Raw genomic sequence first — 55,973 nt, 5'->3', positions numbered from 1 at the left:
CCATTTCCCTGCCGTTCAAGCTGCTCCTGTTCGTCCTCCTCGACGGCTGGGCGCGGCTGACCCACGGCCTGGTCATCAGCTACGGAGGCTGACCATGAGCAGCGCCGACATCCTCCACTTCACCAACCAGACCCTGTGGCTGGTGCTGGTCCTGTCGCTGCCGCCGGTACTGGTCGCGGCCCTGATCGGCACCCTGGTATCGCTGGTCCAGGCACTCACCCAGATCCAGGAGCAGACCCTCGGCTTCGTCGCCAAGCTGGTGGCCGTGGTGGTGGTACTGTTCGCCACCAGCGGCTGGCTGGGCGGCGAGCTGTACCGTTTCGCCGAAATGACCCTGCTGAAGGTGCCGCTGGTGCGATGAGCGTCCAGGACCTGCAGCAACTGCTGCTGACCTACAGCCTGCTGCTGCCGCGGATCATCAGTTGCTTCGTGGTCCTGCCGGTGCTGGCCAAGCAGACCCTGGGCGGCGGCCTGGTGCGCAACGGCGTGGCCTGCTCGCTGGCGCTGTTCGCCTACCCGATCGTCGCCGGCAGCCTGCCGCCGGCCCTCGGCGCGCTGGACATCGCCCTGCTGATCGGCAAGGAAGTGCTGCTCGGCCTGCTCATCGGCTTCGTCGCCACCATTCCCTTCTGGGCCATGGAAGCGACCGGCTTCATCATCGACAACCAGCGTGGCGCGGCACTCGCCTCGACCCTCAACCCCAGCCTGGGCAGCCAGACCAGCCCCACCGGGCTGTTGCTGACGCAGACGCTGATCACCCTGTTCTTCTCCGGCGGCGCCTTCCTCGCGCTGGTCGGCTCGCTGTTCAGGAGCTATGCCAGTTGGCCGGTGAGCAGTTTCTTCCCGCAGTTCGGCAGCCAATGGGTGGCATTCTTCTACGCGCAGTTCTCGCAGATGCTGATGCTCTGCGCGCTGTTCGCCGCGCCGCTGCTGATCGCCATGTTCCTCGCCGAGTTCGGCCTGGCGCTGATCAGCCGCTTCGCCCCGTCGCTGAACGTGTTCATCCTCGCCATGCCGATCAAGAGCCTGGTCGCCAGCCTGCTGCTGGTGCTCTACCTGGGCATCCTCATGGAGCACGCCTACGATGCCCTGCTGCTCGCCGTCGACCCGCTGCGCCTGCTGCGTCCCGTGCTGGAGACGCCATGAGCGCCGAGAAGACCGAGCAGCCCACGGCGAAGAAGCTGCGCGACGCCCGCCGGCAGGGCCAGGTGGTGAAGAGCAAGGAAATTGTCTCCAGCGCGTTGATCCTGTCGCTGGTGGCGCTGCTGATGGGCTTTTCCGACTACTACCTGGAGCATCTCGGCAAGCTGCTCCTGCTGCCCGCCGAGTACATCGACCTGCCGTTTCGCCAGGCGCTGGAGACCATCCTGGAGAACCTTCTCCAGGAACTCCTCTACCTGCTGGCGCCGGTCCTGCTGGTCGCGGCGCTGGTGGTGGTGCTCAGCCATGTCGGCCAGTACGGCTTCCTGCTCAGCCTCGACAGCGTCAAGCCGGACCTGAAGAAGATCAACCCGGTGGAGGGCGCGAAGAAGATCTTCTCGATCCGGAGCCTGGTGGAGTTCCTCAAGTCGACCCTGAAGGTCGCCCTGCTCTCCCTGCTGGTCTGGCTGACCTTGCAGGGCAACCTGGCCAGCCTCCTGCGGATTCCCGCCTGCGGGCTGGACTGCGTGGCACCGGTGAGCGGGCTGATGCTCAGGCAACTGATGCTGGTCTGCGCGGTCGGCTTCCTGGCGATTGCCGTCGCCGACTACGCCTTCGAACGCCACCAGCACTACAAGCAGTTGCGCATGAGCAAGGACGAAGTGAAGCGCGAGTACAAGGAGATGGAGGGCAGCCCGGAGATCAAGAGCAAGCGCCGGCAATTCCATCAGGAACTGCAATCGAGCAACCTGCGCGCGGATGTCCGGCGTTCCTCGGTGATCGTCGCCAACCCGACCCACGTCGCCATCGGCATACGCTATCGACGCGGCGAAACACCCCTGCCGCTGATCACCCTGAAGCACACCGACGCCCTGGCCCTGCGGGTCCGGCGCATCGCCGAGGAAGAAGGAATCCCGGTGCTGCAACGAGTTCCGCTGGCACGGGCGCTGCTGCGCGACGGCAATGTCGACCAGTACATACCGGCGGACCTGATCCAGGCCACCGCCGAAGTCCTGCGCTGGCTGGAAAGCCAGCAGACGGATACACCCTGAACGCTATCGGGCAGGGTGGCCGCCTCGGCACCGGCAACGCAAGACGCTGCGACCTGGCGCCGAAAAAAAGGGGCCCGAAGGCCCCTTTCTCATGCTTGCTACGGGTCAGTCCTTGTCCGGGATCCCGTGTACCACGCCCGCGGTATTCTCCAGCAGGCTCTTGGTCGCGGTCTGGATGAACGACTCCAGCTTCTTCTGTAGCTCGGCCTGGTCCGGCACGTCCTTGGTGATCACCGCCTTGGCATCGCCGCCCAGCTGGTAATCGTAGACGCGCACGTCACCGTCCTTCGGCCGCACCAGGATGCGGTTGCCGGAGACGATGGCGACGTTCTGCTCGCTGCCCGACGGCTTGATCACGCCGAAGCCCTTGTCGCCTTCCGGCAGGTTCAGCAGGTCGCGGCCCCAGCACTGGTGGACGGTCTCGCCGCCGAGCAGGCCCATGATGGTCGGCACGATGTCGACCTGGGTACCGACGGTCGGCAGGTGGGTACCGAACTTCTCCTGGATGCCGGGGGCGATCAGCAGCAGCGGCACGTTGAAGCGGTGCAGGTCCATCTCGGTGAGCTGCTCGGGGCTGCCGAAGCCATGGTCGCCGACCACCACGAAAAGGGTGTCCTTGTAGTACGGCGACTTCTTCGCCTTCTCGAAGAACTGGCCCAGCGCCCAGTCGGAATAGCGCATGGCGGTCAGGTGCTCGTCGAGCGAACCGTAGCCGGTCACGCGCTCCACCGGCAGGTCCTTCGGCAACGCGTAGGGCACGTGGTTGGAGAGGCTCTGCAACAGCGCATAGAACGGCTTGCCGGTGCTCGCCAGCTTGTCCAGCTCCTCGTTGCCACGGGCGAACATGTCCTGGTCGGAGACGCCCCAGGTCGGATCGGAGAACACCGGGTCGACATAGTCGTTGCGGCCGATGAAGGTGGTCATGCCCTGGTTGCTGAAGAAGCCGGACTGGTTGTCCCAGGCGAAATCGCCGTTGTAGACGTAGACGTCCTCGTACTGGCGGGCGCTGAGCAACTGCGGCAGGCCGGAGAACTTGTGGCCGCCCTCCGGGGTTTGCATCAGGTATTCGAAGCCCGGCAGGTTGGGGAAGCAGGCCATGGTGGCGAACATGCCCTGGTGGGTATGGGTGCCGTTGGAGAAGAACTGGGTGAACAGCAGGCCTTCCTTCGACAGCTTGTCGAAATACGGCGTGATGTTGCCCGGCGCGCCCAGGGCGCCGACATAGTGGCCGGCGAAGCTTTCCAGCAGGACCACCACCACGTTGCGGATCGGCAGGGTGTTCGCCGCCGGCGGGGTGAACTCGCGGCGCACCGCGGCCTCGTCGGCGTCCACCAGCTTGTCGTTGGGGGTCAGCAACATCTGCCGGGTGGTCTCCAGGGCGACCTTGTCGTCCAGGGTGGCCTTCCAGATGTTCGCGCGGTCTTCGGAGAAGCGCTCCTTGGCCGCCTTGACCAGGGTCAGGGTGCCGTTCAGGCCCAGTTGGTTGGCGAACATGGATTCGGTGGTGAAGGCATCGCCCCAGCGCAGCGGCGGGCCCTGGCGCAGGGTGCCGCGGGCGGCGAGGACGCAGACCAGCACGCAGAGGAACAGCACCACGCCGCGCACGTACCAGGGCGCGGCAGCGCCCGGCCGGGCGATCACGCTGTCTTCGCGCGGCTTGCGCTGGCTCGGGCGGGTCGCCAGGTCGATGGCCTTGAACACCCGGTACAGCACCCAGGTGGCGAAGGCCCAGGCCAGCAGGTAGCGGACCACCGGGAAGCCGTACCAGAGCATGCTCATGACGGTCTTCGGGTCTTCCGACATGTACTGGAAGACCAGGCTGTTCAGGCGCTGGTGGAACTCGCGGTAGAAGTCCAGTTCGAGTACGCCGAGGAACAGGGTGATGCTGGCGAACAGCGTCAACCATGTACGGAACAGGCCGCGAGCGGCCATCGCGCGTACCGCGAACAGCGACAGCACCAGCGGCGCCACGGCATAGACGACGACCCGCAGGTCGAAACGCACGCCGTTGCCGAACGCCTCGAGGAAGGTGCTCGCCGGGGTCGCGCCGATCAGTTCGCGGTTGTAGATCAGCAAGGCCAGGCGCAGCAGGCTGAACATGACCAGCAGCACCAGCGCGCTGAGCGCGGTGAACGCCAGGTGACTGCGGATGGTGGGCTGGAACAGCCGTGGGGGCGATTGGGTGGTTCGGACTTCCGTTTGGTCCATGTTTACAATTCGCTCTTCTGTCGTTCGATTTCGAGAATGCGGTCCCGCCCCTGCTCGGCCAGCAGGTAGCGGCCGGGCCCGATGGGCAGTAGGGACTGTGCGGAACGCAGGCGCCGTACGATCACCTGCAGCGGCCCGTCGGGCGGCAGCAGCAAGGCTCGCGCGTTATGCGTCGAGTCCTCGGTGATCCACAGGCCTTCGCTGTCGCACAGCAAAAAGCTCGGTGCATTCAGTCCGTTCAGCACCACCTCGTCCTCGGCCCCCTCATGCAGACGCATGACGTGGCCACGTTTCTTTTCCGTGTAGAAGACGCTTCCGTCCGGGCAGGCGGCCACTCCTTCGGAGCGCTGCAATCCCTCGCGCAGTACCGTCAGTCCGCCGGTCTCCGGGTCGTAGCGGAGAATCCGCCCGTCCAGGTCGCGATCCTCGGCGGCGTACAGGTAGCGGCCGTCGCTGGCGACGCCCTCCACCTGGATGCCGTCGAACAGCGGCCGGGCCTGCTGGGCATGCCACCAGAACACCGGCGAGGCGCCCTGCTCCTGGCTGATCGCGATGCCGTCGCGGAAGCTGGCCATGCCGTCGGGCTTGGACAGCCCGTCGAGCACCGTATCGCGGCTGCCATCGGCGGCGATGCGGAACACCAGGCCCTTGCCGTCCTGCAACTCCTGGCTCACGTAGAGCAGGCCGTCCGGGTCGCGGGCCAGGGCGCTGACGTGGGGAATGTCCTCGAGCACCACCCGGTAGGTCCAGCCGGACACGGTGGCTGCCGGGGCGAAACGCTGCCAGCCGAGGAAGGCCAGGGCGATGAAGAGGACGCTACCGAGCAGGCAGGAGACTACTACGCCGCTCTGGCGCAATCGTTTGGTCAGCATTCGATGCACTCAAGGACAAAACTGCCATTTATAGCCATGGCAACGGAAAAAAGCGCGCAGATTTTCCCGGATCGATTGTGAAAAAAATGTTAGCTGGCAGTAACAGGGGATGTCGGAGCGACGCATGAAAAAGGGCCTTGCGGCCCTTCCCGGTGAAGCGTCAGTCGTTGTCCTGCTTGCCGATGGCCTGCAGCACGTACTGCGGCAGAGCAAACGCGCCCAGGTGGATATCGGCGTTGTAGTAGCGGGTGGCGATGCCGCTGTCGCGGAAGCGCTGGCGCAGCGTTTCCAGCGGAAGGCGACGCAGGCCTTCGCGGGTCGAGCCCCAGGCGAAGGTCATGGCGCCGCCGATATAGGTCGGCACCGCCGCCTGGTAGAAATGCCAGTCGGCGAACAGCCCGTCGGTACGTGCGGCGGTGGTGCGCACTTCCTCCAGTTGCATGAACGGCGTGCCGTTCTGGGTGACCAGGATGCCACCCTCGTTCAGGCAGCGCCGGCAGGCCTGGTAGAAGTTCTCGGAGAACAGCACCTCGCCAGGGCCGATCGGGTCGGTGGAGTCGGAGATGATCACGTCGAAGCGTTCTTCCGTGGTAGCCACGAAGCGCATGCCGTCGTCGATCACCAGGTTCAGCCGCGGGTCGTCGAAGGTGCCCTGGGAGTGGTTGGGCAGGAACTCCTTGCACATGTCGACCACGGTGCCGTCGATCTCGACCATGGTGATCCGCTCGACGCTCTTGTGCTTGGCCACCTCGCGCAGCATACCGCCGTCGCCGCCGCCGATGATCAGCACGCGCCGGGCCGCGCCGTGGGCGAGGATCGGCACGTGGGTGAGCATCTCGTGGTAGATGAACTCGTCGGCCTCGGTGGTCTGGATCACTCCGTCGAGCGCCATCACCCGGCCCATCCGGGCGTTTTCGAAAATCACCAGGTGCTGGTGCTCGGTGCGCACCTCATGCAGCATGTTGTCGATGCTGAAGCGCTGGCCGTAGCCCTGGTACAGAGTTTCCTGATAATCGCTCATGGGCCGGGATCTCCCTGGTAAGGCTGCAATCTGGCAGCGGGACTTGCCCGCGCCGCGAAGAAAGGCGCGCATTCTACGCTGGCGGCAATGACAGGTCGAACCCCGCCGGCGGATGGCGCCGGCTGCGCCGGACAGGTATCGTCTGCCCATGAGCCAGCCTACCTCTCCCCTCGTCCTGCACCTGCCCTACCAGTCACCCTGGGAATGGCGCCAGTTCCACCAGCATTTCGCCCTGCGCCTGCTCGCCGGTGTCGAAAGCCTGGGCGACGACCACTATGCCCGCAGCTTCCGGGCCAACGGCCGCCCGGCCTGGTTCGAGGTGCGACCGCTGGCGGAACGCCAGGTCCTGGCGCTGAGCCTCAGCCCGTCCGCCCATGCCCTGGCCGCCGAACTCGAGGCACGGGTCCGCCGGATGTTCGACCTGGACAGCGACCCGGCCGCCATCGCCCGGCATTTCGCCGGGGATCCCCTGCTCGGCCCGCTGGTGGCCGCCAATCCGGGGCTGCGCCTGCCGGTGGCCTTCGACCCCTTCGAACAGGCGGTGCGCGCCATCGTCGGCCAGCAGGTCACGGTGAAGGCCGCGGTGACCATCACCGGGCGCCTGATCCAGCGCCTCGGCGAGCCGCTGGAAAATCTCGGCTACGACGGCATCAGCCACCTGTTCCCGACACCCGCCGCGCTGGCGCAAGCCAACCTCGACGGCATCGGCATGCCCGGCAAGCGGGTACAGACGCTGCAACGCTTCGCCGCGGCGATCGCCTCGGGAGAGCTGAGCCTGGACCTGGCGGACGGCCCCGAGGCGCTGGTGGAGCGCCTCTGCGCGTTGCCCGGCATCGGCCCCTGGACCGCCGAATACATAGCCCTGCGTGCCATGGGCGAAGCCGACGCCTTCCCCGCCGCCGACCTCGGCCTGCTGAAATCCACGGTCTGGGGGCCGCAAGGCATCGATGCGCGCAGCCTCAAGGCCCGCGCCGAGGCCTGGCGGCCTTGGCGCGCCTACGCCGCCATCCACCTGTGGCACCACTACGCCGCAGGCGGCTAGCGCCGCGGCGGGAGGCTACAGCCTGACGTTGCCGCGCGGGCCGGCGATGGCCCAGATGATCAGGCCGAGCACCGGCAGGACGATGATCACCAGGACCCAGATGATCTTCATCCCGGTTTCCGCAGTGCTTTTCAGGATGTTGACGATGGCCCAGATATCCAGGGCCAGGATGACCAGGCTGATCAGCCCGCTGAGGGTGGAACCCATGGCGCGATGCTCCCGAGCAAGAGTGTTCCCTCAGGATAGCCGGCGCGCTCACTCCACGACGATGTCGGCGAAGCTGGCCACCGTCGGATGGCCGTCCAGGCTGCCGCCTTCGCGGGCCAGGCCGAGCGTGCGCATGCCCGCGTCGCGCGCGGCATCCAGCTCCTGCACCACGTCGGAAAGGAAAAGGATTTCCGCGGCCGGCAGGCCGATGGCCCCGGCGATCCGCGCATAGGAGGCGCTTTCCCGCTTCGGCCCGCTGGTAGTATCGAAGTAGCCGGAAAACAGCGGGCCCAGGTCGCCGGCCTCGGAACAGCCGAAGATCAGCTTCTGCGCCTGGATCGAGCCGGAGGAATAGACGTACAGGTCCAGCCCACGGGCCTTCCACTCGCGCAGCGCCTGCACCGCGTCCGGGTAGACGTGGCCCTTCAATTGACCGTCGCGGTAGCCCTGGGCCCAGACCATGCCTTGCAGGGCCTTCAGCGGCGTCGCCTTGCGGTCCTCGGCGATCCATTGCAGGAGGATCGCGATCGCCCGCTCGACATCGGCGTCCGCCTCACCGCTCTCGGCACGCACCGCCGCCAGTTGCGCGGCTACCTCGGGCTCCCCGGCGTGTTCGCGGACGAAGTCCGGCAGGTGCCGGGCGGCATAGGGAAACAGCACGTCGAAAACGAAGCTGACCGCGCTGGTGGTGCCTTCGATGTCGGTGAGGATGGCTTTGATGGTCATGCGGACTCCGGATGAAACCGCCCCCGGCAGGACCGGGGGCGCGGATGGTGACGGATGGGACGGTGCCTCGCTCAGTCTTCCAGCAGGGGGAAGCGGCTGGCGATGTCGTCGCCGGTGAACTGGGCGACCCAGCCCTCCGGGTTGTTGAACAGGCGCACGGCGACGAAATGCGGGTGCTCGCCCATGTCGAACCAGTGGCGGGTGCCGGCCGGCACCGAGATCAGGTCGTTGCGCTCGCAGAGCACGGCGTAGACATGCTCCTCGATATGCAGGACGAACAGGCCGCGCCCGGCGACGAAGAAGCGCACCTCGTCTTCGCCATGGCGGTGCTCGTCGAGGAACTTGGCGCGCAATTCGGCCTTCTGCGGGTGGTCGCTGTTCAGGCTGACCACGTCCACGGTGATGTAGCCGCGCTCGCGCTTGAGCCGCTCGATCTCGTGGGCGTAGGCGGCGATCACCTCGTCCTGGCTGGCGCCGGCGGCGATCGGCGCGGCGGCTTCCCAGCGTTCGAAGCGGACGCCGACCTCGGCCAGGGTCGAAGCGATGTCCTCGGCATGGGTCAGCAGCTTCAGCGGCTGCTCCGGCTGGTTCTCGTGATAGACGGTAAGGCTGCTCATCGGCTCAGACTCAGTACTTTCAGTTCACACTCGAACAGAAACTCGAAAGCTTCCACCTGACGCAGGGCATCGCTCATGCGCGCGCCCCAAGTGTACAGCCCGTGGCCGCGGATCAAATACCCCGGGCAGTGCGGATGCGCCTCCAGCCAGGGCTGCACGCGGCTGGCCAGGCGGGCGATGTCCTGGTCGTTGTCGAAGATCGGCACCTCGACCTGGCCTTCGTGGGTGGTGACCCCGGCGAAGGCCTTCTGCAGTTCGTAGTCCTGCAGCACCAGGCGGTCGCCGCGAACCAGGCGGGAAAGCACGGTGGCATTCACCGAGTGGGTATGCAGCACCGCGCCGATCGCCGGGTTCCAGGCATACAGCTGGGTGTGCAGGAGGGTCTCCGCCGAGGGTTTCTTGCCCGGTTCCAGGCTGTTGCCGGCCAGGTCGGTGACCAGCACGTCGTCGAAGCCCAACTGGCCCTTGTGCTTGCCCGAGACGGTGAGCAGCGCGCGCTGTTCGTCCAGGCGCGCGGAGTAGTTGCTGCTGGTTGCCGGCGACCAGCCGCGGCCGTAGAGGAACCGGCCGGCGTCGATGATCTGCTGGGTCAGCTGTTCACGGTTGTCGTTCATGCCCGCACCTCTTGCAAACGGGTACTGATGATAGCGGCTGCCAGCAAGGCTGCCAGGCTGGCGATGGCGAAGGTCCAGGCAGGGCCCAGGCTGTTCCAGCTATAGCCGGAATACAGCGCGCCCAGGGCTCCGCCGGTACCGGCCAGCGCAGCATACAGGGCCTGGCCCTGACCCTGCTGGCGCGGGCCGAAGCTACGCTGCACGAAATGGATGGCAGCCGCATGAAAACTGCCGAAGGTGGCGGCATGCAGCGTCTGGGCAAAGACCAGCAGCGCCAGGCTGTCGGCCAGGTTGCCGAGAAGCAGCCAGCGCAGCGACGCCAGCAGGAAGCTCGCGGCCAGCACCTGGCGCAGGCTGAAACGTTGCAGCAGGCGTGGCATGGCGAGGAACAACATGACCTCGGCGACCACCCCCAGCGCCCAGAGCAGACCGATCAGCGCCCGGCTGTAGCCCAGCGATTCCAGGTGCAGGGTCAGGAAGGTGTAGTACGGCCCATGGGACAGCTGCATCAGGCACACGCACAGGTAGAACGCCAGCACGCCCGGCTGGCGCAACTGGGCGAGGAAGCCGCCCTCGCCTTCGCGCGGTTCGCGATGGGCCGGCTGGGCATTGGGCACCCACCAGCTGCACAGCACGATGCCGAGCATGATACCCAGCAGCGTCGCCGGGTAGACATCCAGGCTCAGGCGCTCGAACAGCGCGCCGAGACCGACCACGGTGCAGATGAAACCGATCGAGCCCCACAGGCGAATCCGGCTGTAGCTGGCGCTGCGCTCGCGCAGGTGGGCCAGGGTGATGACCTCGAACTGCGGCAGCACGGCATGCCAGAAGAACGCATGCAACGCCATCACCAAGGCCAGCCAGGCGTAGCTGTGGCTGACGAAGATCAGCGAGAAGCCCAGCGCCGTGCATACCGCGCCGAAGCGCACGATGGCCAGGCGCTGGCCGCTGCGGTCGCCCAGCCAGCCCCACAGGTTGGGCGCGACGCAACGCATCAGCATGGGAATCGCCACCAGCTCGCCGATGCGCGGGCTGGGGAAGCCCAGGTGATGGAAATACAGGGCGAGGAACGGCGCCGTGGCGCCGAGCAGGCTGAAATAGAAGAAATAGAAGCTGGACAGGCGCCAGTAGGGAACCGCGCTGGTCACGATCCGCCGTTCACCCGTCCCGCACCGCGGCCTGCCACAGCCCTCACAGCTGCGGCAGGACCGGCGTGTCGACGCGCACGTCGGCGTTCTGCCCACGCTGGCGCAGCAACTGGTCGAGCAGGACGATGGCCATCATCGCCTCGGCGATCGGCGTGGCGCGGATGCCGACGCACGGGTCGTGACGGCCCTTGGTGATCATGTCCACCGGCTCGCCGGCGGTATCGATCGAGCGCCCGGGAGTGGTGATGCTGGAGGTCGGCTTCAGCGCCAGGTGGGCGACGATCGGCTGGCCAGAGGAGATCCCGCCGAGGATGCCGCCGGCATTGTTCGACAGGAAGCCTTGCGGGGTCAGTTCGTCGCGGTGCTCGGTGCCGCGCTGGGCGATGCTGGCGAAGCCGGCGCCGATCTCCACGCCCTTCACCGCGTTGATGCTCATCAGCGCATGCGCCAGTTCGGCGTCCAGGCGGTCGAAGATCGGCTCGCCCAGGCCCGGCGGCACGCCTTCGGCAACCACGGTGATCTTCGCCCCGACCGAATCCTGGTCGCGACGCAATTGGTCCATGTAGGCCTCCAGCTCCGGCACCTTGTCCGGGTCGGGGCTGAAGAAGGCATTCTGCTCGACGCTGTCCCAGCTCCTGAACGGAATCTCGATCGGCCCGAGCTGGCTCATGTAGCCGCGCACCTGGATGCCCAGGCCCGCCAGGTATTTCTTGGCGATAGCCCCGGCGGCCACGCGCATGGCGGTCTCGCGCGCCGAAGAACGGCCGCCGCCGCGGTAGTCGCGCACGCCGTACTTGTGGTGGTAGGTGTAGTCGGCGTGGGCCGGGCGGAACAGGTCCTTGATCGCCGAGTAGTCCTTGGACTTCTGGTCGGTGTTGCGGATCAGCAGGCCGATCGGCGTGCCGGTGGTCTTGCCCTCGAACACCCCGGAAAGAATCTCCACCTCGTCGGCTTCCTGGCGCTGGGTGGTGTGCCGGCTGGTGCCGGGCTTGCGCCGGTCGAGGTCGCGTTGCAGGTCCCGGGCGGACAGTTCCAGCCCCGGGGGGCACCCATCGACGATGGCGACCAGCGCCGGGCCGTGGCTTTCGCCTGCGGTGGTGACGGTGAAGAGCTTGCCGTAGGTGTTGCCGGACATGCGAGGCTCCGCGTGAGGACGAGAGGGAAAGACAGCGGAGTATACCCGTCAAGGACGGGCCTGCGAACCTTCCCCGGAGGACGCGATCAAAGCGCTATCATCGGCCCATGAAGACCTCCATGCCGCGCGCCCTCCTCGCCCTGTTCTGCCTGCTCGCCAGCCTGGCCCACGCCGCTCCCAACAGCATCCTGCACCGCCCCTACGACCTGGACACCGGGCACGGCGTGCTGCGCGGCTCCTTGCTGCTGCCGCGCAGCGCCGTGCCGCCGCCGGTGGTCCTGCTGGTCGCCGGCTCCGGTCCCACCGACCGCGACGGCAACAACCCCTTCGGCGGCAACAACCGCTACCTGCTGCGTCTCGCCGAGGCCCTGGCCGAACGCGGAATCGCCAGCGTGCGCTACGACAAGCGTGGAGTCGCCCGCAGCCTGGCGGCGGCGCCGCGCGAGGAAGACCTCAGCGTCGGCGCCTATGTCGACGACGTGGTCGCCTGGAGCGAGCGGCTGGCCCGCGACCCGCGCTTCTCCCGGCTGATCCTGGTCGGCCATAGCGAAGGCGCGCTGATCGCCAGCCTGGCGGCGCCTCGCACGCCGGCCGAGGAATTGATCGCCATCGCCGGCAGCGGCCAACCCATCGACCGGGTGTTGCGCGAGCAACTGCGCGGTCGCCTGCCGCCGGCGCAACTGCGCCAGGCCGACTCGGTGCTGGCTTCGCTGAAGGCCGGCGAGACCCGCAGCGATATCCCGCCGGCGCTCTCCAGCCTGCTCCGACCCAGCGTGCAGCCGTACCTGATCTCGCTGTTTCGCGAAGACCCGGCCCGCGCGTTCGGCCGCCTGCGCATCCCGACCCTGATCGTCCAGGGCCGCAATGACATCCAGGTCGGCGTCGCCGACGCCAAGGCGCTCCAGCGGGCCAAGCCCGACTCGCAACTGGTGCTCATCGACGGCATGAACCACATCCTGCGGATCGCCCCGAGCACCGGTCTGCAGCAGCTTTCCGCCTACAACGACCCGAACCTGCCGCTGGCCCGGCAACTGGTCGAGGCGGTCAGCCGCTTCATCCTGCGCGGCGCAGACGCGGAAAAAGGCCGCTGAGCCGCTACAGAAATCGCTTCCCGCGCCGACAAGTTCTGAAAGCCGGCCCGTGAAGGCGGCCGGCCAGAGGATGTCCGATGATCGATAGCGATACCCAACCGGCCGCAGAAGAAGCCGAGAAGAAACCGCCGCACCCCTGGGCCGAACTGGCGCCGGAGCATTTCCGCCTGCTCCGCCTGGCGCCGCTGCCCACCGACCGCGCGACCGGCGCCCGCCCCCTGCGCTTCGTCCAGCTCGGCAGGGTCGAACGGCATAGCGCGGACCAGAGCCTGCTGCGCCTGAGCATCCAGGTGCCAGGCCTGATGCTGCGCAAGGAGCAGAACCTGCTGGAGGTCTGGGCCGATCATCGCAACAAGGAAGTGCGTTTCGGCTCGGACGCCGGGCTCAGCCTTGAACCCTTGAACCGCGGGCTGGGCCGTTTCCTGCTGGCCCAGGCGATCGCCTGGGCGCAACGACGCTGGGCCCACTACAAGGTGGAAGGCGGCGCACTGGCGCTGAAGGATGGCCTGACCGAAGACGCACGCCTGCGCCGCGACCATTTCATCCGCGCCCAGGGCTTCGACGTCAGCTATGAGGACCAGCGGTTGCTCAAGGCCCGCTACAGCGCCGGCCGGGTCAGCGAGCTGCACAGCGATTGGCACAAGGACAAGGTGCAGATCGTGCCGCTGCTGGACGCCGCGGCGATGCTGGAACAGGCCGAGCAGACCCTGCAGGCCCAGGATGCGGAGATCCGCCAACTGGAACAGCGCATCAACCACTACCGCCGCGACGACACCAGCTTGCGCTTCACCATCGCCTGCCTGACCGCCTTCGCGGTGTTCCAGGCCGGCCTGCTGATCTGGATCGCCACTCACTGAACCGGCGGCACCAGCCGCCTCCGATCACTTTTCCAAGCGCGAACGGAACAGTTCCCGGTGCTCGCGGCACTGCGCGGCGGACAGCATGAACACCCCGTGGCCGCCGTGCTCGAACTCCAGCCAGGTGAAGTCCACTTCCGGATACAGCGCCTGCACATGGACCTCGCTGTTGCCCACCTCGACGATCAGCAGGCCTTTCTCGCTGAGGTGGTCGGCCGCCTCGGCGAGCATCCGTCGCACCAGGTCCAGGCCGTCGTCGCCGCAGGCCAGGCCGAGTTCAGGCTCATGATGGAACTCCGCCGGCATGTCGGCGAAATCCTCGGCATCCACGTAGGGCGGATTGGACACGATCAGGTCGAAGCGCTGGCCGGGAAGCCCGGCGAAACCGTCGCCCTGGACGGTGTAGACCCGCTCGCCGAGGTCGTGGCGCTCGATATTGACGTTGGCCACCTCCAGCGCATCGAAGGACAGGTCGGCGAGCACCACCTCCGCCTGCTCGAACGCATAGGCGCAGGCGATGCCGATGCAGCCGGAACCGGTGCAGAGGTCGAGGATTCGCGCCGGCTCGGCCGGCAGCCAGGGCGCGAAGCGCTGTTCGATAAGTTCGGCGATAGGCGAGCGCGGCACCAGCACGCGTTCGTCGACGCTGAAGGGAATCCCGCAGAACCAGGCTTCGCCCAGCAGGTAGGCCGCCGGAATCCGTTCCTCGATGCGCCGCCGGAGGATCTCCGCCAACTCGGCGCGTTCATCGTCTTCCAGGCGGCAATCCAGGTAGCTGTCAGAAATTTCCCAGGGAAGGTGCAGGGAGCCCAGAACCAGGTGGCGCGCCTCGTCCCAGGCATTGTCGGTGCCGTGACCGAAGAACAGGCCGGCGGCGTGGAAACGGCTGACAGCCCAGCGGATGTAGTCGCGCAGGGTGAGCAGACGGGACTCGGACATGACGGAATTGCTCCTCGCAACGCACAAAAGGGCGACATTCTAGCCGATCGCGCCGGAGCTGGCCTCCAGCGCGGGAAGTCCATACCACTTTAGTGCGCATGCGGCAAAGGTTCACAGGCTCGCCGATAGGGGCCAGAATGAAAGGCATGTGCCTTCTCAGGAGTAGTGACATGCCTCATCCGCTCACCCTTTTGCAGATCAGCGGACGCGGCTACCCGCCAGCCCCCCTTCGGCAGAGCACCTTGCTGATCATCGATGCCCAGGAAGAGTACCGCAGCGGCGCCCTGAGCCTGCCAGGCCTGGACGCTGCCGCCGCGGAAATCGGCGTGCTGGTGCAGGCAGCCCGCGCCAACGGTACGCCCATCGTGCATGTGCGCCACCTGGGTATCCAGGGTGGCCTGTTCGATCCGCAGGGTCCGCGCGGCCAGTTCCTCCCGGAACTGCAACCGGAAGCCGGGGAAAAGGTCGTGGAGAAACGCCTGCCCAATGCCTTCTCCGGCACCGAGCTGCACGACCTGCTGCAGAACCACGGCCGTCTCGACCTGATCGTCTGCGGTTTCATGACCCATTCCAGCGTCAGCACCACCGTGCGCGCGGCCAAGGACTACGGCTACCGCTGCACCCTCGCCGACAGCGCCTGCGCCACCCGCGACATACCCACCCTGAACGGCGGGGTCCTGAGCGCCGCGGACCTGCAACGCGCCGAGATCGCCGCCCTCGGCGACAACTTCGCGGCGATCGTCGCCCGGGCCCGGGACCTGCTCTGACCGCCCATCCAGCCGCCCTCCCGCCCCGCCCTGCGGAGGACTAGTCTGCCTGCAGGGCCATGGCTTGCGGCGAGAAGACGAGCGGCGCACGGTTTGCCCACGGCTCCCGGGAATCCGGGAACCCGGCCGGAAGGTTCCGGTCCTAGCCCCGATGACACACGAGGAAGTCGGGATGAAGCTGTCCGATAGTTTCGATGCGCGCCGGCTGCGCCCGCGCCGGCCGAGAGTCTGGCGCTGGCGCCTGGCGGCGGCGTTCGCGGCCCTGGTGGCGAGCCTGGGCGTGCTGCTGTCGCTGGCCGGCACCTCGGCCTTGATCGGCCGCCAGCCGGCTGTCGGCATGCTGCATATCGAACCCGCCGCCGGCGGCGTCTTGCTGGCCCTTGGCCTGCTGTCGCTCTGCCTCGGCGTGTTCTTCTGGCGTTTCAGCCGCCGTCGCAGCCGCCGCAACAGCGACCTGAGCCTGTCGCCGAACCTGATGAAAAAGCGCGACTGAGCGGGCTGCCGGCGTGCGGCCGATCCGGTAAACTGCGCCGCTTCGCGGAGGCTCCCATGCAAGACGACGACTTTTCCCTGTTCAAGAGCGAGATGCGCGGCGTCAAGCGCATCTCGGTCGATCGAGCCGATACCGGCAAACCTCGCAACGACCGCCAGCAACTCAAGCAGCGCCAGCTCAATGCCAGCGTGCGCAACGACGAAATCCGCGTCGACGGCCTGTCCGACCAGTTCGTCATCGACGTCGGCCCCGAGGACGAGCTGTCCTGGGCCCGCGACGGCGTCCAGGAAAGCCAGTTGCGCAAGCTCAAGCAGGGCCTGGTGCCCTTCGACGGTAGCCTCGACCTGCACGGCATGAGCGTGGAGAAGGCCCGGCAGACGCTATGGGACTTCCTTGCCGAGGCCACCCGCCTGGAAATCCGCTGCGTGCGCGTGACCCATGGCAAGGCCGCGCGCAAGGACGGACGCAGCCCGCTGGTGAAAAGCCACGTCAATACCTGGTTGCGCCAACACCCGCAGGTGCTCGGTTTCACCTCCTGCCTGCCACGCCACGGCGGCACCGGCTCGGTCTACGTGATGCTGCGCAGGACCATGCTCGAAGGCCGCGACGAGTAGCCGGCAAGCGCCGAGTCTTGCCAGCGGCCCGGCGACGTCCTACCCTCCGCGCTGGTAATCGTCTGACTGGAACGCTCATGTCCCTGGAACAACACTACTCCTCGATCCTCACCCAGCTCGGCGAGGACGTTAACCGCGAAGGTCTGCTGGACACGCCCAAGCGTGCCGCCAAGGCCATGAAGTACCTGTGCCGCGGCTACCAACAGAGCCTGGAAGAAGTCGTCAACGGTGCCCTGTTCAGCTCCGACAACAGCGAAATGGTATTGGTCAAGGACATCGAGCTGTACTCGCTCTGCGAGCACCACCTGCTGCCCTTCATCGGCAAGGCCCACGTGGCCTATATTCCGAACGGCAAGGTGCTCGGCCTGTCGAAGGTCGCGCGGATCGTCGACATGTACGCCCGCCGCCTGCAGATCCAGGAGAACATGAGCCGGCAGATCGCCGAGGCGGTCCAGCAGGTCACCGGCGCCCTCGGCGTCGCGGTGGTGATCCAGGCCCAGCACATGTGCATGATGATGCGCGGCGTGGAGAAGCAGAACTCGTCCATGGTCACTTCGGTGATGCTCGGCGAATTCCGCGACAACGCAGCCACCCGCAGCGAATTCCTCAGCCTGATCCGCTGAGGCCAGGTCCGCTGGCGAAAGAACCGGCCCCACTGGGCCGGTTTTGCGTTTCCTTCCCCGGCGATCAGCCGAAGAAGCGCTTCATCGAGCGCGACAACCAACCGCCCTCGCTCTTGTCCTTGACCAGTTCGGACATGCTGTGGCGTACCGCATCCACATATCCGGCGTCGTCGTTGCGGATGTGGTTGAACAGCCAGCGCGAGAGCAAGCCCTTGAGTTCATCGCCGACATCCTCGCCGGCCTGGAAGCGCACCCGGTATTCGGAGACCCGGCGGATGAACAGCTCGTGGATCTTCTTGTGCGCCCGGGAAAACTGGTAGCCGGCATCCTCCATCAGGGTTTCCTCGAAGGCGAAGTGCGACAGCGTGTAGTCCACCAGCTCCTCGATCACCTCGGCGATCGCCGCGTGTTCCTTGCCTTGCTGGGCGTCGTGCAGGTGATTGATCATCTCGACGATGCGTTTGTGTTGATTATCGATGACCTGAATACCGGTATTCAGGTCATCCTGCCAGACCAGATGCGCCATGATGACTTCCCCCAAGCGAACAGCGAACGGCCTTTCCGAACGGCCTGGGGCCAGGGTATTTTTGTGACGCAGTACGGGTATTGACGCCGGTCAAGCGGGACAAGATGTTAATGAATTTCGCATGAATTCATTCGCCCCCCTCGCGGCGGCATGCCCGCCCGATCCGCTCGGTTTCGCGCGGCTGAACATCCGCCATCGTCGCCGGAAAGCGGCGTCACCAGTGGTCCCGACAGGACAGGAAGGAAATGAACCTGATCGCGCACGTGGAAATACCGGTGTCCGACCTGGAGAGGGCGATGCGTTTCTACGCCTCGGTGTTCGGAGTGGCGTTCGGCGAGGTAGCCACCCTGCACGGAAGCAGAATGGCGCATTTCCCCTTCGAGGAAGGCCGTGACGGTGCCAGCGGCGCACTCGCCGAGGGCGACGTCTACGTGCCTACGCTACATGGGGCGATCATCTACCTGAATGTCGCGGACCTGGATGTCGTCCTTGCCCGGGCCCTCGGCGAAGGCAGCGAAATCCTCTTCCCGAAGACGCCGCTTGGCGACGGCGTGTTCATCGCCGAGATCAGGGACAGCGAAGGCAATCGTATCGCCCTGCAGAGCGCTTGCGGAGAGCGGCCGTAGAGGTCCTGCAAACCGAGCGCCGCCGGCTCAACGGGCAAGAACGCCGGCCAGCCAGGAACGCCGCGCGCCCAGCGCTTCCTGCAATTCGCGGACGCCGATGCAGCGCCGTTCGGGGTCGAGGCTCAGGGCGGTACGCAGCGCCGGCCAGCAGCGCCGAGGCAGGTGTCCGGGCGCGCGCAGCTGGCGCTCCAGCCCCTGCTCCCGGGCCTGGTTCGAGGGCAGGCGGCGGAACGGATGGCGACCGTCGGCCAGTTCGTAGAGGACGCAGGCCAGCGCATACAGGTCGGCTGCCGGCGACAACGGCGCACCCTCGAGCAGTTCGGGAGCGGCGTAGCCCGGGGTCCAGGCGTCGATGCGGCCCCGGCTGAGCTGCGGCAGGCCGTCCAGGATGCCTGCCTGCGCCTGGCCGAGGCCGAAGTCGAAGAGCCGCACGCCCTCCTCGCCGAGCATCACGTTGCTCGGCTTCAGGTCGCCATGCAGCACCCCTTGTTCGTGGACATAGGCCAGGGCGTCCAGCAACGGCCGGGCGATCGCGCTCAACTCGGACCAGGGCAGGCCTTCGGGACGCTCGCAGAGCAGGCGATCGAGCGGCAGGCCAGGCATGAGTTCCATGACGATGTAGGCGCGCTGGCAGGCGGTGTCGACGTCGAAGGTGAACAGACGCACGACGTTCGGATGGCGCAAGCGCCGGGTCAGGGCGAACTCGCTATAGAGCAAGGCGCTGGCGTCGGGTGACTCGGCGACCGATTCGTTGAGCAGCTTCAACGCTACCAGCGGCGCCGGGTCGCCGAACTGCTCATGGAGCAGGTCCCGGGCACGGTATACCGTGCCCATGCCGCCGGCGCCGAGCATCCGCTCCAGACGGTAGCGCCCGGAAAGAACGTCCGGCAGCGGACCGGGCAACACCGCCGGCAGGTCCGGCGCCGAGGCGGTCGGGGCGGCGAAGGCGAAATAGGTCAGGTTCGCGCCGCCCTCCTCCTCCGGCAGCAGCTCCAGCGACGACAGCGGTTCGTTCATTGGCGGATCACCACGGCCGTCAGGTTGTCCCGCGCGGCGCCGCTCAGAGCGCCGTCGAACAGCCGCTCCACCGCCACCTGCGGCGATGCCAGGCTCAACGCGCGGCCCAGCGCATCGGCGCTCAGCTCTTCGTAGAGCCCGTCGCTGCAGAGCAGGAAGACATCACCGGGATGCACCTCCAGTTCCAACACGTCCAGCACCAGTTGTTCGCTGGCGCCGACGGCACGGGTCAGCGCGCGCGCCGAGGGATAGGCGCGGGCCTGTTCGATATCCATCCGCCGTTCGTCGACCAGTCGCTGCAACAGCGAGTGGTCGCGGGACAGCTGGTACAGCCGCTGGCCGCGCCACAGGTAGCAGCGGCTGTCGCCGACCCACACGCAGGCCGCCCGCGAACCCTCCACGACCAGCGCCACCACCGTACTGCCGATGATCCTGTCGCCGCGTTCGGCGCTGAGGGTGAGTTCCTCGCCCAGGCGCCGGTTGAGCCAGTGCAGGCACTGGCGCATCGCGTTCAGGCGCTCGTCGAATCCCGCCCGGGCCGGCAGTTCCGCCAGGCTGGTGACGATCATCCGGCTGGCCAGGTCGCCGGCCTGGTGCCCGCCCATGCCATCGGCGACCGCCCAGAGCCCGCGATCCGGGCAGTCCAGGAAGGCATCCTCGTTGCGCGCGCGGACCTTGCCGCGATCCGTGCGCGCCGCGCTGCGCCAGGGCTCGGTGCGTTGCATCAGAGCTGCACCGGCATGCGGAAGCTGCGCAGGACCGCGAGATCGAACGGATTCGGCGTGCGCTGGGCGAGCAGCAGGTAGTTGGCGCGCAGGCCGCCCAGGTCGGCCTTGAGCACCATCACGTCACGCCCGCTGAGGTACTCGGTCTGCATCAGGTCGAAGAGCCTGAACAGCGACCAGGGCCCGGTATTGCGTTCGATTCCCACCGGTCGTCCGGCCATCTTCTCCAGCACCAGGCTGGTGCGGCCGCCGTCGGCGTCGCTGGGCCACTTGAACGACATCGGCACGATCGGGCCGTGGCGGTATTCCATGGACTGACCGTCGAAACGGAACTCGGCGCGGCTGACGCCAGGATCGAGGGTATAGGGCTCCAGGCGGAAGCGCACCTGTGGCTCGGCCGGGTTCTCGGCGAAGAAGCTCTGGCGGATCACCTGGGCCGTGCCCATCTGGTCGAGATAGACCTTGGACATCGGCAGGCTGTAGCCGTCCACGCTGCGCAGGCGATAGCTGCCCGGGTCGCCGCTGACGAAGGGCCGCATGTAGGTTTCGAAGAAGCGTTCGGCGACGCCCTGCGCCTTGAAGAACTCGCGAAAATCGCTGACCGCGACATCGCTGGCGCTGTGCGCGTTGAACGGGTAGCGCTTGTTGATCGCCTTGCTGTAGAAACCGTACAGCTCGCTCTGGTAGCGCTGGTTGAGGTACAGGTAGGCATCGCCGAGGACCAGCCGCCAGGCGTCTTCGGCCAGCACGCTGAACCATCCGCCAAGCGGTCGCGGCAGTCGCGCGGAGGCGTTGCGCAGGTTGCTCAGGGCATCGCGCTGGCCGCCCATGCGACTCTTCGCCATGTCGAAAGCCGCCTGCTCCGGCTGGCTGGCGCGCGCCAGTCCGGCGAGTTGCAACTGCAACTCGTTGAGCGCCTGCAACAGCGGGGTGAGGTCGGCCGCCGGGCCGTTGTTATCGTCGAGCAGGCGATGCAGGGGCTCGAAGCGGCGTTGCAGGGACTTCTTCGCGGTATCCGGCAGGTTCTTCGCCAACGCGTCCCTGGCCTTGCCGGCCGCCGCGGCGGCCGCCTTGCCCAGCTTGCCGCCCTTTTCCGCGGCCTTGTCGCTGGCCTCTGCCAGCGCCTCGGCGCTCTCCGCCAGGACCGGGAAACGGGTGTTCTCACGGACCTCCAGCAACAACTGGAGGATCGGCGAGTTGGCGGCGAGCAGCCCGGAAACCTGGTCGGCGCCCTCGCCGGCATCGTTGAACGGCAGCAGGCCCAGGCGTCCGACCGCCTCGCTCCAGAAGTTCGCGTAGTCGCGGAAATACAGCTGCTCGAGTTCGACCATCAGGCGCCGCAGGTCCATGTCGCTGATCCCGCTGCCCTCGCCCAGGACCCAGTTGTCGCGAAGGATGTCGTTGACCAGGCTGGCGCCCTGGACCACGAAGTACTGCTGGTAGCCCTGCTGGGTGTAGAACCCCGGGATCACGTAGTCGGTGCCGACGAACAGACCGGCCTGCGGCCCCAGGTGCTGGCCGAAGCGATACTCGGGCAGGCTTCGCGCCTGTTCGCGCAGCACCCGGTAGACCACGTTGGCCAGGGACTCGCTGCGCAGCACCTGGCGCGCCTGGGCCACCAGGGTGTCGTTCAGCGGATAGCTGAACGGTTGCTCGAGCAGACGGGCGAAATGCGTGTTCAGGCCATTCTGCACGGTGCCATTGCCGGCATAGCGCTGCGACCATTCGGTAGCCACCCAGTCCTTGAGCCATCCGTTCTCGCGGCGCTCGCGCAGATTCAGCATCAGGTAGGCCCGCAGGCTGTTGAGCAGGCGTTCGCGATTCTGCATGTTGCCGCGGATCTGCGCTTCGAGCATCCGCGCCACGCGCGGCAGCAGTTGCGTCTCCAGCTCGCGGCGATAGGCAGCGGCCAGCGGCGGGTTGACCTCGTTGCCCTGGTACAGCCCGGCGCGCTCGTGCAGCGAGACTTCCCCTTTGGGCGGAAACACGGTGGTCGCCGCATAGCTGCTATCCAGCGTCTTCAGCGCCGCCATGGCGTCGTCGCGCTCGCCAAGCGCCTGGCGCTGCTGGGCCCATTGCTGCGCCAGCTCGCGGACCCGCTCCAGGCGCTCGTGGTTGGCCGAGAAACCGCCAGCCCAGAGCAGGCCGAATAGCAGAAGGAGCGCCAGCGAACCGACGTACAGGGCGCGCTGGCCCCAGTGGATGCGCGTGCGCTCGCGGCGATCGAGACCTGCCAGGTTGGCCTCGGGGAAGATCACCTGGCTCAGCAGGTGATGGATGAAGCGCGAGCGCCCGTTGCGCAGGGTCGGCAGCAGGCCGCTGGCGATCCCCAGGTTGGCGCCGATGCCGGCGGTGTCCTCATCCAGCTGCTGGGCCAGGTGCGGCGCGCTGGTCAGGTAGAAGCCGCGCAGGCGGCTGGCGCGCTGGTAGCGATTGCCGGTGAAGGCGAGTTCGACGAACAGGCACAACCGCTCGCCGATCTGGCCAAGCTGGTGCGGGAAGTCGAGGATGCGACCGCGACGCAGGGTATCGCGCTCCTGGTGGATGCGCATGATCACCTGGCTGTTCAGGCGTCGCAGAAGGTCCTCGAACGCCTGGCGCAGGACCGTCACATCGGTGCCGTTCTGCTCCTTGCCGAAGCTGGTGCCCAGAACCTGGTCGCTCTCCTCGCGGCTCAACTGGTCGAAGAACTCGTCGAAGCCGAGCAACTGGTCGGCCTTGCTCAGCACCAGGTAGACCGGCAGATCGAGGTGCAGGGTCTGCTGGATTTCCTGCAGGCGCGCGCGCACCTGGCGAGCCAGCGTATCCAGCGCCATCTCGTCGTCGCTGAGCAACGTTTCCACCGGAATCGACACCATCACGCCATTCAGCGGCCGTGCGCGGCGGCGCTTGCGCAACAGGCCGAGCAGGGTCGCCCAGGCGCCCCCGTCGACCTCGCCGTCGGCTTGGGTCAGGTAGCGCCCGGCGGTGTCGATCAGGACGCCGTGGTCGGCGAAGTACCAGTCGCAGTAGCGCGTGCCGGCGGTATCGCGGGTCAGCTTGCGGTCGATCCGGTTGATCGGGAACTCCAGTCCGGAAAAGTCCAGCAGGCTGGTCTTGCCGCTTCCCTGCGGGCCGATCAGCAGGTACCAGGGCAGCTCGTTGCGCCAGCGCTCGCTACGACCGCGGTACAGGCTGGAGGTCTTCAGGGTGCGCAAGGCGTCCTTGAAGCGGCTGCGCAATTCCTTCTGTTCGTCTTCGATCAGACCGTCGCGGCGCAGGCGCTCCTGGCCCTCGTCGCTGTCCTCGACGGCCTTGCGCCGCACTCCGGCGCGCCAGCTGACGAAGACCATCGCCAGCCCCCAGACCAGGAACATCAGACTGATGCTCAGCAACCGCGAGGTCGGGCTTTCCCAGAACTTGTAGTCGGCGACCGCCAGCAGCGGCCCGACGAACCACACCAGCAATGCCGCCAGGAGTACCAGCAACAGCGTCCAGACCCACGTCTTGCGCAGGAAGGCGCCGACTTTCTTGAAGAAGTTTTTCATTTCGCGTCCCTGTGTTTACGAACCGGGCTGTCCTGCCGCCGCATCGAGCGACTGGTAAGGCTGCAGCACCGTGTCGCGTTGCTCGCCGAGAACCCAGGCGAATCCCGAATACATCACCACCAGGCAGACCAGGGTGAACAGCGCCACCATCCACCAGGGCACGATCCGCACCAGGCCGCGACGCTGGTCGCTGAGCCCCTGCCAGTGCGGCGACAGTTCGCGCGGCACGTCGCCGCGCAACTGGCGGATCTGCCGGTAGAGCGCATCGGAAATACCGTCCAGGTCGAGCACGCCGCGAGCCATCACCCGGTACTTGCCCTCGAAGCCTAGGGCCAGGCAGAGGTACATCAGCTCCAGCATCGGCAGATGCTTGACCGGGTTCTTCGACAGCCGGTCGAGCAACTGGAAGAACTTCTCGCCGCCGAAGGTCTCGTTATGGAAGCTGCTCAGCAGGCTGATCTTCGACCATTCGCTTTCGTTGCCCCACGGGGTGGTCACCACCGCCTCGTCGACCACCGTGCACAGCACGTAGCGCGCCGCCATGACCTGGCTGTTTTCCACGCCATCCTGCACGGCGCGGAATTCGAAGAGCTTCATGGCGGAGGTCAACCGCTCCTTGAGCGCCGCAAGGTTCTCCAGCACGGTGCTGTGCTTGAGCCGGACCACTTCCGAAAGCAGTTCGGAAGCCGCCGCCACCAGCGGGTTCAGGCTGACGTTGAAGGCCTCGCCCGGACGCAGGCGCGCCGCGTAGATCATCCGCTCCTCGAGCTGCTCGAAGCGCGGCGGTTCGGCGAAATCGGTCAGCGGCCCCTGGGCCGGTACCTGTCCCTGGTGATCGAGGAGGACGGTCTTCTCGTCCTCGTGGTATTCCCTTTCCTTGATCATGTTCAGTTCCTGATGGCCCAGAATTTCAGTTCAAGCTCGGAGAACTCGCCGGATACGTGGAACGCGAAACCGCCGGAGCGCTCCAGCTGGGTCATATCCTCGGCGTTGGGTTCGAGAATGAAATAGGTCTTGTTGGAGTGGAACGGGATCTGCCGCGGCGCCACCGGCAGCGGCTTGACCCGGATCCCCGGCAGGTGCAGGTTGACCAACTGGCGAATGTGCTCGACCGCACCCACCTTGAGATGCGCGGGCAGGCGCTGGCGCAGTTCCTCCGACTCGCAATTGGCACTGGCGGCGAGCACGAACGAGGCGCTGCCGAGCAGCTTGTGGTCGTGCAGGGGCGAGACCAGGATGCCGTACTGGCGGGCCTGGAGAGGCAGTTCGATGGCATGCTGCTCGAGCACCATCGACAGGACCTGGCGAATCGCCTCCATCAGCCTGCGGAAGCTGGCGCCCTGGTCGCTGTGCTGGTAACGGCTGTCCAGGCGCGGACGCTTGCTCTCGCTGCCGAAGGTGGCGAGGTCGCCGAGCATGGTCAGCAGCACCCGGTACAACTGCTCCGGATGCACCTGCTCCAATCCCAGGTAGTGGCGCAGCAGCAACTCGGTGCGATTGATCAGTTGCAGCATCATGAAATCGCCGACCTCCGCGCCGCCGACCTTGCCATTGGACCGGATACGCTCGGCGATGGTGTCGCCGCGATGGCCGAGCATGCTAATCACCTCCTTCAGGCAGGACAGCAGGTAGGCGGATGCGTGGGCGTGGAGGTAGCTCGGCACGAAGTCGGGGTCGAGGCTGATCACCCCGTCCGGCGTGGTATCCAGCACCACCGCCACCTTCAGTTTGACGTAGGCCTGGTCGCTCTGCTGCTCGCCGAGCAGCAGGCGAAAATCCGGCCGCGCGCAGCTGACCTGCACCATGGAATCCTCGCCGGCGTTGGAGTCCGCCACCTCCAGATCGTAGGCGGTATAGCGCGCCAGGACCTCGGCCTGCTCCGGCCGGCGCGCCTCGATGTGGTTACCGGTGACCAGCGGCAGGGCCAGGTAGATCGGCACGTTCGAGGTATTGGGCGGCACGTCGAGGGCGAGCGGCTCGGTGTTGCCGCCGAGTTCGAACAGGCTGCCGTCGGGCAGTACGCCGGAGGCCTGGCTGATCACCAGCTTGCCCATGTTGAGGAACTGGCGGTCCAGCTCCAGGGCGAGGAAGCCCCAGTTGTAGCTGCCCAGCAACTGGGTCCGGGCCTTCATCTGGTTGTCGTAGTAGCGGTCGTTGTGTTGCAGGTGCTGCGGGCGCAGCAGCATGCCTTCCTGCCAGACGATCTTGTGCACGTTCATCGCGCGTCACCCGCCTTGCCGAGCAGTTCGCCGGCATTCAGGATGCCCTTCCGGCCCAGCTTCAGCTCTACCCGGGTCAGCTCTTTCGCCGTGACCGGCACCACGTAGCGCCAGCTTGCCTCGCCGAGATCGCGGTAGGCGGCGAGCACGCCCACGTAGCGGCTCCCCTCCTCCACGCTGAGCTTGAGTTCGACCCGCTCGCCGGGCCGCAGCTCCAGCTCCTCGCTGGTCACCAGGTCGGGGTCCAGGGTCTCCTTGGGACGTTCGTAGAGGCTGAAGAAGTCGGCGTTCTCGAACGCCACCGGGTGCTTCAGCTCGAACAGCCGCACTACCACCGGCGACGGCCGGCCATTGAGGTCGGGATTGACCCGCTCGCCGGCGCTCAGGGCGAGGTCGAGCTTGGTCAGTCTGGAATACGGCGACAGCGTGGAACAGCCGGCCAGCAGCGCCAGGACGGCGAGCATGGCCAGCGCCCTGGCTGGCGGGATCGGGCGACGAGACATGGCGATCATCCTTGGTGCTCGGTGTAGAGGGTGGAAATCAGGCGAACCTGCTCTTCGTAGGCCTGGGCGAAATCACGCGCCAACAGGCGCTCGCTCCAATCGTCGTCCTGGCATAGCGACTGGTGGTAGCGACCGTAGGCACGCCAACGGCTGCCCGCGGTGGCCAGCAACGGCCGGCGGCCGTCGCGCTCGAAACGCAGGGTCAGCTGCTGCGGCGAGAAATGCTCGAGGGTCGCGCGCACCGCCGCCCGGCTGGCGCCGAGCAGCGCCACCTGGTGCGCCTGGAGGTCGCGGAAACTGCGTGCGACGGCCTGTTCGCCACTCAACTGGCCAGGCTTGCCATCCCGTAGCAGATGACCCAGCGCCTCGCCGGCATCGGCGCTGAAGCGCAAGGGATTCTTGCCGGTATCGCGCAACGTGCTCAGCGACAGGCGCAGTTCGTTCTTCAGTTCGCTGCGGGTCCGCAGGCTCTGCTGCAAGCCGCCGATGCACTGCCGCAGCAAACCGGCGGCGTTGATCGCCAGCGCTTCGCGCGCAGCGCCGTCGAGGCCTTCGAGGTCCATTCCCAGGGCCTGGCCGAAACGCTGCCAGAAGGCTTCGTCGTGACCCGGACGCGGACTTTCCACGGGTTCCTGCGGAGCCGCCGGGGCGGGCACCAGCTCCGGTACGACCAGGCTTTCCATGTCGATCCGCGCGTAGTCCGCACGCGCCCCGGCCTCCTGGCTGGGCTGGGCAATCGCGCTCAGGTCGTCGAGTTCGTAGGCATCTGCACCGTCCTGGTCGAGCGCCTGCAACGGATCGAGGGCCAGGAAGGCATCGTCCGGAATGATGCTGCCCGCCGGCTGCGGCCGCCCGACGTCCATGGCGAGCTCGTCGGGCTCGCGCAGCAACCGCGCGCGGATCTCGAAGTCGCCGAGCAGGAAGACGCTGTCCTGCTCGATGCGCTGCGGCTCGCCATGCGGCAGGCGGCTGCCGTTGCCGGCGCGGATGCCGTTGCTGCTGGTGTCGGTCAGGTAGAACGCGCCGTTGCGATAGCTGACCCGCGCATGCTGCTTGGACAGGTGCCGCTTGTGATCAGGAATCGCCCAATCGCACTCACCGCCGCGGCCGATGAGGCCGCCGTTCCTGCCGAAGGTCTTGCTGCATAGCTCCGTCGGTACGAATTGCTTGGCGCTGAGCATTTCCAATACCAGTTCCATGAGATCGCTCCTTGCGGTCACTTGCCGCGATTGACCGCCTGCGGATCGCCAAGCGGGCGATAGTCGCCGTCGTTGAATTTGTAGTTGCCGCTGCAACCGGCGAGGCCGCAGAGGACGGCCAGGGCCAGAAGCACGGCGGGCCAGTGACGAACAGGCATCAGGGAGTCTCCATGGAAGGGCCGCGGACGCCGCGCTCCAGGCGCGCGCCCGACTGGGCTGGTTGGAAGGAAATCTCGATCATGGGTTTCAGGTCCGGGGATCGCCGAAATGAATGTTCAGGCGTCCCATGCGATAGATCAGGGTTCGTCGCGGCAGACCCAGTTCGCGCGCGGCGAGGGTCTGGTTGCCAGCGTTCCTGCGCAGGCAGGCGAGCAGCAGGTCCCGTTCGATCTGCTCCAGGTGCTCGCGCAGCTTGAGCGGCGCCTCCGCTTCCGGGGGCGCGCGCAGGGAAAAGTGTTCGGCCAGCAGCACCTCGCCTTCGCAGAGCAGTACCGCGCATTCCACCAGTCCCTTCAGCTCCCGAACGTTGCCGGGAAAGCCATAGCCGTCGAGCAGTTCCAGCGCTTCCGCGGACCAGCCCAGCGGCGCGCGGCGCAGGAACACGCAGGCGCGTTCGGCGAAATGCCGGGCCAGTTCGAGGGCGTCGCCCTCGCGCTGGCGCAACGGCGGCAACTCGATGGGAAACTGCGCCAGCCGGTAGTAGAGGTCTTCGCGGAACTTGCCATCGCGTACCAGCAGGGCGAGGTCACGGTGGGTAGCGGCGATGATGCGTACATCGACCTTGTGCGTGTCGTTGCCGCCGAGCGGGCGAATCTCGCCTTCCTGCAACACGCGCAACAGCTTGGCCTGGAGCGACAGGGGCATGTCGCCGATTTCGTCGAGCAGCAGGGTTCCGCCATCCGCGGCATCGAACAACCCGGGACGATCGCGCTCGGCACCGGTAAAGGCGCCCTTGCGGTAGCCGAACAGCTCGCTTTCCAGCAGGTTTTCCGGAAACGCCGCGCAGTTCTGCACCACGAACGCCTGTGCTCGCCGCGGGCCGTACTCGTGGATCGCCCGTGCGACCACCTCCTTGCCGGTACCGGTCTCGCCCTGCAGCAACACGGTATAGGGGTTGTGCAGGACCTTGCTGATCAGGCGGCAGGTCTCACGCATCGCCGCGCTCCTGCCGATCAGCCCGTAGCCGCTGACCACCGGCGCGCTGGACGGTCCCTGCGGCTCGCCGGAGGGTTGCGAGAGGCGTTGCAGCAGATGCAGCTGGGCCAGCACGAACGAGCCCAACTGGCCCAGTGGATGGGCGAATCCCTGCAGGTCCAGTGGGCGCCGGGTGGCGCAGACCACCATGCCCTCGACCGTTTTCTCCGGGCTCACCAGCGGAACGCAGAGCAGGGACAGCCAGGGCTGCTCCCCTGCCGGCAGGAAGCCGGTCTCGTGCAGCCGCGACGGCAGGTCGACGAGACTGACCACGCGGTTCTGGCACAGGGCGAACTGCAGCAACTGCTCGCCGGTGTAGTCCGCCGGCAGGCTCGACGGCTCCAGCGCCTGCAACAGGCCGTCCCGGCATTCGGCGTTGAGGGTGAGCGCGGTATGGGTCTGGTCGAGCAGATACAGCTGGCTCAGCTCGCAGCCGCTGAGTTCGCCGACTGCGCGTGCGAAACCGCCCAGCAGGGCCGCGATGTCAGTTTCCCGCGACAGCGCGCCGAACTGAGCGAGCAGGGCTTCGGCGAAGGCCAGGGGTTGCGGTACGCGGCTGAACATCGCACCCACCTCAGGCGAACTCGCAGAGCACGCGGCCGTGCTCGCCCAGCGTCGCATGGACCCGCTCGAGACGCTCGTCGCGCGCCATCGCTTCCAGCAAACGGTCGGCCACCAGCGGCAGCAGGTGCGTGTCCAGCAGGTGGTCGATCAACCGTGCGCCGCTGTCGCTCTGGGTGCAACGCTCGGCCAGGTGATCCACCAGCGCCTGGCTGTAGTCGAAAGCCAGCTGACGGCGGGCCAGACGCTCGCCGAGGCGTTCCAGCTTGATCTCGATCAGCTCGCGCAGTACCGGGCCGCCCACCGGGTAGTAAGGCACCACGCGCATGCGCGCCAGCAGCGCCGGCTTGAAATGCCGGCTGAGCGCCGGCCGGATGGTTTCCTCCAGGAGTTCGGCGGAAGGTCGCGCGCCGTCCTGGCAAAGCGCGGCGATGTGCTCGCTGGCGAGGTTGGAGGTCATCAGGATCAAGGTATTGCGGAAATCGATCTCGCGCCCTTCGCCATCGTTGGCCACGCCCTTGTCGAAGATCTGGTAGAACAGGTTGAGCACGTCCGGATCGGCCTTCTCCACCTCGTCCAGCAATATCACCGAATAGGGCTTCTGGCGTACTGCCTCGGTGAGCATGCCACCCTCGCCATAGCCGACATAGCCGGGCGGCGCGCCGATCAGGCGCGAGACGGTGTGCTTCTCCTGGAACTCGGACATGTTGATAGTGGTGATGAAACGCTCGCCGCCATACAGCAGGTCGGCCAGCGCCAGCGCGGTCTCGGTCTTGCCCACCCCGCTCGGGCCCACCAGCAGGAACACGCCGACCGGCGCATCGGGCTTGTTCAGCCCGGCCGCGGTGGCGCGCATCGCGCGGTCCAGGGCGCTGACCGCCTGTTCCTGGCCACGGATCCGCGCCCGCAGGTCGTCAGCGAACCCCATCACCTTGGCGTTGTGTTCCCGCGCCAGTTGTTCCACCGGTACGCCGGTCCAGGCGCCGATCACCTCGGCAACCAGGCGCGGGCAGACCTCGAAGCTGACCAGCCGCCCCTGGGCCTGGGCATCGGCGAGTGCCTGGCGGGTTTCGTGAAGGGCCTTTTCCAAGGCTTCGACACCGCCATGCTCGTCGGCCGGGAAAGCCTCCGCGTCCGCCTCGCTGCCCTGCTCTTCCCGGTTCGCCTCGCGGGCCCTGGCCAATTGCTGGCGCAGGGCGAGCAGGCGCTCGGCGAGTTCGCGCTGGCGGCTCCACTGGTCCTCCTGTACGTGCCGCTCGCTTTCCGCCTGGGCCAGGCGCTCCTCCAGCGCCTGCAGGGCATCGTGGTCGATCGGCAGGCCTGCCTCGGCATCGCGGCGCAGGGCCTGGCGCTGGCGCTCGCCTTCGGCCAGCTCGCCGCGCAGGCGCTCGAGGCTCTCCGGCGCCGCCGCCAGGCTGATGCGCACCCGCGCACAGGCGGTGTCGAGGACGTCGACGGCCTTGTCCGGCAACTGGCGACCCGCCAGGTAGCGGGCGGACAGTTCGGCGGCGGCCACCACCGCGTCGTCGCGCAGGTAGATACCGTGGCTTTCCTCGTAAACCCGGGCCAGGCCACGCAGGATCGTCACCGCCTCGGCAACGCTCGGCTCATGCAACTGCACGGGCTGGAAGCGCCGGGCCAGCGCCGGGTCCTTCTCGAAATACTTCTTGTATTCGGCCCAGGTCGTCGCCGCGATGGTGCGCAACTCGCCACGTGCCAGGGCCGGCTTGAGCAGGTTGGCGGCATCCGAGCCGCCGGCCTGACCGCCCGCGCCGATCAGCGTATGGGCCTCGTCGATGAACAGGATGGTCGGCCTGGGCGCTGCCTTCACTTCGTCGATGACGCCTTTAAGGCGCCGCTCGAACTCGCCCTTCACGCTGGCACCGGCCTGCAACAGGCCCATGTCGAGGGACAACAGCTCGACGTCCCTCAGCGCCGGCGGCACTTCCCCTGCGGCGATCCGCGAGGCCAGGCCTTCGACGATGGCGGTCTTGCCGACGCCAGCCTCGCCGACCACGATGGGGTTGTTTTTCCGCCGACGGGCCAGGATGTCGACCATCTGGCGAATAGCCCCGTCGCGACAGAGCACCGGATCGAGCTTGCCGTCGCGCGCCTGCTGGGTAAGGTTGTGGGTGAAACGCTGCAACAGGGACTCGCCGCCGCCCGGCTTGCCGCTGGGCGCGCCCTCCAGCGGCTGCGAGAGCGCGAAATCCTTCAACCGCTCGATGTCGAGCCGCGCCAGCAGCGGCTGGTAGCGGCTGCCGGCATAGCGCAACGGGTTGCGTAGCAGGGCCAGGATCAATGCCGCCTGGTCGATCTGGCTACGGCCCAGTTCGAGGTTGGCCAGCAACAGCGCATCCTGCAGCCACTGCACCAGCTCGGGCGCGAACACCGGATTGCGCGAGGCGCTGTGCTCGCCCCGCGCTTGCAACGCGGCGTTGAGTTCGCCGGCGTCCACCGCGGCATCCTGCAGGGCGCGCGCCAGCAGTCCCTGGGGACGCTCCAGCAGGCCCAGCAACAGGTCCTCCACCAGTACCTTGTTGCCGCCACGGGCTACGCAGCGCTCGGCCGAGCCTTCGAGGTCGCGCCGGGTGTCGGCATCCAGCGCCTGAATCAGTTGTTGCAGGTCTACGTTGATCATGCTCATCCATCCTTAATGAATCTTGCTGCCCAGCGTCACCACGCCATCGGCGCGCTCCCGGCCCAGCCAACTGGTCCAGCCAAGGCGGCAGGCGTTCTGCGCGCCGATGCGGAACTCGCGGATTTCCTCGTGGCGCAAGACCAGCCGGATGTCGTAGTCGAGCGGGTCGCGCAGGGTGAAGCGGACCAGCGCGCAAAGCGGCTGGTAGCCGGGACCGATCGGCAGGAACTCGTGGAAGCGCTGCCAGTCGAGCTGGCGGATATGAATGCGGAACTTGCCGCTGCGGTCGCGGACCCGTTCGCCCAGCACCGCGTCTTCGCCAAGCTGGCTGTTGAACAGGCCGAGTCGGTTGCGCTGCTCTTCGAGGATCGCGACGCGCCGTTCGATACACTGCTCGGCGACCAGTTCGGCATGCTTGAAGTAGTAGCGCAGCACCGACTCGATCAAGGCCGCCGAGTGCGCCCGCAGGCTGAGCAGGCCCAGGTAGGGCAGCAGGCGTTTCCAGTTCAGTTCCCTGGCTTTGCGGATCTCTTCCCCGCCCAATCCGACGAGGGCGAACAACTGAGCGGAGAACGCATCGCTCGCACCGCTCTGGAAGCTCACCCGGTAACGGTACTTGCGCCAGATCGGCAACAGCAGCCGATGCAGGCGGTGATGGAAGAGATCGAGGAAGTTCCGCGTAGGATTGCCCTCCTCGCTGTCGCCCAGAGCCTGCTCGCTGTAGAACGCCGGCAACGGCGAACTGGCACCGAACAAGCCGATCAGGTTGAAACGCAGCCGCGCCCGCAGCATGCCGCGCTCTTCGAAGAACTCCACCCGATCGACATCGCTGCCCGGGAAGCCGAGGCTAGGATTGGCCTGGAATTCCAACTGATCGTAGAGCGCCTCGTCTCCCAGGCCGGGATATTCCTCGCGCAGGCGATCCATGACCAGCAGGACCGCCTGGAACAGCGAGTACTCGCGAATGCCCCGGGCCAGCGCGCTTACAGCAGGGGCTGCAAACCCATGCGCGGTTTCCATTGGTACACGTCTCCCTGTGTGCTCCTCACCCGCAACTCGTGGTAGGAGTTGATGCTGGCGTAAAGCGCGAAAAATTCGTTCAGAACCGAAGCGAACACGAACAGGTCGCCCTCGCCGATGTAGCCTTCCGGATCGATCGTCAGCTCGGTACGCAAGCCGCGCAGCGGCAGGCCCCGATGCAGGCGGTCGACATGCTCGTGGCGGACCGCCTTGAGCCCGCCCAGCAGGCGCTTGCTGACCTTCGCCGCATGCTGGTCGTAGTAGCGCGGCAGGTCGTAGGTTTCGAGGATCACCTTGAGCGCGTCGACGTTGGCCAGCGACAGGTAGTTGAGCGACATGTTGCTGATCAGTTTCCAGAGGAAATCGCGGTTCAGCGGCGGCGCGTAGCTCGGCGTCGCCGGGGTGATATTGCGGAAACCGAGGAACTCCGGCGTGCCTTCGCAGGCGACGCAGATATCGCCCAGGCGCAGCCGTTGGGGCAGGTTCTGGTTGGTGCAGGTCAGTTCCACCGACAGCGTCTCGATCTGCTCGGGATGGCGGATGCCGAAGCTCAGGTAGGTGTCCAGGCCATCGTGCAGCAACGAGGTCCGTTGCCGGACGCTGTAGTGGGGCCGTGCTTCGGGAACGTCGAAGCTGGGATCGTGCTCGAAGGACTCGAACGGTACGTAAGCCTGGTAGCCGAGCCCGCCCGGCCGCCAGCCAGTGACGCCTTCTACCGAGAACACCCCGCAGTCCTCCAGGCTGTATTCGGCCGGCATCAGCAGGTACTCGTCCTGCTTGCCGTCGAGGCGGATCGGCAGCGCATCGTGGCGGAACAGGTTGGCCACCGGCGTACAGTACAGCTTGACGTTCTCCAGCGTCGGGTGCAGGCGCTGGATGCCGCTCTTGCGGATATCGAAGCGCAACTCGAGGCCGCGGACCTGCTTGAGGGTTTCCTCGGGCAGCGCGCCGAGCAGGTCCAGGCCATCCACGTCGACGAACAGGAACTTGTCCTGGAACGCGAAGTACTCCTGCAGGTAGCGATAGCCACGGAAGGTATTCAGCGGATAGGGAATCAACGCCTCGTCTTCGGCGAAACCCACCGGCTGCACCCGCTCGCCCGTCAGGCGGAACGACATCGGCTTGCCGGCCACGCCATCCAGCGGCCGCCCATGGGCGTCCAGCGGAATCAGCTGGATGCTCTCCAGGTTGCGCAGCAGGCACAGGTAGAGCATCTGGCTGATGTAGCGCTCGCCGGCCAGGTGCAGGCGCAGCCGACTCAGGCCCAGCTCGCCGAGGTGCCCGTCGCAGTTCATCGCCAGGCGCAGGCCGAGCAGCGCGCCTTCGCCGGTCACCGAATAGTTGAGCGCCTCCAGCACCAGCGGCAGGACCTCGGTGGCGTAGCAGGTACGGAAGCGACAGGCGACCTCGCCCACCGGCCGGCTCTCGACCGGCGTATCGCGCTCCACGCGCAGCGCCCCGCCCGGGCGGGTCAGGGGGTCGAACTGGAGAATGCTGAAAGCCGGCAGCGGGCGCATATAGTTCGGCCACAGCAGGTGCATCATCGAGTGGCTGAGTTCCGGCAACTCGTCGTCCAGCTTCTGCCGCAACCGCCCGGTCAGGAAGGCAAAGCCCTCGAGCAGGCGCTCGACATCCGGATCGCGTCCGACCTGCCCGAGAAACGGGGCCAGGGCCGGGCTACGCTCGGCGAAACGGCGCCCCAGCTGGCGCAGTGCGGTGAGTTCGCTCTGGTAGTAATGATTGAAGGACACGGCCTACCTGCTGGATATCGTTTCACTGATGGCAGTCGTCTGACCGCTGCCGCCAAAACCGCAATGACATTTCTGGCCTGAAGATCGGAAACCCACGGTGTCCGTTGTCTTTCCGTAATCGACCCGATTCGCGCCCATCTCAGAAGACCTCATGGACGAACCAGGCATCGAAGCGCGCCAGGCCGAGGCGTCACCCTGGCGGGCCGCCGCGAGGCCGTCGAAGAACACGTCGGCGGAACCGACGACGATGGGATTGCTGCCGTGCCCGGGGAGCGGACAAGCGGTTGGATCGGAAACGCGGGCTGCGGGTTTGCCGGACATCGAAACCTCCTTAGCTGACCGTCACTTGGCCGCTGCCATCCAGGCATGCGGAGAAACTCACCTGGCGCTTGAAACCTTCCACCTCCAGCAACCCTTCGATGCTGAAGGCCAGGCGGAGCTGGTCGTTGTCGCGCGGCAGGGAAACGACACGCACGTTGCTCAAGCGCGGTTCGTAAGCCTCGATGAAACCTTCGATGGCCGAGCGGGCCTGGCTCAGGGAGTCGTGCAGGCTCAGGCGCATGTCGTTGAGATCGGGCAACCCGTAGTCGGACAGCGTCTGCACGCTGCCCGCCCGGGTGCTGAGCATCTTGCCCAGATGGGCAGCCACCGACGCCATGGCGGAAACCTCGCGGCTCCAGCCGACGCGCTTATCCGCGTCGCCGTTCAGGCGCTCGAACAGGCTGCCGTATCCGGTCATGGAAAGCTCCGCTTACTCTTTGTCCAGCTTGCCGACCAGCGACAGGGTGAAGTCCGCCCCCATGTACTTGAAGTGCGGGCGCACGTTCAGGCTGACGCGGTACCAGCCCGGCTCGCCCTCGACGTCACTGACGATGATCTGTGCAGCGCGCAGCGGGCGACGGCCGCGCACTTCGGCGCTGGGGTTTTCCTGGTCGGCGACGTACTGGCGGATCCACTTGTTCAGCTCCAGCTCGAGGTCGGTACGCTCCTTCCACGACCCCAGCTGTTCGCGTTGCAGGACCTTCAGGTAATGGGCCAGGCGGTTGACGATCATCATGTACGGCAACTGGGTGCCGAGCTTGTAGTTCAGCTCCGCGGCCTTGCCTTCGGCGCTGATGCCGAAGAACTTCGGCTTCTGCACCGAGCTGGCGGAGAAGAACGCGGCGTTGTCGCTGCCCTTGCGCATGGTCAGGGAAATGAAGCCTTCCTCGGCCAGTTCGTACTCGCGGCGATCGGACACCAGCACCTCGGTGGGGATCTTGGTCTCGATCTCGCCCATGCTCTCGAAGTGGTGCAAAGGCAGGTCCTCCACCGCACCGCCGCTCTGCGGCCCGATGATGTTCGGGCACCAGCGATACTTGGCGAAGCTGTCGGTCAGCTTGGTGCCGAAGGCATAGGCGGTGTTGCCCCACAGGTAATGCTCGTGGCTGTTGGCCACGGTCTCCTTGTAGGCGAACGACTTGACCGGATTCTCTTCCGGATCGTAGGGCGTGCGCAGCAGGAAGCGCGGTACGGTCAGCGCCACGTAGCGGGAATCCTCGGACTGGCGGAAGCTCTGCCACTTGGCGAACTGCGGGCCTTCGAAATGATCCTTCAGGTCCTTCAGGTCCGGCAGGCCGGTGAAGCTTTCCAGGCCGAAGAACTTCGGACCGGCGGCCGCCACGAACGGCGCATGGGCCATGCAGGCCACGCTGGAGACGTATTGCATCAGCTTGACGTCGGGCGAACTGGGCGACATGTAGTAGTTGGCGATGATGGCGCCGACCGGCTGGCCACCGAACTGGCCGTATTCGGCGGTGTAGATGTGCTTGTACAGGCCGGACTGCATCACCTCGGGCGAGTCCTCGAAATCGTCCAGCAGGTCCTGCTTGGAAACGCTGAGAATCTCGATCTTGATGTTCTCGCGGAAGTTGGTGCGGTCGACCAGCAGTTGCAGGCCGCGCCAGGCCGACTCCAGCGCCTGGAAATCGGGATGATGGAGGATCTCGTCCATCTGCGTGCTGAGCTTGGCATCGATCTCGGCGATCATCCGGTCGACCATCGCCTTCTTCACCGGCTCGCCGTCGTTCTGCGGCTTGAGCAATTCCTCGATGAAGGCGGAGACGCCGCGCTTGGCGATGTCGTAGGCCTCGTCGTCCGGGCTCAGGCGGGTCTCGGCGATGATGCTGTCGAGAATGTTGTATTCGCCGTTCTGGTTCCGGCCTTGCTGTGCGGCACTGGTGCTCATGTATCTGCTTCCTTGGCTAGGGGTGGCTCAGGCGTCCTGGGAGGGGGCGGCGCTCAGCCCCAGCTCGCCCAGCACACGGCTACGGGACTCGTCGTCGGCGAGTACGCTTTCGATGGCCTTGCGGAACGCCGGGGCGTTGCCCAGCGGGCCCTTGAGGGCCACCAGCGCATCGCGCAACTCCATCAGCTTCTTCAGCTCGGGCACCTGCTCGACGATGCTGGCCGGGTTGAAGTCCTTCATCGAGTTGATCTGCAGCCCCACCGCCAGCTCGTCGCTGCCGCCCTCCTCCTGGAGACGATTGGGTACGCTCAGCGTCAGCCCTAGCTCCTGCTTGGCCAGGACCTCGTCGAAGGTCATCTTGTCGATGCCGATCGGCTTGCGGTCCTCCACCTTGCGCTCATCCCCGCGCTGGGTGTAATCGCCGATCGCCAGTAGCTTCAACGGCAGTTCGATTTCTTCCTGGGCACCGCCGGTGGCGGGCTTGAAAGTGACGTTGATGCGTTCCTTTGGGGCTACCGAGCCTTCTTTGGCCATGGCTTTTTCTCCTTGAGAATTGAGGGCGCGAAGCCCTATTCGAGCACCACCTCGAGATCGAGGTGGCACAGCCTGCGATAAATGTCTTCCTTGCGTTCTCGCACGGCGTGGTTCTGCGGCAACAGCTCGCAGCAGCTATGCAGCAGGTGCAGTACATCCAGCGCCAGATCGGGCTCCCAGGCGTGCAATCCCGATTCGTGCAACTGATGGTCGAGGCTCTCCAGCTGGGTCTTGGCCAGCTCGTACTTCTTCGCCAGGAAGCACAGTCGCGCGAGGCTCAGTTGCCAGAAGAACCGGGCGCGCCCGCCGTGGGCGCGCTTCATGCCCTGCTTCAACACCTGTACCGCCGCCTTCAGGCCGTCCTTGCGCAACACCGGCTGGACCTCGTCCAGGGCGACGTCCCATTCGGCCTGCAGGGCCACGGTCTCGACCTTGCGCGGCGCACTGTCGTTCTGGAGATGGGGCATGACATGGGCGCTGATCCAGCCACGGGTGGCCGCATCGGCGAATGCGCTGCCGTCGTGGAAACGCAGCTCCACCAGCCCCGGCAGACGCTGCAGGAGCAAGGCGAAATGCATTTCGACTTCCCGCATCGCCTGCTCGGCGTTGAGCCCTTGCAGGCACTCCCAGACCAGGCGCTGGCCGTCGAACCAGAACGGCGCCCGTGCCAGGCTCGCCTCCAGCTCCACCAGGAGATCGGCGTACAGGCCCTGGGCGAAACGCTCCTGGTAGCTTTTCAGCTTGTCCGCCGGCACTCCCCTTAGCGCGGTGACCTGTTCGGCATTGCGCTCGGGCATGGACTCGATGGGCAGCCAGAGCATCGTCCGGTTGAGGCGCAGCGCGCGCAGATCGGTGGCTTTCTGCTTCAGCCACCAGGCGCACAGGGGGCGTGCGGCCTCCTGCTGGGCGCGCATGGCCTTGTGGGCGTCGCGCTCGTTGTCGATGGGCGCACCCGGCGCCAGCAACTGGCTGGCCGCCTGCTTGACCTGGGCCACCACGGCGCCGACCACGCCAGGTTCGGGCTGGTTGTCGGCGGCGCGCTGGAGCATGCCCGAAAGGCGTCGGCTGATCGGCAGCAACAAGGGCGCGTCGTCGCCCAGTTGCGTGGCCAGCGCGGTATCGAGTTTTTCCAGGTGCTCGGCGAGACGCCGGAACAGGGGGAGTTGCTCCTTGATCGGTACGTTCTCGTTCAGCGCCTGCTCCAGCCGGGGCACCAGCCAGGCAATGGCCGCGGCGCGAGTGCGCGCCTTGAGCGGATGGATCTCGACCCAATGCCGGCTGCACAGACGTTCCAGCAATCCCAGTCCGGCCAGCAAACCGGGAAAGGATTCCCGTTGGTAGAGGGCCCAGGTCAACCAGGCTGCAACACGCAGGTCCTTGGATTGGGCACGAAGCAGCGCTTCGCTGTTTTCCAGGATTTTCAACCAGTCGGTCTGGCCGTTCTCATGGAGCGAGAGCGCCTTGCCCAGCTCATTTTCCAGCGCCTCGTATTCGCTGGAAAAACGCACATCCTCACCCGCAAAGACATCCTTTGAAATCGGCTGTTCCGCGAGTTCCAGATAATGCGAGGAGAGCTTGCTCGAATAGGTCATCCTAACCCTTCAATGCACACCATGTGCGCCAATGAATATCTTAACAATTCAACTAGTTGGCATAAAAACCGAACGAAAATCCCAATAGTCTGAAGAGCTCTTTGCCTTTTCCATGAAAACAACATAAAAACTGGCAAGCAACAGGACATTCCCTCTTTGGGAATTTTCCTATTCATTGATACGAATCAATGAAAGATTTTCAGCCAAACGTCGGGCGTCTGCGTCCATGCCCTTTACGGCTTGGCTATAGCCATCATAACGACATTGATGGCCATTTGGAAAACCCTACCAAAACAGGTAGTTAACAATTTATAAAAAATAAGGCAGACAACAGTGGATTCCTCTGGAGAGCCTCGAAACATAGGCCTTCCAAGCGGACCAACAGCTGATTTAGAGCGTAATAGCGATTGTGCAAGAAGTTGCACAATGAAAACCAAGAAACACCCCCAATAACAGCCCACAGCCCTTGAAAATACTGGCCTGGACACTACTGCGCAAAAAGTTGCACAGCACTGCGCAACTTCTTGCTCAATTCACTTGTTATTTTTCATTCAAAACGAGACATGGATAACAATTATCCGTCGGATGCGTTTGATTTATAAGGATAGTTAAAACACTGGCATGAGAATTGTTAGGTGAAGTTGCCCGAGGGGTGGTCCAACCCGCGGGATTTCCTACTCACGCAAGGAGAGCATCCATGGCAACCCCCGCCTATATGTCCATCACCGGCACCAAGCAGGGCCTGATCACCGCCGGCGCCTTCACCGAGGATTCGGTCGGCAACACCTACCAGGAAGGCCACGAGGACCAGGTGATGGTCCAGGGCTTCAACCACGAAGTGATCATCCCGCGCGATCCGCAGTCCGGCCAGCCGACCGGCCAGCGCGTGCACAAGCCGGTGGTCATCACCAAGGTCTTCGACAAGGCCTCGCCGCTGCTGCTGGCCGCCCTGACCTCCGGCGAGCGCCTGACCAAGGTCGAGATCCAGTGGTACCGCACCTCCGCCGCCGGCACCCAGGAGCACTACTACACCACCGTCCTGGAAGACGCGATCATCGTCGACATCAAGGACTACATGCACAACTGCCAGGACCCGGGCAACGCCCACTTCACCCACCTGGAAGACGTGCACTTCACCTACCGCAAGATCACCTGGACCCACGAAGTCTCCGGCACCTCCGGCTCCGACGACTGGCGCTCCCCGGTCGCCGGCTGAGCCGCGACCGCCGCACGCGGCCAGCCTTGCTGGCCGTCGTGCCCTCGATGACCCATAGCGCCGTGGTCAGGAAAGCCCGCGCCGGGTCGATGCCGCTTTGTTTGTTGTAGGCAGCTTCCGATCGAGCCTGCGCGCCCTTGTCTCGCCCGCGCCAGGCAGGACAATCGAATCGGTCGCCTGCGCCAGTGAGGGACAACGGATGTTCGCAGCAGCCAACCAGACCCACTTCAGCCTCGCCATCGACGGCCTCGCCCTCGACCTGCAGGTGCTCTCCTTCAGCGGCCGCGAAGCCATCAGCCAGCCGTTCGCCTTCGACCTGGAGCTGGTCGGCGAACGCCCCGTGCCGGACCTCGAAAGCCTGCTGCACAAACCCGCCTTCCTTACCCTCGGGCCCGCCGGCAACGGTATCCACGGCCTGGTGCGCAGCGCCGGACAGGGCGACTCGGGCAAGCGCCTGACCCGCTACCGCATCACCCTCGTCCCGCAACTGGCCTACCTCGCCCAACGCACCAACCAGCGCATCTTCCAGCACCTCACGGTGCCGCAGATCGTCGGCCGGGTGCTGGAGGAACACGGCATCCTCCCCGACGCCTACCGCTTCCAGCTCGGCACCCGCTACCCCGAGCGCGAATACTGCGTGCAGTACGACGAGAGCGACCTGCAGTTCGTCCAGCGCCTGTGCTGCGAGGAGGGCATCCACTTTCATTTCCAGCACAGCGCCACGGCGCACCTGCTGGTGTTCGGCGACGACCAGACGGTGTTCCCGCGGCTCGCGCCGGTGGCCTACCAGCAGGACTCCGGCCTGGTCGCCGACCGCCCGGCGGTCAAGCGCTTCGGCGTACGCCTGGAAACCCGCACCAGCCGCGTCACCCGCCGCGACTACGACTTCGAGAAACCGCGCCTGACGCTGGAAAGCGCCGCCCGCGGCGAAGCCCGGCCGGACCTCGAGGACTACGACTATCCCGGTCGCTTCGTCGACCGCGAGCGCGGCAAGCACCTGGCCAGGCGTGCCCTCGAACGGCAGCGCAGCGACTACCGCCTGGCCGAGGGCCGCAGCGACCAACCGTTGCTGCTCAGCGGCCACTTCCTGCCGCTGGCCGCCCATCCCCAGGCGGGCTGGAACGACCTCTGGCTGCTCACCGAGGTGATTCACGAGGGGCGGCAGCCGCAGGTGCTGGAAGAAAGCATCGTCTCCGACACCTCGGCGAGCCCGGACGACTTCCGGCAGGGTTACCGCAACCGCTTCCAGGCCACGCCCTGGGAGGCGTTCTTCCGTCCCCCGCCGACGCCGCCAAAGTCGCGCATCCTCGGCACGCAGAGCGCGGTGGTGACCGGCCCGAAGGGCGAGGAAATCCACTGCGACCGCTACGGTCGGGTGAAGGTGCAATTCCACTGGGATCGCGAGGGCCAGGCCGACGACAGCAGCAGTTGCTGGTTACGCGTTGCCTCCGGCTGGGCGGGAAAGAACTACGGCGCCATCGCCATCCCGCGGGTCGGCATGGAGGTGCTGGTGACCTTCCTCGAAGGCGATCCCGACCAGCCGCTGGTCACCGGCTGCCTGTTCCACAGGGAACATCCGGTGCCCTACGAACTGCCGGCGCACAAGACCCGCAGCGTCTTCAAGAGCCTCAGCAGTCCTGGCGGCGGTGGCTACAACGAGCTGCGCATCGAGGACCGCAAGGGCCAGGAGCAGATCTTCGTCCATGCCCAGCGCGACTGGGACGAAAACATCGAGCACGACCAGAAGATCCGCGTCGGTCACCAACGCCACGACACCGTGGAGGCGAACAGCTACAGCGAGTTCAAGGCCGAGGAACACCGCACCACCCACGCCGAGCGCAAGGTGGAGGTCCGCGCCAGCGACCACCTCACCGTAGCCAACGACCAGCACCTGAAGATCGCCAGCGGCCAGTTCGTCGAGGCCGGGCAGGAGATCCACCTGAGCAGCGGCCTGAAGGTGGTGCTGGAGGCCGGCGCCGAACTGACCCTCAAGGGCGGCGGCAGCTTCCTCAAGCTCGACGCCAGCGGCGTGACCCTCTCCGGGGCCAACGTCCGGGTCAACTCCGGCGGCAGCCCGGGCAGCGGCAGCGGCGCGGCGCCGCTGTTGCCGGGGCCGCTGCGGCAGGCCGACAGCGACAAGGCCGGCGCCCTCCTCACCCCGGCCCAGATCAATACCCTGAAGCGCAACGCGCCCTTCTGCGAAGAGTGCGAGAAGTGCAAGGACGGTGCCTGTGACCTCTGACGCCCTCTCCCCGCGAACCTGGCTGGCCCGACATCCGCTGCAGGCAGGCGAATGCCTGTACGCGGTCTTCGGCAGCGCCAGCGATGCCGCGCCCCTGCAAGCCTACTACCGGGAAGACAGCCCACCCCCACCGCTCCCTCTCTGGAACGGTACGCCATATGCCGACTGGCAACCGGTGATGCCCTACCTCGCGAAGCTGTCCCCCAGCAGCGTATTCCTCGATTGGGCTGCCAGCGAAAAGTCTCGCGACTGGGGTTGGCTGGCAGTTTCCACCTGGTCGACAGACGCAATCCTAGAGCACCTACGCAGCCTCACCCAGGTACGCATGCCGGATGGCAGCGAAGTGTTCTTCCGTTTCTGGGACGGCCGTCACCTGCTACCGATACTCGCCCACCTCGGCGAGAAAGCGCACGAAGTACTGCCGATGTTCGGCCGTTACCTGATCAATGGCAAAGCACTCGAAACCGGCCAGGGCCATCTCCATGCCGCCCGTCCCTACCCCTGGTGGGAGGTTCCGCGGGCACTGGTCGACACGCTGCATGCCGACGACCCGACTACCGCTATCGACAACCTGCTGCAGTGGCTGCGCGAGAACCACGCAGATCTGTACTTCGCCTATCCCGAGCGAAGCCTGCAATTGCGCGCCAGACGCCTCATCGCGAAAGCCGTCGCCATGGATGAGATCGGCGGCCTGTTGTTGAACCAGTTGGAAAAGGACCTGACCCCATGATCTCGTCGTTCTACGCCATGTTCATGCTGCGCGGAGTGAACGCGAAGCAGCCGGATGCCAGCCAGTTGATCGGCGAATTCAGCTCCGGGGTGCTCAACCGCTATGAGGAATATGCGAACAGTTGGCTCTGGGGCTGGGCACTCGACGTCCAGCAGACCATCGCCCTTTCCGATGGGAACGGCAACGAGTTGACCAGGCTGAAAGCCGACAAGGACGCCAACATCCTCGAAGACGTCGCCTCATGTCCGGTCAACGGTCAACTGAAACTGCTGCATACTTTCGAATCGACCAGTTTCGTGCCCATCGGCAACACGCCTTACGAAATCACTCGGATAGGCAGCAGGACACCGCAGTTCAAGGGCGTACTGGATGCAGATGGGATGGCGAGCATAAGCGGCTGCGCTCCCAATACGCTGTACCAGGTCAAGTTCTACCCAGAGGTAAGCATCCAGGAGATCGACGCGCTCTACCGCTCCTACGACGACGTAATCGCCAAGCTGAACGAATGGCTTCTGGAGCAATGGAACGGCCCGCTTTCCGCCGAATGGAAAAGGCTCGCGCCGGTTGGCGACCGTAGGCGGATGGAGCAGATAACCGACGCCTATCTGGACGGCATGGGCAAAGCGCTGGTCAATCTCTGGGATGATGTGGTCGAGCTGTTCGGCATCCTCGCGAACCTCGACGAGCACGCGGCGAAACTCCTTGAGTTCATCAACGAAGCGGATTTCGAAAAGCTCAAGGCTCAGGCCAAGGAACTCCTCGGTACCGCCTTGCTGATCGCCAGCGACGAACCGCTTCTGTTCATCTATGCCAGCGCCATCGTGTGCTGGACCCAGTTGCTGCCGCCCACGACTGCCGCGGAAATGGTCGCGGAACTCTCCACCGGCCTGCTCCTCGATATTCTGCTCGGCATCATCCTGACCGGCGGAGCCGGTCTCGCCGTTCGCCTGGCCGTCAAGGGCTCGAAAGCGATCAAGGCCTCCGAAGGTGCGATGCTGCTGCGCAAAGCCATGCAGGTGCTGATCGATACCAGCTGTCGGCATTCCCTCCAGTTGCACGCGGAAAAGCTGAAACCTCTGGCCGTCCGCGGTGAAGTGATGGCCAACAGCTCCAACAAGATCACCGCACAGATCCAGAGCACCGCCCAAGGCATCGCCCGCACCGAGCCCGACACCCTGCCGCTGAGCCGAGGAAAGCGCGCGAACACCTCGCTCTCCAGCAGTCAGGCGACGCCCGATGCCTCCGCACCCGGCAGGACGCCCGCCGGCAAACCCGCCGACCAGGCCGCCCAGACCTGCGTCAAGGACTGTCCCGTTTCGATGGTCACCGGCGAGGAGCTGCTGACCCTGACCGACTGCGAGCTGGACGGTCCGCTGCGTTTCGCCTGGACGCGCCTGTACCGCACCAGCGCGGCGGAAATCGACAATGGTCTGGGCTTCGGCTGGAGCCATGCACTCTCCCATCGCCTCGATCGCGACGGCGACGAGCTGGTATGGACCGATCACGAGAACCGCCGGACCCGCTTCCCGATCCCTGACGCCCAGCGCCCGGCGATCACCAACCGACTGTCGCGCGCCGCCATCTACCTCGGCGGCGACCCATCCGAACTGATCCTTGCCCAGGCCGGCGAAAAGCCGCGCTTCTACCACTTCCGCAAAGACCCGGACGGCGCTTACCTGATCGCCATCAGCGACGCCTACGGCAACCGCCTGGAACTGAGTCGCGACCGCCTCGGCCGGCCGCGCCGCCTCAGCCACAAGGCCGGGCGCGCGCTACTGCTGTGCTACCAGGGCAGGCACATCGAGCGCGTCGAGTACCAGGTGTACCAGCCCGCCGATAACCTGGAGGCCTGCTGGCACACCACCCAGGTACTCGCCCGCTACCGCTGCAACGAACGTGGCCAGTTGATCGAAGCCGGAAACGCACTCTACGAGGCCGAACGCTATCGCTACGACGCGCGCAATGTCATCCTCGAGCGCCAGTTGGCCGGCGGCGCCTCGTTCTTCTGGGAATGGGAAGGCGAAGGCAAGCAGGCCCGCGCGGTCCATCACTGGGCCAGCTTCCCGCAGATGGACTCGCGCTACGTCTGGAACGAAGACGGCAGCGTTACCGCGATCAACGCCGACGGCAGCGAGGAAGTCTATGTCCACGACGACAACGCGCGCCTGGTACGCCAGGTCGATCCCGACGGAGGCGAAACCCTCAGGCACTACGACGAGAAGGGCCAACTGGTCGCCGAACGCGATCCGTTGGGAACGATCACCGAGTACCGCTACGACCAGGCCGGACGCTTGGAGGCACTGCTCCCGGCCGAAGGCGAGCCAACCTGCTATAGCTACTTCGACGGCTTCGTGCGCAGCGTGCGCCGCGGCGAGGCGCAGTGGAAGTACGAGCGCAACGCTCAGGGCGACATCACCCGCCAGACCGATCCCGAAGGCAACGTCACCCACTACGCCTACGACCACCGCGGCTGCCTGGTGGAAATCACCCATGCCGACGACAGCCTGCACCAGTTGACCTGGAATCCGCTCGGCCAGTTGATAGAAGAACAGCTTCCGGACGGTAGCGTGCGCCGCTATCGCTACGACACACTGGGTAGACAGATCACCCGCCAGGACGAAAGCGGCGCCATCACCCGGTTCCAGTGGGATGCAGCAGGCCGCCTGAGCCAGATCACCCTGCCCGGTGGCGCCAGCCGCATGTACCGCTACAACGCTTACGGCAAGGTCACCAGCGAGTGCGACGAACAGGGCCGGATGACCCGCTACGAATATCTTGACGACCTGCACCTGGTCAGCCGGCGGATCAACCCGGACGGCAGTCAGCTGCGCTACCGCTACGAAAACGCCCGGCTACTGCTCAGCGAGATCGAGAACGAACGCGGCGAACGCTATCGCCTCGATTACCACGGCAACGGCCTGATCAGCCAGGAAACCGGCTTCGACGGCCGCCGCACCGCCTATCGCTACGACCTCAAAGGCCAGCTTCTGGAGAAAACCGAGTACGGCGACGACGGCAGCGAACTGCGCACCACCTACCAGCGCGACAGTACCGGGCGCCTGCTGGCGAAGACACTGCCCGACGGCAATCGGGTCGACTACCGCTACGATACGCTCGGACGCCTGGTCGCCGTCGACGACGGCACCTGGCCGCTGGCCTACGAATACGACCTACGGGACCGCCTGGTCCCGCGAGCACCAGGGCTGGGCCACCCTTCACTACGCCTACGACGCCCTCGGCCAGTTGATCCACTGCCGACTGCCCGACGGCAACCGCGTCGACTACCGCTACCAGACCGGCGGCACCCTCTCGGCAATCGATCTCAACGGCCAGTCCCTGACCCGGCACCAGTTCGGTAGCGGTCGCGAACGCCAGCGCCAGCAGGGCGAACTGCTCAGCCAATACCACTACGATGAGCAGGGCCGCCTGCTGGCCCACCAGGTCAGTCAGCGGCAGCGCCATCTCTACCAGCGCCAGTACCGCTATGACGCTAGCGGCAACCTGGCCGCCATCGAGGACAGCCGCAAGGGCATTCGCAGCTTCCACTACGACCCGCTGGACCGCCTGCTCGGCGTACGCGGTGAAACCCCGGAAAGCTTCGTGCACGACCCGGCCGGCAACCTGCTCGCCCAGGGCGGGCAATTCGACGCGCGACAGATGGAGGTTCGCGGAAATCGCCTGCTGACGCAGGGCGACCGGCATTTCGACTACGACGCCCACGGCAATCTCGTTCGCGAACGCCGCGGCACCGGGCAGAAGCTGGTCACCGAATACAGCTACGACTGCCAACACCGCCTGATCGGCGTTAGCCTACCGGACGGGCGCCAGGTCGTCTACCGCTACGACGCCTTCGGCCGACGCATTGCCAAGCAGGTCGACGGGCGCAATACCGAGTTCCTCTGGCTCGGCGAACGCCTGCTCGCCGAGAGCGGCGACCGGCACTACCGCACCTATCTCTACGAACCCGACAGCTTCCGCCCGCTGGCCCTGCTCGACGGCGAAGGCCCGGAACAGGTCGAACCCTGCTACTACCAACTCGACCACCTCGGTACCCCGCAGGAACTGACCCGCGCCGATGGCCGCCTCTGCTGGTCGGCGCGCTACCGGGCTTACGGCAATGTGCTCAAGCTGGACATCGCCGAAGTGGATAACCCACTGCGCTTCCAGGGCCAGTATTTCGACGCCGAGACCGGGCTGCACTACAACCGCCATCGCTACTACAATCCAAGCACGGGACGCTACCTGACCCCTGATCCGATCAGGCTGGCAGGTGGGTTGAACAGCTACCGGTACGTGCCGAATCCGACGGGGTGGGTGGACCCGTTGGGGCTGGCCTCAAATAAAACTCGCTGTCCCGAAGCATTAGACAATAATCCCCGCAAAGGGATTAACTCCACATCCGGCAGCAAAAAGCCGGCAGGACCAATCGTAGAGCTGGATGCGCAGGGAAACGAGATTTACTACCGAACACTAAGCGAGCAGCACCTTGAGATACTGAGGAACAACTTTGAAGTACCTCCGACGAGTGAGACCTTCATCTCCCCGCTACAATCCTACTCCCAAGAGTATGATGGGAAATAGTAAGACTTACAGCCAGTCCAGGCACCATGAATGAGCTGTCTAAAATTGGAGTAACTGCAAATTCCGGAACCGGCCTATTGCTTCCAGATCTCCCTCCCGCCCGAAAGGGCTGGAAACAGAACAATGCACTATTCAAACTCGAAGCACTAAAAAAGCCAACGATAAATGAAGGAGGCGGCGTTATCAACACTGGCCTTGGGGATGGAAAAGCCCTAGAGATTTTCAACAAGAACCTAATAGACTTCGAAGTAATAGACTAGAGAAACCTCATGAAAACCATTTACAACTTCAAACAGCGTATCAAAGAAGACCCCGAGTACATTCGAAAAGCCCATGAACTCACTTTGAATACAACGAAGCCTAAAGCTGGCCTTAAAGGGACTTATGGACTACTGGGCTCAAAGGAATGGTGGGACAATCTTGAAAACGGATCAATTCCACAAAAAGAAATTTCCGGAACCATAAAGAAAGTATATTTAACGGGGCAAGACAACACCGAAGATTTCAACACGATAGATATAGAAACAGAAAACAAAACCCTCTGCACGGAGGGCACTTACACAAACAAGAATACCGACAGAAAGCATTACGAAGCAGGAAAAAAAATCACCATAAAATATGCTTTCGACCCACTAAAAAAGCCCAAGCCAAATGGAGACATCGACTATTCAAGAATAGTTGTTGAGATATTAATATCCGAATAACTGAAAATCAGCCTTAGGGAAGGTTATATAAAAAACCAAAAGACAGAAGCAAATGAACCCCCCTATCCATGGGAATCATACATCGGAAAGTTGACATGTTCTTTTCTCGAATAAACAGAAAAGCTGGAGGATGCCAGCGAACCAGGATCGCTCCGACGAAACGCTAGCAAAGCACCATGAGCAAGTATGAATCCAGCTGAGATAACGCACACTTACTCATGACCTGGCCCAACACTGCCGGGAATTTTCCCTGGCTCAGGAAGTTCACGCATCTTGCCCAATGAGTGGAAATTTCGCTCTACCCGAAATTCCCGCTCATGACAGAAATCACTGCCTCGCCAACCGCTGATCGAAGCTCCCCTCAATCCAGCATCCCCACATACCCCGGCACCTCCCCCACTCGCTTGATCCACGCGCGGATCGCCGGGTAGGCCGTCAGGTCGAAGCCGCCTTCATGGGCGACATGGGTGTAGGCGTAGAGGGTGATATCGGCGATGGAGAACTGTTCGCCGACCAGGAATGGCGTGCGCGACAGCTGTTTCTCCATGACGTCGAGGGCCTTGTAGCCGCCGATCTTCTTCTCTTCGAACTCGGCGCGGCGGGCTTCCGGGAGGCCGAGGTAGAGCTTGATGAAGCGCGCCACGGCCACATAGGGCTCATGGCTGTATTGCTCGAAGAATTGCCATTGCAGCACCTGGGTGCGCAGGCGCGGTTCGCTGGGCAACAGGGTGCTGCCGTCGGCGAGGAAGTTGAGGATGGCGTTGGACTCCCACAGGCAACTGCCGTCCTCCAGCTCCAGCACCGGTATCTTGCCGTTGGGGTTCTTCGCCAGGAACTCCGGGGTCTGGGTCTCGCCCTTGAGAATGTCCACCGGAACCCACTGGTAGTCGATGCCGAGCAGCGACATGGCCAGCTTGATCTTGTAGCAGTTGCCCGAACGGTAATCACCGTAGACCTTGTACATCGTGTCGCTCCTCGGATCGAATGGCCGGCGCCCTCGGAGGAGCGCCGATGAGGGTTCAGGCCGCTTCGGCGGCCTGGGCGTCGCGGACGACCTTGGCCAGGCGCCGCAGGCCTTCGTGCAGGCGCTCCGGGGCGACGTGGCTGAAGTTCAGCCGCAGACGCCCGAGGTTCTGCTCCGGCTCGGCGAAGAAAGGTTCGCCGGGCATGAATGCGACATCGGCGGCCAGCGCCGGCTGGAGCAGGGTGCGGGTATCCAGCGGCTGCCTGAGGGTCAGCCAGAAGAACAGCCCGCCCTCCGGGATATTCCATTCGGCCAGCTCGCCGAAGTGCTCCAGCAGGGCCTCCTGCATGGCGTCGCGGCGGACCCGGTAGAACTCGCGCAGCTCGGCCAGGTGCTGGCGGTAGGCCTCGCTGCCGAACCATTGCAGCGCCTGCCACTGCCCTACCCGGTTGGTATGCAGGTCGGCCGACTGTTTCAGCCGCAGCAGGTGCGGGAACAGGTCCGGGGTGGCGATCAGGAAACCGACGCGCAGGCCCGGCAGCAGGGTCTTCGACACCGTGCCGGTATAGATCCAGCTGGACTTGCGCAGGCGGCTGACCAGCGGGGTTGCGCGGCCCTCGTCGAACACCAGTTCGCGATAGGGTTCGTCTTCGATCAGGGTCACGCCGAATTCGTCGAGCAGCGCCGCCACCGCGTCGCGGCGTTCCTCGCTGTAGCGCACGCCGGACGGATTCTGGAAAGTCGGGATCAGGTAGGCGAAGGCCGGCTTGTGTCGCTCCAGGCGCTGCCGCAGGGCAACCAGGTCGGGGCCCTCGGCACCCAGCGGCACGGTCACGCAATCGGCGCCGAACAATTGGAAGGCCTGTAGCGCGGCGAGGTAGGTCGGCGCCTCGAGCAGCACCTCGGTGCCCGGATCGATGAACAGCTTGCTGGCCAGGTCGAGGGTCTGCTGCGAACCGCTGACGATCAGCACCTGGCTCGCCTCGCAGGGGACGCCGAGGGCACGCGCTTCGGCGGCGATGGCTTCGCGCAGGGCAGGCTCGCCTTCGCTCATGCCGTACTGGCCCATGGAGGCCGGCATCTGCTCCCACTGCACCTTCGGCAGCATCGGCTCGGCCGGCAGCCCGCCGGCGAACGACATCACCTCCGGACGCTGCGCCGCGGCAAGGATTTCGCGGATCAAGGAGCTTTTCAGGCGGGAGATGCGTTCAGAGAAGGCCATGGGATCACCGGTAGCGTAGGCGGGGAAAAATGAGTCAAACTGCTTGACCGAAACTACGATGCCGCACCCGGAAGCGTCAATATGCCTGACCTGAAAAACCACGCCGTCCAGCAGCAGGCCATGATGGAAGCCTTCTTCTTCGCGTACCAGGCCTTCACCACCAAGCCTGACGAGATGCTCGCCCGCCGCGGCCTGGGTCGCGTGCACCACCGCGTGCTGTTCTTCATCGCCCGCTATCCGGGCCTCAGCGTGAAGGAACTGCTGGCCCTGCTCGGCGTGACCAAGCAGGCGCTGAACATCCCGCTGCGCCAGTTGCTGGAGATGAACCTGATCGGCAGCGCCACCGCCGACGACGACAAGCGCAAACGCCTCCTCGGCCTCACCGCCGAGGGCGTGCGGTTGGAAAAGGCGCTGCGTCGCGAGCAGTCGCGGCTGCTCCAACGCTGCTTCGAGGAAGCCGGCGGCGAAGCGGTCTCCGGCTGGCTGGCGGTCAATCGCACCCTGGCTCGGGCGCATGCAGGCAGCCGCGGCGAAGCGGCGACGGAGGCCGCCGACTGACGCCCATGGGCCTGGCGCCTGGACGCTCGGCAAGCCGACCGGCTGCCCGCTAGCCCCGCTCCAGCTCCCGCGCCGCGCGCCAGCAGGCCAGCGCCATGGCCAGGGTGGCGGCCAGCAGCGGCAGTACCGCCAGCACCAGCAACAGCACCGAAGCCAGCATCGCGCCGCCGGCGATGTCCAGCCAGGCCATGATCCGCAGCGACGGATAGAGGTTTTCCTGCTTGAGCAGACGCAGGCCCAGCCAGAGGGTGGTAGCGCCGATCAGCGCAAGCAGCGCGAAGTACACCAGCGCCTGCCAGTTCCAACCCTGCAGCGCATCGTCGGTAACCGCCAGCAGGCTCCAGCCCTCGCCCAGCAGGGTCAGGAGAATCGACAACCATACCGGCCAGGCCAGCGAGGGGCCGCGAAAGCGCGACTCGACCAGGTGCTTGAGCCGCAGCAGCAGGTAGGCGCCGAGCAGGCTGAGGAGCAGGCCCAGCCAGTCGGCGTAGACCCCGAACGCGGCGCCATCGCCGAATGCCTCCAGCAGGCTGAGCACCATCAGCACCACGCCGCCGGCTATCGAGGCCAGGCAGAGCCAGGCGAGGATGCGCAGTTGCGCGGGCGTCCAGCGCCGGCGGAAAGCATCCGGTATGCCCTGCTCGACCAATTCGACACGCGGCGTGGCGTAGGGGTTTGCATCCATGGCGAAGCTCCTCGGCAAATGCCGGGAAGTTACCAGCTCCGCCAGCTTCCGGCAGCTGCGACTGTATGGCCAACTATGTCCGCGGCTGTACCGGGACAGCCCCTGGCCGGCTGTTTAGGCTGCGCAAAACAGAAAAAGATGATCGGCACTCCGCGCCTCGCGCAACCTGCCCCGTGGCTCCGCCCACCGCCGTGCCCGGTCGTCCCGCACACTCCATGGAAGTACCCGGCATGACCGAAACCACCCAGCCCCAGCCTCGTCTGCGTCCGTTCGCCGACTCCTCTCCCGCCGCCGTGGTGGCCGGCTTCGTCGCCATGCTCACCGGCTACACCAGCTCGCTGGTACTGATGTTCCAGGCCGGGCAGAACGCCGGTCTCAGCAGCGCGCAGATTTCCTCGTGGATCTGGGCCCTGTCGATCGGCATGGGCCTGGCGACCATCGGCCTGACCCTGCGCTACCGGGTGCCGATCGTGATCGCCTGGTCCACCCCCGGCGCGGCGCTGCTGATCAGCAGCCTGCCCGGAGTGCCGTACAGCGAGGCGATCGGCGCCTTCATCGTCTGCGCCCTCCTGATCACCCTGTGCGGCGTCACCGGCAGCTTCGAACGCCTGATGCGCCAGGTTCCCTCCTCGCTGGCCTCGGCGCTGCTGGCCGGGGTGCTGTTCCGCATCGGCATCGAGATCTGCAACGCCGCCGAGCAACAGACCCTGCTGGTGCTGGCGATGTTCTTCAGCTATCTGCTGTGCAAACGCTTCTCGCCGCGCTATGCGGTGTTCGCTGCGCTACTGGTGGGGGTGCTGCTGGCCGGGATACTGGGCCAACTGGACTTCAGCAGGTTCCGCCTGGAACTGGCGGTACCGGAGTGGACCACGCCGAGCTTCTCCCTGGCCGCCACCATCAGCATCGGCATCCCGTTGTTCATCGTCGCCATGGCGTCGCAGAACATGCCCGGCATCGCCGTGCTGCGCGCCGACGGCTACCAGGTGCCGGCCTCGCCGCTGATCTCGAGCACCGGCATCGCCTCGATCCTGCTGGCGCCGTTCGGCTCCCACGGGATCAACCTGGCGGCGATCAGCGCGGCGATCTGCACCGGTCCCTCGGCCCACGAGGACCCGCACAAGCGCTATACCGCGGCGCTCTGGTGCGGCTTCTTCAACTGCGTCGCGGGAACCTTCGGCGCCACCCTGGCAGCGTTGTTCGCGGCGTTCCCCAAGGCACTGGTGCTGTCCATCGCCGCTATCGCCCTGCTCGGCTCGATCATGAACGGCCTGGCCAACTCGATGGCCGACGAGCGCCAGCGCGAGGCCGCGCTGGTGACCTTCATGGTCACCGCCTCCGGCTTCACCCTGCTGTCCATCGGCTCGGCGTTCTGGGGCCTGGTGGCCGGCCTGCTGACTCAGTTCGTGCTCAACTGGCGGCGCGGCTGACCGACCTCAGTCCGGCGCCGTCACGGGCGCCGGCGCGGCCTGGTGGCCACGGCTGACCCACCAGCCGAAGGCCGCCGCGGTGAAGAACATCAACACTCCGTAGATCGCCGGCGGAATCGCCATGGTGCTGTTGTTCAGCAGGCTCGGACTCAGCGCCAGGGCGATCGCCAGGGTGCCGTTGTGGATGCCGATCTCCATGCCGATGGCCACCGCCTGGGCCTTCGGCAGGCGCAGCAGGCGCGGTACCCAGTAGCCCACCGCCAGGCTCAGCAGGTTGAAGGCCAGCGCGGCCAGCCCGACCACCGGCGCGTAGGTGACGAAGGTCTGCCAGTCCTTGGCCAGCGCCAGCAGGATGATCACCAGCAACAGCAGCGCGGAAAGGATCTTCACCGGCTTCTGCAGCCGATCCGCCACGGCCGGCAGGCGGTTGCGCACCAGCATGCCGATGGCCACCGGGCCGAGGACGATGACGAACACCTGCATGACCTTGCCGAACTGCAGGGGAATCGCCTGCCCGTCGCCCATGAAGTATTGCAGCGACAGATTGACGATCAGCGGCATGGTGAGGATGGCGATCACCGAGTTCACCGCGGTCAGGGTGATGTTCAGTGCCACGTCGCCATGCGCCAGGTGGCTGTAGAGGTTGGCGGTGGTGCCGCCGGGCGAGGCCGCCAGCAACATCATGCCGACCGCCAGGGCCGCCTCGAGGGCGAAGCCCTGGACGATCAGGAAACAGGCCATGGGCAGCAGGACGATCTGGCACACCAGGCCGACCAGCACCGGCTTCGGGTAGCGCACCACGCGGAGGAAGTCGGCCGGGGTCAGGGACAGTCCGAGACCGAGCATGATGATGCCCAGGGCGATGGGGAGGAACAGGGTCAGGATGGGATCGGCGGTCATTATTGTTATTGCTCCGATGCGATGGAGACGGGCTCAGGCCCCGGATTCTCGACCCAGGTTAGTCCCCCGGCAGTGGCCTGGCGCGCCAAACCGCGCGCCGACCTGTAACAGAATGCGAATGCCCCGCGCCGGGGCATCCCGATTGTATCGCCGCCCGCTCAGATCGCCGTCGCCCCGCCGTCCACCGGCAAGGCGATACCGGTGGTGAAGCCCGCGTTGTCGCTGCACAGGTAGAGCACCGCGGCGGCGATTTCCTCGACCCGTCCGACCCGACCCAGCGGATGCATCGCGGCGGCGAACTCGGCCTTGCGCGGATCGGCCTCGTAGGCGCGGCGGAACATGTCGGTGTCGATCACCGCCGGACACACGGCGTTGACGCGGATGCCCTTCTTCGCGTACTCGATCGCCGCCGATTTGGTCAGGCCGATCACCGCGTGCTTGGAAGCAGCGTAGATGCTCATCTTCGGCGCCGCGCCGAGCCCGGCGACCGAGGCGGTGTTGACGATCGCGCCGCCGCCCTGGGCCAGCATCAGCGGGATCTGGTGCTTCATGCACAACCAGACGCCCTTCACGTTGACAGCCATGATGGCGTCGAACTCGGCTTCGTTGCCGTCGGCCAGCTTGCCCTGCTCGATCTCGATGCCGGCGTTGTTGAAGGCGTAGTCGAGACGGCCGTAGGCCGCCGCGCAACCCTCGACCAGCGCCTTGACCTCGGCGTCGCGGGTGACGTCGCAGCGAATGAAGAGGGCTTCGCCACCTGCCTGGCGGATCGCCTCGACCGTGCCCTCGCCGCCGGCGCTGTCCAGATCGGCGACCACCACCTTGACCCCGGCGGCGGCGAAGGCCAGCGCGGTAGCGCGGCCGATGCCCGCCGCACCGCCAGTGACCAGTGCGACCTGGCCGGAAAGAAGTTTGCTCATCTGCTGCTCCTCGGAAAATCGCCTTCCGCCAACCGCGACGGAACCGGGCCGCGCCAGTCTAGCCAGGGCCGGCGCAAGGCATAGCACTATCAGGGGACTGGAGGATGGGCCATCCAGCCCGCTGATAAGACTGATGGCGGCGAATCATCGGCATAGATGACCGGTCATTTCCGCACTCGCCTTCGCTTGCCGCCGGCGCCGGCGCCGGCTATCCCTAGGGGCCTGTTTCCCGACATTCGAGTGCCCTGCCATGACCTCCCAGATCAATCGGCAATACCAGTTGGCCCAGCGTCCCAGCGGGCTGCCCGGCCGCGACACCTTCAGTTTCGTCGAGACCCCGCTCGGCGAGCCGGCCGAGGGCCAGATCCTGGTGAAGAACGAGTACCTGTCGCTGGACCCGGCGATGCGCGGCTGGATGAACGACGCCCGCTCCTACATCCCGCCGGTGGGGATCGGCGAGGTGATGCGCGCGCTCGGCGTCGGCAAGGTGCTGGTTTCGAAGCACCCCGGCTTCCAGACCGGCGACTACGTCAACGGCGCCCTCGGCGTGCAGGACTATTTCGTCGGCGAGCCCAAGGGTTTCTACAAGGTCGACCCGTCCCGCGCGCCGCTGCCGCGCTATCTCTCGGCGCTGGGCATGACCGGCATGACCGCCTACTTCGCGTTGCTCGACGTCGGCCAGCCGAAGAGCGGCGAGACCGTGGTGATCTCCGGCGCCGCCGGTGCGGTGGGCAGCGTTGCCGGGCAGATCGCCAGGCTCAAGGGCTGCCGGGTGGTGGGCATCGCCGGCGGCGCC

General features: G+C 65.7%; 51 protein-coding genes and 2 pseudogenes (2 of these 53 running past the window's edge). 20 read left to right on the top strand and 33 right to left on the bottom strand.

The genetic code is table 11. The features are described from left to right. The 4 genes in view from pscR to pscU are tightly spaced (at most 2 nt apart) and all read left to right on the top strand, a layout consistent with a single transcriptional unit that may run on beyond the window. Nucleotides 1-92: the end of a SctR family type III secretion system export apparatus subunit PscR gene (gene pscR, locus VQ065_RS13690; RefSeq protein WP_003087674.1), read on the top strand. It extends 562 nt beyond the left edge of the window; only the last 92 of its 654 coding nucleotides appear in the window; the start codon falls outside the window, past its left edge; the stop codon is at nt 90-92. Nucleotides 93-94: 2 nt separating this feature from the next. Further along, nucleotides 95-361: a SctS family type III secretion system export apparatus subunit PscS gene (gene pscS / locus VQ065_RS13685; RefSeq protein ID WP_003087672.1), complete on the top strand. Its 267-nt coding sequence runs from the start codon at nt 95-97 to the stop codon at nt 359-361. Next, entirely contained in the window at nt 358-1,146 is a 789-nt protein-coding gene (gene pscT / locus VQ065_RS13680) for a SctT family type III secretion system export apparatus subunit PscT (protein WP_003087670.1), read from the top strand. Before pscS ends, pscT begins: the two co-directional genes overlap by 4 nt. Next, nucleotides 1,143-2,192 carry a SctU family type III secretion system export apparatus subunit PscU gene (gene pscU, locus VQ065_RS13675; RefSeq protein ID WP_003087668.1) on the top strand — a complete coding sequence of 350 codons (1,050 nt, stop codon included), beginning with the start codon at nt 1,143-1,145 and terminating at the stop codon, nt 2,190-2,192. The genes pscT and pscU overlap by 4 nt, the downstream gene beginning before the upstream one ends. Nucleotides 2,193-2,297: 105 nt before the next feature. Here pscU and VQ065_RS13670 read toward each other — a convergent pair whose 3' ends face one another. From VQ065_RS13670 to speE, 3 genes are all read right to left on the bottom strand, one after another. Beyond that, a complete protein-coding gene (locus tag VQ065_RS13670; protein ID WP_003087666.1) occupies nt 2,298-4,400 on the bottom strand; it encodes an LTA synthase family protein in 2,103 nt (700 codons plus the stop codon). A gap of 2 nt (nt 4,401-4,402) precedes the next feature. Next, entirely contained in the window at nt 4,403-5,272 is an 870-nt protein-coding gene (locus VQ065_RS13665; RefSeq protein ID WP_003087664.1) for a YncE family protein, read from the bottom strand. A gap of 160 nt (nt 5,273-5,432) precedes the next feature. After that, complete coding sequence (speE, locus tag VQ065_RS13660; protein ID WP_003087661.1) at nt 5,433-6,293, bottom strand: polyamine aminopropyltransferase; 861 nt, start codon at nt 6,291-6,293, stop codon at nt 5,433-5,435. Between the two features lie 148 nt (nt 6,294-6,441). Here speE and VQ065_RS13655 point away from each other — a divergent pair, with 148 nt between their 5' ends. Next, a complete protein-coding gene (locus VQ065_RS13655) occupies nt 6,442-7,335 on the top strand; it encodes a DNA-3-methyladenine glycosylase family protein (protein ID WP_003087659.1) in 894 nt (297 codons plus the stop codon). A gap of 15 nt (nt 7,336-7,350) precedes the next feature. Here VQ065_RS13655 and VQ065_RS13650 read toward each other — a convergent pair whose 3' ends face one another. From VQ065_RS13650 to aroC, 6 genes are all read right to left on the bottom strand, one after another. Then, nucleotides 7,351-7,542 (bottom strand): PLDc N-terminal domain-containing protein, encoded by a 192-nt coding sequence (locus VQ065_RS13650; protein WP_003087658.1) that lies wholly within the window; start codon nt 7,540-7,542, stop codon nt 7,351-7,353. Between the two features lie 48 nt (nt 7,543-7,590). After that, nucleotides 7,591-8,268 carry an acireductone synthase gene (gene mtnC / locus VQ065_RS13645; RefSeq protein WP_003087657.1) on the bottom strand — a complete coding sequence of 226 codons (678 nt, stop codon included), beginning with the start codon at nt 8,266-8,268 and terminating at the stop codon, nt 7,591-7,593. Between the two features lie 71 nt (nt 8,269-8,339). Continuing rightward, nucleotides 8,340-8,885, bottom strand: a complete 546-nt coding sequence (locus VQ065_RS13640; protein WP_003087656.1) for a 1,2-dihydroxy-3-keto-5-methylthiopentene dioxygenase — start codon at nt 8,883-8,885, stop codon at nt 8,340-8,342. After that, nucleotides 8,882-9,499: a methylthioribulose 1-phosphate dehydratase gene (locus tag VQ065_RS13635; protein ID WP_003087655.1), complete on the bottom strand. Its 618-nt coding sequence runs from the start codon at nt 9,497-9,499 to the stop codon at nt 8,882-8,884. The genes VQ065_RS13640 and VQ065_RS13635 overlap by 4 nt, the downstream gene beginning before the upstream one ends. Next, nucleotides 9,496-10,647: an MFS transporter gene (locus VQ065_RS13630; RefSeq protein ID WP_003087654.1), complete on the bottom strand. Its 1,152-nt coding sequence runs from the start codon at nt 10,645-10,647 to the stop codon at nt 9,496-9,498. The genes VQ065_RS13635 and VQ065_RS13630 overlap by 4 nt, the downstream gene beginning before the upstream one ends. Nucleotides 10,648-10,690: 43 nt before the next feature. Further along, nucleotides 10,691-11,782 carry a chorismate synthase gene (aroC, locus tag VQ065_RS13625; protein WP_003087653.1) on the bottom strand — a complete coding sequence of 364 codons (1,092 nt, stop codon included), beginning with the start codon at nt 11,780-11,782 and terminating at the stop codon, nt 10,691-10,693. Between the two features lie 107 nt (nt 11,783-11,889). Between aroC and VQ065_RS13620 the strand changes: the two genes are divergently transcribed. Together VQ065_RS13620 and VQ065_RS13615 are read left to right on the top strand one after the other, a co-directional pair. Beyond that, nucleotides 11,890-12,873 carry an alpha/beta hydrolase gene (locus tag VQ065_RS13620; protein ID WP_003132885.1) on the top strand — a complete coding sequence of 328 codons (984 nt, stop codon included), beginning with the start codon at nt 11,890-11,892 and terminating at the stop codon, nt 12,871-12,873. A gap of 77 nt (nt 12,874-12,950) precedes the next feature. Next, on the top strand, nt 12,951-13,730 hold the full coding sequence (locus VQ065_RS13615) for a hypothetical protein (protein WP_003087649.1): 780 nt from the start codon (nt 12,951-12,953) through the stop codon (nt 13,728-13,730). A 24-nt stretch (nt 13,731-13,754) separates the two neighbouring features. Here the strand turns inward: VQ065_RS13615 and prmB are convergent, their stop codons facing one another. Continuing rightward, nucleotides 13,755-14,669 (bottom strand): 50S ribosomal protein L3 N(5)-glutamine methyltransferase, encoded by a 915-nt coding sequence (prmB, locus tag VQ065_RS13610; protein WP_003087648.1) that lies wholly within the window; start codon nt 14,667-14,669, stop codon nt 13,755-13,757. A gap of 170 nt (nt 14,670-14,839) precedes the next feature. On the opposite strand from prmB, the gene VQ065_RS13605 reads away from it, so the two are divergent. From VQ065_RS13605 to folE, 4 genes are all read left to right on the top strand, one after another. Continuing rightward, entirely contained in the window at nt 14,840-15,436 is a 597-nt protein-coding gene (locus VQ065_RS13605) for a cysteine hydrolase family protein (RefSeq protein ID WP_003087646.1), read from the top strand. Between the two features lie 172 nt (nt 15,437-15,608). Further along, a complete protein-coding gene (locus tag VQ065_RS13600; RefSeq protein WP_003087644.1) occupies nt 15,609-15,929 on the top strand; it encodes a hypothetical protein in 321 nt (106 codons plus the stop codon). 56 nt (nt 15,930-15,985) lie between these two features. Further along, nucleotides 15,986-16,543 (top strand): Smr/MutS family protein, encoded by a 558-nt coding sequence (locus VQ065_RS13595; protein ID WP_003087642.1) that lies wholly within the window; start codon nt 15,986-15,988, stop codon nt 16,541-16,543. A gap of 77 nt (nt 16,544-16,620) precedes the next feature. Then, nucleotides 16,621-17,166 carry a GTP cyclohydrolase I FolE gene (gene folE / locus VQ065_RS13590; protein ID WP_003087639.1) on the top strand — a complete coding sequence of 182 codons (546 nt, stop codon included), beginning with the start codon at nt 16,621-16,623 and terminating at the stop codon, nt 17,164-17,166. 64 nt (nt 17,167-17,230) lie between these two features. On the opposite strand, the gene VQ065_RS13585 is transcribed toward folE, so the two are convergent. After that, nucleotides 17,231-17,692: a bacteriohemerythrin gene (locus tag VQ065_RS13585; protein WP_003087637.1), complete on the bottom strand. Its 462-nt coding sequence runs from the start codon at nt 17,690-17,692 to the stop codon at nt 17,231-17,233. A 245-nt stretch (nt 17,693-17,937) separates the two neighbouring features. Here VQ065_RS13585 and VQ065_RS13580 point away from each other — a divergent pair, with 245 nt between their 5' ends. Then, complete coding sequence (locus VQ065_RS13580) at nt 17,938-18,318, top strand: VOC family protein (protein WP_003110435.1); 381 nt, start codon at nt 17,938-17,940, stop codon at nt 18,316-18,318. A gap of 27 nt (nt 18,319-18,345) precedes the next feature. Here VQ065_RS13580 and VQ065_RS13575 read toward each other — a convergent pair whose 3' ends face one another. The 17 genes and pseudogenes from VQ065_RS13575 to tssA all read right to left on the bottom strand — a co-directional run bounded on the left by VQ065_RS13575 (nt 18,346) and on the right by tssA (nt 39,028). After that, entirely contained in the window at nt 18,346-19,335 is a 990-nt protein-coding gene (locus VQ065_RS13575; RefSeq protein ID WP_003087629.1) for a serine/threonine-protein kinase, read from the bottom strand. Further along, nucleotides 19,332-20,060, bottom strand: coding sequence for a PP2C family protein-serine/threonine phosphatase (locus VQ065_RS13570; protein ID WP_003087627.1), 729 nt, complete (start codon nt 20,058-20,060; stop codon nt 19,332-19,334). Before VQ065_RS13570 ends, VQ065_RS13575 begins: the two co-directional genes overlap by 4 nt. Beyond that, nucleotides 20,060-23,587: a type VI secretion system membrane subunit TssM gene (gene tssM, locus VQ065_RS13565; RefSeq protein ID WP_003087624.1), complete on the bottom strand. Its 3,528-nt coding sequence runs from the start codon at nt 23,585-23,587 to the stop codon at nt 20,060-20,062. The genes VQ065_RS13570 and tssM overlap by 1 nt, the downstream gene beginning before the upstream one ends. A gap of 15 nt (nt 23,588-23,602) precedes the next feature. Next, on the bottom strand, nt 23,603-24,472 hold the full coding sequence (gene icmH, locus VQ065_RS13560) for a type IVB secretion system protein IcmH/DotU (RefSeq protein ID WP_003087622.1): 870 nt from the start codon (nt 24,470-24,472) through the stop codon (nt 23,603-23,605). Between the two features lie 2 nt (nt 24,473-24,474). Further along, the gene (gene tssK / locus VQ065_RS13555; protein ID WP_003087620.1) at nt 24,475-25,806 is read right to left on the bottom strand and encodes a type VI secretion system baseplate subunit TssK; all 1,332 of its coding nucleotides are present in this window, start codon (nt 25,804-25,806) and stop codon (nt 24,475-24,477) included. Further along, nucleotides 25,803-26,309, bottom strand: a complete 507-nt coding sequence (tssJ, locus tag VQ065_RS13550) for a type VI secretion system lipoprotein TssJ (RefSeq protein WP_003110438.1) — start codon at nt 26,307-26,309, stop codon at nt 25,803-25,805. Before tssJ ends, tssK begins: the two co-directional genes overlap by 4 nt. Before the next feature lie 5 nt (nt 26,310-26,314). Further along, on the bottom strand, nt 26,315-27,508 hold the full coding sequence (gene tagH / locus VQ065_RS13545) for a type VI secretion system-associated FHA domain protein TagH (protein ID WP_003087616.1): 1,194 nt from the start codon (nt 27,506-27,508) through the stop codon (nt 26,315-26,317). A 17-nt stretch (nt 27,509-27,525) separates the two neighbouring features. Beyond that, nucleotides 27,526-27,666, bottom strand: coding sequence for a hypothetical protein (locus tag VQ065_RS13540; protein ID WP_003087614.1), 141 nt, complete (start codon nt 27,664-27,666; stop codon nt 27,526-27,528). A gap of 88 nt (nt 27,667-27,754) precedes the next feature. Further along, nucleotides 27,755-29,266 (bottom strand): sigma-54 interaction domain-containing protein, encoded by a 1,512-nt coding sequence (locus tag VQ065_RS13535; protein WP_003087611.1) that lies wholly within the window; start codon nt 29,264-29,266, stop codon nt 27,755-27,757. 10 nt (nt 29,267-29,276) lie between these two features. Then, nucleotides 29,277-31,910, bottom strand: coding sequence for a type VI secretion system ATPase TssH (gene tssH / locus VQ065_RS13530; protein WP_073660301.1), 2,634 nt, complete (start codon nt 31,908-31,910; stop codon nt 29,277-29,279). 6 nt (nt 31,911-31,916) lie between these two features. Beyond that, complete coding sequence (tssG, locus tag VQ065_RS13525) at nt 31,917-32,924, bottom strand: type VI secretion system baseplate subunit TssG (RefSeq protein ID WP_003087607.1); 1,008 nt, start codon at nt 32,922-32,924, stop codon at nt 31,917-31,919. Then, complete coding sequence (tssF, locus tag VQ065_RS13520) at nt 32,888-34,675, bottom strand: type VI secretion system baseplate subunit TssF (RefSeq protein ID WP_003087605.1); 1,788 nt, start codon at nt 34,673-34,675, stop codon at nt 32,888-32,890. The genes tssG and tssF overlap by 37 nt, the downstream gene beginning before the upstream one ends. Nucleotides 34,676-34,834: 159 nt before the next feature. Beyond that, nucleotides 34,835-34,996 (bottom strand): annotated as a pseudogene (locus VQ065_RS13515) (PAAR domain-containing protein); the annotation flags it as partial. Between the two features lie 10 nt (nt 34,997-35,006). After that, on the bottom strand, nt 35,007-35,414 hold the full coding sequence (gene tssE, locus VQ065_RS13510; RefSeq protein ID WP_003087602.1) for a type VI secretion system baseplate subunit TssE: 408 nt from the start codon (nt 35,412-35,414) through the stop codon (nt 35,007-35,009). 12 nt (nt 35,415-35,426) lie between these two features. Then, nucleotides 35,427-36,902 (bottom strand): type VI secretion system contractile sheath large subunit, encoded by a 1,476-nt coding sequence (tssC, locus tag VQ065_RS13505; protein WP_003087596.1) that lies wholly within the window; start codon nt 36,900-36,902, stop codon nt 35,427-35,429. A gap of 27 nt (nt 36,903-36,929) precedes the next feature. Then, the gene (tssB, locus tag VQ065_RS13500; RefSeq protein WP_003087592.1) at nt 36,930-37,436 is read right to left on the bottom strand and encodes a type VI secretion system contractile sheath small subunit; all 507 of its coding nucleotides are present in this window, start codon (nt 37,434-37,436) and stop codon (nt 36,930-36,932) included. A 35-nt stretch (nt 37,437-37,471) separates the two neighbouring features. Then, nucleotides 37,472-39,028: a type VI secretion system protein TssA gene (gene tssA / locus VQ065_RS13495; RefSeq protein WP_003087587.1), complete on the bottom strand. Its 1,557-nt coding sequence runs from the start codon at nt 39,026-39,028 to the stop codon at nt 37,472-37,474. Nucleotides 39,029-39,725: 697 nt separating this feature from the next. Between tssA and VQ065_RS13490 the strand changes: the two genes are divergently transcribed. From VQ065_RS13490 to VQ065_RS13470, 5 genes and pseudogenes are all read left to right on the top strand, one after another. Then, a complete protein-coding gene (locus VQ065_RS13490) occupies nt 39,726-40,244 on the top strand; it encodes an Hcp family type VI secretion system effector (protein ID WP_003083317.1) in 519 nt (172 codons plus the stop codon). A 199-nt stretch (nt 40,245-40,443) separates the two neighbouring features. Next, nucleotides 40,444-42,486 carry a type VI secretion system Vgr family protein gene (locus VQ065_RS13485; RefSeq protein WP_023100485.1) on the top strand — a complete coding sequence of 681 codons (2,043 nt, stop codon included), beginning with the start codon at nt 40,444-40,446 and terminating at the stop codon, nt 42,484-42,486. After that, nucleotides 42,476-43,216, top strand: a complete 741-nt coding sequence (locus VQ065_RS13480; protein WP_003087580.1) for a DUF4123 domain-containing protein — start codon at nt 42,476-42,478, stop codon at nt 43,214-43,216. Before VQ065_RS13485 ends, VQ065_RS13480 begins: the two co-directional genes overlap by 11 nt. Further along, a pseudogene (locus VQ065_RS13475) lies at nt 43,213-48,057 on the top strand (RHS repeat-associated core domain-containing protein). Before VQ065_RS13480 ends, VQ065_RS13475 begins: the two are co-directional and overlap by 4 nt. Before the next feature lie 9 nt (nt 48,058-48,066). Then, nucleotides 48,067-48,501: a hypothetical protein gene (locus VQ065_RS13470; RefSeq protein WP_003087576.1), complete on the top strand. Its 435-nt coding sequence runs from the start codon at nt 48,067-48,069 to the stop codon at nt 48,499-48,501. Nucleotides 48,502-48,862: 361 nt separating this feature from the next. Here VQ065_RS13470 and VQ065_RS13465 read toward each other — a convergent pair whose 3' ends face one another. Then, on the bottom strand, nt 48,863-49,465 hold the full coding sequence (locus VQ065_RS13465; RefSeq protein WP_003087575.1) for a glutathione S-transferase family protein: 603 nt from the start codon (nt 49,463-49,465) through the stop codon (nt 48,863-48,865). A 55-nt stretch (nt 49,466-49,520) separates the two neighbouring features. Further along, the gene (locus tag VQ065_RS13460; RefSeq protein WP_003097818.1) at nt 49,521-50,687 is read right to left on the bottom strand and encodes an aminotransferase-like domain-containing protein; all 1,167 of its coding nucleotides are present in this window, start codon (nt 50,685-50,687) and stop codon (nt 49,521-49,523) included. Nucleotides 50,688-50,768: 81 nt separating this feature from the next. Between VQ065_RS13460 and VQ065_RS13455 the strand changes: the two genes are divergently transcribed. After that, entirely contained in the window at nt 50,769-51,245 is a 477-nt protein-coding gene (locus tag VQ065_RS13455; protein ID WP_003097819.1) for a MarR family winged helix-turn-helix transcriptional regulator, read from the top strand. A 49-nt stretch (nt 51,246-51,294) separates the two neighbouring features. On the opposite strand, the gene VQ065_RS13450 is transcribed toward VQ065_RS13455, so the two are convergent. Continuing rightward, nucleotides 51,295-51,930 (bottom strand): hypothetical protein, encoded by a 636-nt coding sequence (locus VQ065_RS13450; protein WP_003087573.1) that lies wholly within the window; start codon nt 51,928-51,930, stop codon nt 51,295-51,297. A gap of 230 nt (nt 51,931-52,160) precedes the next feature. On the opposite strand from VQ065_RS13450, the gene VQ065_RS13445 reads away from it, so the two are divergent. Further along, on the top strand, nt 52,161-53,357 hold the full coding sequence (locus tag VQ065_RS13445) for a benzoate/H(+) symporter BenE family transporter (RefSeq protein ID WP_003087572.1): 1,197 nt from the start codon (nt 52,161-52,163) through the stop codon (nt 53,355-53,357). Between the two features lie 6 nt (nt 53,358-53,363). On the opposite strand, the gene VQ065_RS13440 is transcribed toward VQ065_RS13445, so the two are convergent. Together VQ065_RS13440 and VQ065_RS13435 are read right to left on the bottom strand one after the other, a co-directional pair. Continuing rightward, the gene (locus VQ065_RS13440) at nt 53,364-54,257 is read right to left on the bottom strand and encodes a bile acid:sodium symporter family protein (RefSeq protein WP_003087569.1); all 894 of its coding nucleotides are present in this window, start codon (nt 54,255-54,257) and stop codon (nt 53,364-53,366) included. 158 nt (nt 54,258-54,415) lie between these two features. Beyond that, a complete protein-coding gene (locus VQ065_RS13435; protein ID WP_003087566.1) occupies nt 54,416-55,177 on the bottom strand; it encodes an SDR family oxidoreductase in 762 nt (253 codons plus the stop codon). Between the two features lie 250 nt (nt 55,178-55,427). Between VQ065_RS13435 and VQ065_RS13430 the strand changes: the two genes are divergently transcribed. After that, nucleotides 55,428-55,973, top strand: the 5' portion of a protein-coding gene (locus VQ065_RS13430) for an NADP-dependent oxidoreductase (protein ID WP_003087564.1). 459 nt of this gene lie beyond the right edge of the window; only the first 546 of its 1,005 coding nucleotides appear in the window; its start codon is at nt 55,428-55,430; its stop codon lies beyond the right edge, outside the window.

Source organism: Pseudomonas sp. KBN10P06128, assembly GCF_037574945.1.
Classification (GTDB): domain Bacteria; phylum Pseudomonadota; class Gammaproteobacteria; order Pseudomonadales; family Pseudomonadaceae; genus Pseudomonas; species Pseudomonas aeruginosa.
Note: the sequence above shows the minus strand (reverse complement) of the source record. Positions and strands in the feature narration are given on the sequence as shown.

Excerpts from the sequence above, each read along its gene's own strand:
- pscS (WP_003087672.1), top strand. The coding sequence starts at position 95 with ATGAGCAGCGCCGACATCCTCCACTTCACCAACCAGACCCTGTGGCTG.
- pscT (WP_003087670.1), top strand. The coding sequence starts at position 358 with ATGAGCGTCCAGGACCTGCAGCAACTGCTGCTGACCTACAGCCTGCTG.
- pscU (WP_003087668.1), top strand. The coding sequence starts at position 1,143 with ATGAGCGCCGAGAAGACCGAGCAGCCCACGGCGAAGAAGCTGCGCGAC.
- VQ065_RS13670 (WP_003087666.1), bottom strand. The coding sequence starts at position 4,400 with ATGGACCAAACGGAAGTCCGAACCACCCAATCGCCCCCACGGCTGTTC.
- VQ065_RS13665 (WP_003087664.1), bottom strand. The coding sequence starts at position 5,272 with ATGCTGACCAAACGATTGCGCCAGAGCGGCGTAGTAGTCTCCTGCCTG.
- speE (WP_003087661.1), bottom strand. The coding sequence starts at position 6,293 with ATGAGCGATTATCAGGAAACTCTGTACCAGGGCTACGGCCAGCGCTTC.
- VQ065_RS13655 (WP_003087659.1), top strand. The coding sequence starts at position 6,442 with ATGAGCCAGCCTACCTCTCCCCTCGTCCTGCACCTGCCCTACCAGTCA.
- VQ065_RS13650 (WP_003087658.1), bottom strand. The coding sequence starts at position 7,542 with ATGGGTTCCACCCTCAGCGGGCTGATCAGCCTGGTCATCCTGGCCCTG.
- mtnC (WP_003087657.1), bottom strand. The coding sequence starts at position 8,268 with ATGACCATCAAAGCCATCCTCACCGACATCGAAGGCACCACCAGCGCG.
- VQ065_RS13640 (WP_003087656.1), bottom strand. The coding sequence starts at position 8,885 with ATGAGCAGCCTTACCGTCTATCACGAGAACCAGCCGGAGCAGCCGCTG.
- VQ065_RS13635 (WP_003087655.1), bottom strand. The coding sequence starts at position 9,499 with ATGAACGACAACCGTGAACAGCTGACCCAGCAGATCATCGACGCCGGC.
- aroC (WP_003087653.1), bottom strand. The coding sequence starts at position 11,782 with ATGTCCGGCAACACCTACGGCAAGCTCTTCACCGTCACCACCGCAGGC.
- VQ065_RS13620 (WP_003132885.1), top strand. The coding sequence starts at position 11,890 with ATGAAGACCTCCATGCCGCGCGCCCTCCTCGCCCTGTTCTGCCTGCTC.
- VQ065_RS13615 (WP_003087649.1), top strand. The coding sequence starts at position 12,951 with ATGATCGATAGCGATACCCAACCGGCCGCAGAAGAAGCCGAGAAGAAA.
- prmB (WP_003087648.1), bottom strand. The coding sequence starts at position 14,669 with ATGTCCGAGTCCCGTCTGCTCACCCTGCGCGACTACATCCGCTGGGCT.
- VQ065_RS13605 (WP_003087646.1), top strand. The coding sequence starts at position 14,840 with ATGCCTCATCCGCTCACCCTTTTGCAGATCAGCGGACGCGGCTACCCG.
- VQ065_RS13600 (WP_003087644.1), top strand. The coding sequence starts at position 15,609 with ATGAAGCTGTCCGATAGTTTCGATGCGCGCCGGCTGCGCCCGCGCCGG.
- VQ065_RS13595 (WP_003087642.1), top strand. The coding sequence starts at position 15,986 with ATGCAAGACGACGACTTTTCCCTGTTCAAGAGCGAGATGCGCGGCGTC.
- folE (WP_003087639.1), top strand. The coding sequence starts at position 16,621 with ATGTCCCTGGAACAACACTACTCCTCGATCCTCACCCAGCTCGGCGAG.
- VQ065_RS13585 (WP_003087637.1), bottom strand. The coding sequence starts at position 17,692 with ATGGCGCATCTGGTCTGGCAGGATGACCTGAATACCGGTATTCAGGTC.
- VQ065_RS13580 (WP_003110435.1), top strand. The coding sequence starts at position 17,938 with ATGAACCTGATCGCGCACGTGGAAATACCGGTGTCCGACCTGGAGAGG.
- VQ065_RS13575 (WP_003087629.1), bottom strand. The coding sequence starts at position 19,335 with ATGAACGAACCGCTGTCGTCGCTGGAGCTGCTGCCGGAGGAGGAGGGC.
- VQ065_RS13570 (WP_003087627.1), bottom strand. The coding sequence starts at position 20,060 with ATGCAACGCACCGAGCCCTGGCGCAGCGCGGCGCGCACGGATCGCGGC.
- tssM (WP_003087624.1), bottom strand. The coding sequence starts at position 23,587 with ATGAAAAACTTCTTCAAGAAAGTCGGCGCCTTCCTGCGCAAGACGTGG.
- icmH (WP_003087622.1), bottom strand. The coding sequence starts at position 24,472 with ATGATCAAGGAAAGGGAATACCACGAGGACGAGAAGACCGTCCTCCTC.
- tssK (WP_003087620.1), bottom strand. The coding sequence starts at position 25,806 with ATGAACGTGCACAAGATCGTCTGGCAGGAAGGCATGCTGCTGCGCCCG.
- tssJ (WP_003110438.1), bottom strand. The coding sequence starts at position 26,309 with ATGTCTCGTCGCCCGATCCCGCCAGCCAGGGCGCTGGCCATGCTCGCC.
- tagH (WP_003087616.1), bottom strand. The coding sequence starts at position 27,508 with ATGGAACTGGTATTGGAAATGCTCAGCGCCAAGCAATTCGTACCGACG.
- VQ065_RS13540 (WP_003087614.1), bottom strand. The coding sequence starts at position 27,666 with ATGCCTGTTCGTCACTGGCCCGCCGTGCTTCTGGCCCTGGCCGTCCTC.
- VQ065_RS13535 (WP_003087611.1), bottom strand. The coding sequence starts at position 29,266 with ATGTTCAGCCGCGTACCGCAACCCCTGGCCTTCGCCGAAGCCCTGCTC.
- tssH (WP_073660301.1), bottom strand. The coding sequence starts at position 31,910 with ATGAGCATGATCAACGTAGACCTGCAACAACTGATTCAGGCGCTGGAT.
- tssG (WP_003087607.1), bottom strand. The coding sequence starts at position 32,924 with ATGGAAACCGCGCATGGGTTTGCAGCCCCTGCTGTAAGCGCGCTGGCC.
- tssE (WP_003087602.1), bottom strand. The coding sequence starts at position 35,414 with ATGACCGGATACGGCAGCCTGTTCGAGCGCCTGAACGGCGACGCGGAT.
- tssC (WP_003087596.1), bottom strand. The coding sequence starts at position 36,902 with ATGAGCACCAGTGCCGCACAGCAAGGCCGGAACCAGAACGGCGAATAC.
- tssB (WP_003087592.1), bottom strand. The coding sequence starts at position 37,436 with ATGGCCAAAGAAGGCTCGGTAGCCCCAAAGGAACGCATCAACGTCACT.
- tssA (WP_003087587.1), bottom strand. The coding sequence starts at position 39,028 with ATGACCTATTCGAGCAAGCTCTCCTCGCATTATCTGGAACTCGCGGAA.
- VQ065_RS13490 (WP_003083317.1), top strand. The coding sequence starts at position 39,726 with ATGGCAACCCCCGCCTATATGTCCATCACCGGCACCAAGCAGGGCCTG.
- VQ065_RS13485 (WP_023100485.1), top strand. The coding sequence starts at position 40,444 with ATGTTCGCAGCAGCCAACCAGACCCACTTCAGCCTCGCCATCGACGGC.
- VQ065_RS13470 (WP_003087576.1), top strand. The coding sequence starts at position 48,067 with ATGAAAACCATTTACAACTTCAAACAGCGTATCAAAGAAGACCCCGAG.
- VQ065_RS13465 (WP_003087575.1), bottom strand. The coding sequence starts at position 49,465 with ATGTACAAGGTCTACGGTGATTACCGTTCGGGCAACTGCTACAAGATC.
- VQ065_RS13460 (WP_003097818.1), bottom strand. The coding sequence starts at position 50,687 with ATGGCCTTCTCTGAACGCATCTCCCGCCTGAAAAGCTCCTTGATCCGC.
- VQ065_RS13455 (WP_003097819.1), top strand. The coding sequence starts at position 50,769 with ATGCCTGACCTGAAAAACCACGCCGTCCAGCAGCAGGCCATGATGGAA.
- VQ065_RS13450 (WP_003087573.1), bottom strand. The coding sequence starts at position 51,930 with ATGGATGCAAACCCCTACGCCACGCCGCGTGTCGAATTGGTCGAGCAG.
- VQ065_RS13445 (WP_003087572.1), top strand. The coding sequence starts at position 52,161 with ATGACCGAAACCACCCAGCCCCAGCCTCGTCTGCGTCCGTTCGCCGAC.
- VQ065_RS13440 (WP_003087569.1), bottom strand. The coding sequence starts at position 54,257 with ATGACCGCCGATCCCATCCTGACCCTGTTCCTCCCCATCGCCCTGGGC.
- VQ065_RS13435 (WP_003087566.1), bottom strand. The coding sequence starts at position 55,177 with ATGAGCAAACTTCTTTCCGGCCAGGTCGCACTGGTCACTGGCGGTGCG.